Raw genomic sequence first — 57,040 nt, forward strand, 5'->3', positions numbered from 1 at the left:
GGGTGAAAGTCAGGCCATTGTGGCCGCTGACCGGCAGCCCTTGGGCATTGGTCAAGGTCACGGTATAGGTGATCTGACCGCCTTCGGACACAGTGGTCTTGTCGGCGGTGAGGGTCGCTACCACTTCGCTGACGGTGTCGGTGATCTGCACGGTGGCATCGCCACCCAGCTGCAGGTTCTCGAAGGTCTTGCCCGCCACGTTGGCGTCGGTCACGCCGAGGGTCACCGAGCTGGCGTCCTTGAACACGTCGTCACCCTGGGCCGGCAGGCTGTAGGTAGCCTCGGTCTGGCCAGCGCTGATGACCACGGTGGCGCCATTGGACAGGGTCACGGTCAGGTCATGGTCGAGCTTCTGGCTGACCGACACGGTGAAGGTCGGTTGCTCGGCCTCGGTCACGTTGCCATTGCTGGCGATGCTGACGGTCACCGTGTCGATGCTGTCGCTGATCACGGTCTGGGTCGGCGTGGTGTCGGGCTCCAGCTTCTCGAAGTTGCCGCCGGTGGCACCGGTGATGCTGGTGCTGACCGTGCTGCCGTTGACGAATACGTCGTTGGCCGGGGTCTGGAAGTCGACGCTGCCGGTGCTTTCGCCAGCCTTGACGGTGATGGTCTGGCCGTTGGACAGGGTAACGGTGACCGGAGTCTGGGCCGGGTTGGTCAGGGTCACGGTATAGGTGATCACGCCGCCTTCGGTGACGCTTGGGGTCGCGGTCAGGGTGGCGGTGGTGGTGTCGATCGAGTCGTTGATCTTCGTTTCAGCGGGTGCCGGATTCGGCTCCAGTTTCTCGAAGTTGCCGCCCGTTGCCCCCGTGATCGTGGTGCTGACGGTGCTGCCATTGTTATAGACGTCATTGGCCGGGGTCTGGAAGTCGACACTGCCGGACGACTTGCCGGCCTCGATGGTGACGGTCTGGCCATTGGACAGGGTGACGGTGACCGGGGTCTGGGCCGGGTTGGTCAGGGTCACGGTGTAGGTGATCACACCGCCTTCGGTGACACTCGGGGTCGCGGTCAGGGTGGCGGTGGTGGTGTCGACCGAGTCGTTGATCACCGTTTCCGCTGGTGTCGGGTTCGGCTCCAGTTTCTCGAAGTTGCCGCCCGTTGCCCCCGTGATCGTGGTGCTGACGGTGCTGCCGTTGTTGTAGACGTCATTGGCCGGGGTCTGGAAGTCGACGCTGCCGGACGACTTGCCGGCCTCGATGGTGACGGTCTGGCCATTGGACAGGGTAACGGTGACCGGGGTCTGGGCCGGGTTGGTCAGGGTCACGGTGTAGGTGATCACGCCGCCTTCGGTGACGCTCGGGGTCGCGGTCAAGGTCGCTGTGGTGGTATCGACCGAGTCATTGATGACGGTCTGCGCTGGCGTCGGGTTCGGTACCAGATTCTCGAAGTTGCCGCCCGTTGCCTCCGTGATCGTGGTGCTGACGGTGCTGCCGTTGTTATAGACGTCGTTGGCCGGGGTCTGGAAGTCGACGCTGCCGGACGACTTGCCGGCCTCGATGGTGACGGTCTGGCCATTGGACAGAGTGACGGTGACCGGGGTCTGGGCCGGGTTGTTCAAGGTCACGGTGTAGGTGATCACGCCACCTTCGGTCACGCTCGGGGTCGCGGTGAGCGTGGCGGTGGTGGTGTCGATGGTGTCGGTGACCTGGGTCACCGCCGGGGTGGTGCTTGGCGTGACGATCAGGCCGTTACCGCCAGTCGTGCCGGTAATGGTCGCGGAGATCTGGCCGCCATCGATGTAGGGCGTGTCGTTGGCCGGGATGTCGACGTTGACGGTGCCGGTGGTCTGGCCGGCCGGGATCACGATGACGGCGCCGTTGGACAGGGTCACGGTCAGGTTGGTCAGCGGTGGTTGGCCGACGGTGGCGGTATAGACGATGACGCCACCCGCCTCGGTGATCGTGGGGGTGGCGCTCAGGGTCAGCCCTGTGGTGAGCGGGACGTTGGTCGTGTTGGTGCTGGCAGCGTTGCCGTCCAGCCCGCCCAGCTCCTCGACCGCCAGGCCGTTGGCGAAGCCTATCGGGCCAGTGGGGAAGCCGATGCTCGGATCGACCACCCCGGCGGTCTCCTCGAGCAGGACGAAGCTGTGTCCGCCGCCGACCGAGCCGCCGCCTGCCGCGGCTGGGCCGGCTGCGGTGGCTTCCAGCTCGGTGGTCGGGTCGACACCGGCGGCGATGGCCTGTTGCAGCTCTTCGACCGAGGGCGCTGCCTGGGCGGTGGCCTGGCTCAGGTCGGTGCTGCTGTCGGGCGCGTCGGCGCTCCACTGGGTGTCGCGGCCCAGGTCGAGCACACGGCCGTCGGCCAGCTCCAGGGTGACCGCGCCGCCCGCGCCGGTGTCTACCTGTTCACCTGCCAGCAGGCGATCGCCTTCGATCAGTACGCGCCGGATGCCTTCTGGGGAAACTGCGATGACTTGGCCAACAATGCTTTTGACGATGGCGACAACAGTGCTCATTGGACTCTCCGGGCTACCTGTTCAGTTGGCTTCCATGCCTGGCCGGCGTTCGAGGGCGGCGACTGATGGAATGTTTCAAATAATGTTTTTGACGCTGATTTGCGTCAATTTTACGTCTATAATTTCTGGCTATTAAGTTTATGCCAAACTATTGACCTTCTGGCTGCCATCCTAAACAATCGCCAAGGTAATGTCACATTGATATTTGGCCAGCTAAGCCCTTTCTTTTGTATTAATCGCACTGCCTATTCGGAAGCTTCCTACATACAGGATCAGGGTTTGCCATTTTCCAGGGCAGGCACGGCTTCGGCTGTGATTTGGGACAACAGCTCTCTCGGGAACCAGTAAAAATGCGTGCGTCACTGTTCACCGCTCTTCCTTTCGCTCTCGCCGCCACATTCGTTCAAGCACAAACCTTGCCCGAAGCCATGCAGAAGGCCCTCGAGGTCCATCCGGAAATCCAGGCCGGCGTGAACGCCCGCACGGCTGCGGACTATCAGCTGCGCGCTGCCCAGGGCGGCTATTTGCCGCGGGTCGACGTGACCGCCGGCTATGGTCGTGAGGGCACCGACAGCCCGAGCACCCGCAACCGCTGGGAGACCCTGAACCGTGGCGAGTCGGCTATCCGCCTGCGGCAGATGGTCTTCGACGGCTTCGCCACCTCCAGCGAGGTTGGCCGTCAACAGGCCACTGTCAACGCCCGCGCCTACTCCCTGTTGGGGACCTCCGAGCGCACCGCGCTGACCGTCGCCCAGGTCTACCTGGACGTGCTGTCGCGCCGCGAGATGGTGCGCCTGGCCGAAGACAACCTGCGCAACCACGAGCGCATCCTCGACCAGATCAAGCTGCGCACCAGCCGCGGCGTCGGTCGCCTGGCCGACCTCGACCAGGCCGAGGCGCGCCTGGCCCAGGCCCGCAACAACCTGATCACCGAGCAGACCAACCTGGCCGACGCCAACACCAACTACCTGAGCGTCGTCGGCCAAATGCCCGACGAGTTAAGCACGCCCGCGCCATTTGTCGACCTGCTGCCGGCCACCCTCGACGAGGCTCGCCACCAGTTGGTCGAGGAAAGCCCGATCCTGCGTTCGGCTGAGTCGGACATCGCCGCCGCCGAGAAGCAATACGAAGCGGCAAAGTCTACGTTCTATCCACGTTTCGATGCCGAACTCGGACGAACGGCCGACAACAACCTCGACGGCGCCGTCGGCCACAACAACGAATGGCAGGCCATGCTGCGCATGAACTTCAATTTGTACGCCGGTGGCAGCAACAAGGCCGACCTGGAATCGAAGTCGTACCTGGCCAACCAGGCCCTGGACATTCGCAACAACGCCTTGCGCCAGCTCAATGAGGAGTTAGGCTTGGCATGGAATGCTCTGGAGAACGCCAACGCCCAGGTGCCGATCGCCCAGCAGTATGTCGATCACAGCAACCGCGTGCGCAGCGCCTACCAGCAGCAGTTCGGCCTGGGCGAGCGTACCTTGCTCGACCTGCTCGACAGCGAGAATGAAACCTTCACCGCCCAGCGTCGTCTGGTAGAGGTGAAGAACACACAAATGTTTACTCAGTACCGAATCAAGGCGACCATTGGTCAACTGCTCAAGAGCCAGGGTGTCGTAGCACCGATGGCCTCCGTTGTGCAGAACGACCTTAAACCCAAGGTGAACCTGCCAGGCATGAACTGAAAGGCGCACCTTGAATCACCCCCGCAAGGATGAAGAGAGCGCCGCGTGGAATCCGAAGTCAGTCGAGTCCAACTCAGCCACGATCCACGCAGTCAGCATGACGACCCGCTGCTGGACAGTCTGCTGACCCTGTGTGTCCTGCACCAGAAGCCCGCCAGCCGGGCCATGCTGACCACCGGGCTACCCTTGCCCTCGCAGCGCCTGACCGCCGAACTGCTGCCCCGCGCAGCCGCCCGGGCCGGGCTGCAGGGGCGCCTGCTGCAGCGCAAGCTCGAGCAGATCCCCAGCATCGCCATGCCGGCGATGCTGCTGCTCAAGGAAGGCCGCTGCGCCGTGCTGCTCGGCTGGGAGAACGAAGACACCGCGCGCCTGCTGCTCAGCGAGAGCGACGGCGGCGAGGTGCATGTCACCCGTGAAGCGTTGCAGGGCGACTACAGCGGCAAGGTGTTCTTCGCCCAGCCGCAGCACAAGTTCGACGTCAACCACGGCAACCTGATCCCGCGCGCGCGCTCCTGGTTCCGCGACACCCTGCTGCGCAGCAAGTGGCTGTACATCGACGCCATCGCCGCCAGCCTGGTGATCAACCTGATCGCCCTGGCCGCGCCGCTGTTCGTGATGAACGTGTACGACCGCGTGGTGCCCAACCAGGCCACTTCGACCTTGTGGGTGCTGGCGGTCGGCATCGCCGGCGCCTATGTCTTCGACCTGATCCTCAAGGGTTTGCGCAGCCTGTGCCTGGACCTGGCCGGCAAGAAGACCGACCTGATCATCTCGGCGACGCTGTTCGAGCGCATCGTCGGGATGTCGATGAAGTACCGCCCGGCGCGGGTCGGCAGCTTCGCCCAGAATATCCACGAGTTCCAGGGCCTGCGCGACTTCCTCGCCTCGCTGACCCTGACCAGCCTGATCGACCTGCCGTTCACGTTGCTGATCCTCATGGTCATCGCCATCATTGGTGGGCACCTGGTGTGGATTCCGATCCTGGCCTTCCCGTTGGCGCTGGGTATCGGCTACGCCCTGCAGAAGCCGCTTATGGCGACCATGGAGCGCACCATGGCCCTGGCCTCCGAGCGCCAGTCGAGCCTGATCGAGACCCTCGCCGGGCTGGATGCGGTCAAGGTCAACAACGCCGAGAGCGAGCGCCAGTACATGTGGGAGCAGACCCTCGGCACCCTCAGCCGTCTGGAACTGCGGGTGAAGGTGCTGTCGGGCCTGGCCATGAACATCACCGCGCTGATCCAGCAACTGGCCGGCGTGGCGATGATCTGCGTGGGCGTGTACCTGATCATCGATGGCAACCTCAGCATGGGCGGCCTGGTGGCCTGCTACATGCTCAGCGGTCGCGCCCTTGGCCCGCTGGGCTCGCTGAACGGCCTGCTGGCCCGCTACCAGCAAGCCAAGGTGACCATGGTCGCCACCGACCAGATGATGGAGCTGCCCCAGGAGCGCAACTTCGAGGAGCGCCCGCTGAGCCGCCAGGTGCTGCAGGGCGCCATCGAATTCCGCGGCGTCGAGTTCACCTACCCGAACCAGCAGAACCAGGCGCTCAAGGGCATCAACCTGAACATTCGCCCGGGCGAGAAGGTCGGCATCATCGGCCGCAGCGGCTCGGGCAAGAGCTCCCTGGCCAAGCTGATCGTCGGCCTGTACGAGCCGGACAACGGCTCGCTGCTGGTCGATGGCGTGGACATTCGCCAGATCGACGTCAGCGAACTGCGCCACAACATCGGCTACGTGCCCCAGGACATCCAGCTGCTGGCCGGTACCCTGCGCGACAACCTGGTCAGCGGTGCCCGCTACATCGAGGACGAGCTGATCCTCCAGGCCGCGGAGCTTGCCGGCGTGCACGAATTCGCCCGCCTGCATCCGGACGGCTACGAGCTGCAGGTCGGCGAGCGTGGCCAGAACCTCTCCGGCGGCCAGCGGCAGAACGTCGCCCTGGGCCGGGCGCTGCTGCTCAACCCGCAGATCCTGCTGCTCGACGAGCCCACCAGCGCCATGGACAACACCGGCGAGGAGCGTCTCAAGCAGCGCCTGGCCGCGGTGATCGAGAACAAGACCGTGCTGCTGGTCACCCACCGGGCGTCGTTGCTGTCGCTGGTGGACCGATTGATCGTCATCGATCGTGGACAGATCGTCGCGGATGGCCCGAAAGCCGCCGTCATGGATGCGCTGAAGAAGGGGCAGATCAGTGTTGCATAAGCTGGATATCGGGCGTTTCAAGGACAACCTGCGCCGCTACTTCAAGGGCTCCGAGTCGTTGGCCGGGCAGCCGTTGCCCGAGGTCAACAAGGCGCTGATCGAGGACGCGCCACGGGTGGTGCGCCTGACCATCTGGGGCGTGATCGCGTTCTTCCTGTTCCTCATCATCTGGGCCAGCGTCGCGCCCATCGACGAGGTGACGCGCGGCGAGGGCAAGGCCATCCCGTCTTCCAAGGTGCAGAAGATCCAGAACCTTGAGGGCGGCATCGTCGCCGAGATCTTCGCCAAGGAAGGGGAGATCGTCGAGGTCGGCCAGCCGCTGCTGCGCCTGGATGAAACCCGCTTCGCCTCCAACGTCGACGAGACCGAGGCCTCGCGCCTGGCCATGGCCCTGCGCGTGCAGCGCCTGACGGCCGAGGTCGAGGACAAGCCGCTGCAGATCGACGAAGAGCTGCGCAAGGCCGCGCCGAGCCAGGCCGCCAACGAACAGTCGCTGTACCTGAGCCGTCGCCAGCAGCTGCAGGACGAGCTTGGCGGCCTGCAGCAGCAGCTGGTGCAGAAGCAGCAGGAACTGCGCGAGTTCAACTCCAAGCGCGCCCAGTACGCCAACAGCCTGCAGTTGCTGCGCCAGGAAATCGCGATGTCCGAGCCGCTGGTGGCCCAGGGCGCGATCTCCCAGGTCGAGGTGCTGCGCCTGCGCCGCGCCGAGGTCGAGAACCGTGGCCAGATGGACTCCACCGCCCTGGCCATCCCCCGTGCCGAGGCGGCGATCAAGGAAGTCGAGAGCAAGATCGAGGAGACCCGCGGCAAGTTCCGCAGCGAGGCGCTGACCCAGCTCAACGAGGCCCGCACCGAGCTGAACAAGGCCACCGCCACCAGCAAGGCGCTGGATGACCGCGTGCACCGCACCATGGTCATCTCGCCGGTGCGCGGCATCGTCAAGCAGCTGCTGGTCAACACCATTGGCGGGGTGATCCAGCCGGGCAGCGACATCATCGAGATCGTGCCGCTGGACGACACGCTGGTGGTCGAGGCGAAGATCCTGCCCAAGGACATCGCCTTCCTGCACCCGGGCCAGGAAGCCACGGTCAAGTTCACCGCCTATGACTACACCATCTACGGCGGCATGAAGGCCAAGCTCGAGCAGATCGGCGCCGACACCATCACCGACGAAGACAAGAAGACCACCTACTACCTGATCAAGCTGCGTACCGACAAGAGCCATCTGGGCACGGACGAGAAGCCGCTGTTGATCATCCCGGGGATGGTGGCCACGGTGGATATCATGACCGGCAAGAAGACCATCATGAGCTATCTGCTCAAGCCGATCATCAAGGCCCGCAGCGAGGCGCTGCGCGAGCGCTGACAGTCATTACGGGCCCCCTGTAGGAGCGGCCTTGTGCCGCGAAAGGGCTGCGAAGCGGCCCCGGCGATCTTTGCTCAATGCTGAAATCCTGGGGCCGCTTCGCAGCCCTTTCGCGGCACAAGGCCGCTCCTACAGGTCGGCGTATGGCCTGAAGTGCAACCCCTTCATATGGATATGCCGTAACGGTATTTAAAATACTGTTTTTATGACTTTATAGTCACTCCCACTGCGTACCCGCCGACCAATCGGCGCGCCGCACGACTCGAACCCACACGGGCAATCCCCGTGCGTTTCCGATCGTTGCGCGCCCTGAAGTCGCGCACTGCGTGGGAGTGAACAATGCCAGCCGCCTCGAACGCCTTGTCGACCATCGACAGCGCCCTGCCGCAAACCTTCGACATCCGCCCGTTCCCCGGCGCCGTCGGTGCCGAGATCATCGGCCTCGACCTGGCCCGTGCGGTCAACGCCGAGGATTTCACCCGTATCCACCGCGCCCACCTGGACCACCACGTCCTGGTGTTCCGCGACCAGCGCATCACCCCTGAACAGCAGATCGCCTTCAGCCGCCGTTTCGGCGAGCTGCAGATCCATGTGCTCAAGCAGTTCCTGCTCGCCGGCCATCCCGAGATCCTGATCGTGTCCAACATCGTCGAGGACGGCCGCAACGTCGGCCTGGGCGATGCCGGCAAGTTCTGGCACTCGGACCTGTCGTACAAGGAGCTGCCGAGCCTGGGCTCGATGCTGCACGCCCAGGAGCTGCCCAGCGAGGGCGGCGACACCTTGTTCGCCGACATGCACAAGGCCTGGGACGCCGTGCCCGAGGCCCTGCGTCGGGTCGTCGAGGGCCGCAGCGCCGCCCACTCCTACACCGCCCGTTACGCCGAGACCAGGTTCGAAGGCAACTGGCGCCCGACGCTGACCGCCGAGCAACTGGCCCAGGTCCAGGAGGTCATCCACCCGGTGGTGCGCACCCACCCGGAAAACGGCCGCAAGGCGCTGTTCGTCAGCGAAGGCTTCACCACCCGTATCGTCGGCCTGCCGGATGACGAGAGCCGCGACGTGCTGCAACAGCTGTACGCCCTGAGCGTGCTGGAGCAGAACATCTACCGCCATCAATGGCTGCCCCACGACCTGGTGTTCTGGGACAACCGCTCGCTGATCCACCTGGCCAGCGGTTGCCCCGCGCACCTGCGGCGCAAGCTTTACCGCACCACCATCCAGGGCGATGCCCCGTTCTGACGACTGAGGAAACACACCATGCGCAACTCCATCAGCCGCCTGGCGGCAAGTATCGGCCTGGGCGCCAGCTTGGTTCTAGGCAGCCTGGCGGCGCCGACCGTGGCCCACGCCGAAGGGCAGATCCGCATCGCCGAGCAGTTCGGTATCGTCTACCTGCTGCTCAACGTGGTCCGTGACCAGCAACTGATCGAGAAGCACGGCAAGGAGCAGGGCCTCGACATCAAGGTCGACTGGGCCCAGCTGTCCGGCGGCGCGGCGATCAACGACGCGTTGCTGTCCGGCTCGGTGGACATCGCCGGCGCCGGCGTCGGGCCACTGCTCACCGTGTGGGATAGAACCCGCGGCCGGCAGAACGTCAAGGCCGTCGCCTCGCTGGGCAACTTCCCGTACTACCTGGTCAGCAGCAACCCGAATGTGAAGACCATCGCCGATATCTCCGACAAGGACCGTATCGCCGTCCCGGCGGTGGGCGTGTCGGTACAGTCGCGCTTCCTGCAGTATGCCGCCGCCCGCCAGTGGGGCGACAAGGAGTACAACCGCCTCGACAAGTACACCCTGGCCGTGCCGCACCCGGACGCCACTGCGGCCTTGCTGGCCGGCGGCACCGAGCTCAACGGGCACTTCTCCAACCCGCCGTTCCAGGACCAGGTGCTGGCCAACAAGAACGTGCACGTGGTGCTCAACAGCTACGACCTGCTCGGCCCCAACTCACCGACCCTGCTGTTCGCCACCGAGAAGTTCCGCAAGGACAATCCCAAGACCTACAAGGCCTTCGTCGATGCCCTGGCTGAAGCCGCCGACTTCGCCCAGAAGGACAAGGCCGCCGCCGCCGACACCTACATCCGAGTGACCAAGGCCAAGATCGACCGCGAGGCGCTGATCAAGCTGATCGACAACCCGCAGTACGAATTCACCGTCACGCCGAAGAACACCTACAAACTGGCCGAGTTTCTCTACCGGGTCGGCGCGATAAAGAACAAGCCCGAATCGTGGAAGGACTATTTCTTCCAGGATGAACGCCCGTTGCAAGGGAGCTGAGCGCCGATGACCGCCCCATTGCCAGGCCACACGGCCAGCAACCTGAGCCGTGTCGCCACCCCACCGCTGCTGGCGGTGGACAACCTGAGCCTTGAATACCGCACCGCCGAGCGCGTGGTGCGGGCCACCCACCAGGTCAGCTTCGAGGTCGACCGCGCCGACCGTTTCGTCCTGCTCGGCCCGTCCGGCTGCGGCAAGTCCACCTTGCTCAAGGCCGTGGCCGGCTTCATCGAACCCCGGGAAGGGCAGATCCTGCTCCAGGGCCAGCCGGTGCGTGGCCCGGGGCCGGACCGTATCGTGGTGTTCCAGGAATTCGACCAGTTGACGCCGTGGAAGACGGTGAAGCAGAACGTGATGTTCCCGCTGCTGGTGTCCGGCCAACTCAAGCGCGCCGAGGCCGAGGAGCGGGCGCTGCACTACCTGGAGAAGGTCGGCCTGGCCGCCTTCGCCGATGCCTATCCGCATACCCTTTCCGGTGGCATGAAAGCCCGCGTGGCCATCGCCCGGGCATTGGCCACGCAGCCAAAGATCCTGCTGATGGACGAACCGTTCGCCGCCCTCGACGCCCTGACCCGGCGCAAGATGCAGGAAGAACTGCTGCTGCTGTGGGAGGAGGTGCGCTTCACCCTGCTGTTCGTCACCCACTCCATAGAAGAGGCACTGGTGGTGGGCAATCGTATCCTGCTGCTGTCGCCGCACCCCGGGCGGGTGCGGGCCGAGGTGCACAGCCACCAGTACGATCTCGGCAGCCTCGGTGCCAGCGACTTCCAGGCCAGTGCCCGGCGCATCCACCGGCTGCTGTTCGACGAGGCCGATGCCTCGACGCCAGCGGACGATCTGGGCTTCAACGATATCCGTATCGCCTACTGACAGGAGCCAGGGCATGACAACGACACCTGTACGCCAGGAATACGAAGTGCAGCTGCAACCCCTGCCGGGTGTGCCGCTGGAGCGCGAGCTGCCGGCGGTGCAACGCTTGTGGCAGCAGGGCTGGCTGCGCAAGGCCGTGATCCTGGTACTGCTTGCGGTGGTCTGGGAGGCCGTGGCCCGCTATACCGGCAACGACCTGCTGCTGCCGAGCTTCCTGCAGACCGCCAGCGCGTTGTGGGACGGGTTGCTCAGCGGCGAGCTGCCGGCCAAGGTCGGCGTATCGCTGGTGGTGCTGCTCAAAGGCTATGTGCTGGGCATCGTCCTGGCCTTCGGCCTGACCAGCCTGGCCGTCTCGACGCAAGTGGGGCGCGACCTGCTGGGCACGCTGACCTCGATGTTCAATCCGCTGCCGGCCATCGCCCTGTTGCCGCTGGCTTTGCTCTGGTTCGGCCTGGGTGACAACAGCCTGATCTTCGTGCTGGTGCACTCGGTGCTGTGGGCGCTGGCGCTGAACACCTACGCGGGCTTTCTCGGCGTGTCCGAGACCCTGCGCATGGCCGGACGCAACTACGGGCTGCGCGGCCTGCGCCTGGTGCTGCACATCCTGGTGCCGGCGGCGCTGCCATCGATCCTGTCAGGGCTGAAGATCGGCTGGGCTTTCGCCTGGCGCACGCTGATCGCCGCCGAGCTGGTGTTCGGCGCCAGCAGCGGCAAGGGCGGACTGGGCTGGTACATCTTCCAGAACCGCAACGAGCTGTACACCGACAAGGTGTTTGCCGGGCTGGCGGTAGTGATCCTGATCGGCCTGCTGGTGGAGGGGCTGGTGTTCAACACCCTGGAGCGGCTGACCGTGCGGCGCTGGGGCATGCAGCGCTAGATTCGTGCTGCCGGTGTTGCCTTCTTCGCGGGTAAACCCGCTCCCACAGGTTATGCATGGACCCTGTGGGAGCGGGTTTACCCGCGAAGAACATCACGCAAAACTCAATCCCGATATTGCGCCGCCGCACTGGCCAATGTCCGCGCAATCTCCTCGCGCAACGCCTGCGGCGCTTCCACCACCAGCCCTTGCCCCTGGCTCAGCAACCACAACCGCAGGGGCCAGCCATCCGCCACCGTCGCCCGCAGCCGGTGCCCCTGTTCCAGGGCGGTCAGTTGCATGTCGGCGGTCAACGGCGCTTCGCGCAGCCGGCGGGCCAGCAGGTCGCTGATCCATGCCTGCAATTCGACGCCTTCCCCTTGCCCGGGCTGCAGCGTATCGCCGCGCAGATAACCCTGCAGGTCGAAATTCCCACGCAGCTCGCCACCGGCATTGGCCGACCAGTGCCAGCCAAACGGGATGCTCTTGTCGTTGCGCTCCAACGGAAAGATCAGCGACAGCTCGTTGAGATCACGCTCGACCGTGCGTTTGCTGACGGTGAAGCCCACGTCACGCAGGCGCCACACCAGTTCGGCACTGGTGATCCCGGGGGAGCGGCTGGGCAACTGACGGAGCAGGGCCCATTGGCGGCTGAGGGTGGCGCGGGTGGTGGCGAACGGCAAAAGGAAACGTCCTTGTCTAGGCTTGCCGGCATAGGATGGCGGCACGGGTAGGGCATGGCAATTGGCCACAGCGTGCTCAGATCAAGGAAGATGCATTTGGTTGCCTGGGATCAATTCGTTCGCGACAGGTTTTGTCGTGGCATCGCGCAGAATCACGCCTCACCACAGTGGAGGTTGGAGCTGTGGGTCGTTCAATGAGGATGAACATGTCTGCCGCCAGCAATATCCATTCGCTGCTCGCCCGGCTTCTCCCCGAGCGGATCGTCCCGGTCCCGGCACGCCCCGGGCAGCGCCACAGGCTGTTCGCCGGGATCGGCATGCCCAGCCAGCAGGCCCTGAGCGGCGAGCGCTTCGGCCTGACTGATCGGCTGGACGAGGCGGTCGACCTGCAGGCGGTCTACCATGACCTGTGCCGCCAGGCATTGCTGGGCAATGTCGGGGCGCTCAACGACCTGGGCTGGATCTGGCTCAACGGCAAGTACTGGCGTGGCGACACCGTGCTGGCCGGGCACCTGCTGCGCATGGCCGCCCTGCAGGGCAATGCCGCGGCCTGGTTCAACCTGGGCCAGCAGCATTACTTCGGCAAGGGCGTGGAGGTCTCGTACACCAACGCGGCCGAATACTACCGCCATGCCTTCGAGCGGGGCATGGTGCATGCCGCCGCGGCGCTGGGCGACTTGTACGAGGAAGAGGTGTGCGAGGGCGACCAGGTGTGGCAGGTCAACCTGCTCGAGGCCTACCAGTGGTTCCTGCGCGGTGCCCAGCGCGGCGAGACGCGCTGCCGCTTCGAGGTGGGTTACCGGTTGTTGCATGGGCTGTATGTCGAGGCGGACCCCAAGGCCGGGCTGTATTGGCTGGAGCTGGCGGCGGCGACCGGCGTGATGCAGGCGGCCGAGGAGCTGGCCGTGCATTTCAGCAGCTGCGACGCGGCGCGCTACCAGGGCTGGCGCGACCAGGCGATCCAGATGGGCAGCACCCTGGCGCTGACCATGAAGCTGGAAGACCAGATCCAGCCGTGAGGGAAGGTTCAGCGCGGCCCCTGTAGGAGCGGCCTTGTGCCGCGAAAGGGCCGCGTAGCAGCCCCGGCGATATCAGCTTGATGCACGAAACATGGGGGCGCTTCGCACCCCTTTCGCGGCACAAGGCCGCTCCTACAGAGATCGTGATATCCGGGTAGATGAACAACCTTTCATCGTCTCCCTCCGTCACCCCCGGTTGACGACAGGGGTAGGGCAGGGCGTATATTGATAGTTAGCAAACTATGAATATCCTCGGTTCCCACATGTCCCTTGACGCACTGCACCTGAAAATCAGCAGCGGCATGGTCGTGGCCGCCCGTCACTGGCGTCGCCTGTGCCAGGGCGCCCTGACCGGCTACGGCATTTCCGAAGCCTGCGCCGTGCCGCTGCTGATGATCGTGCGCCTGGGCGACGGTGTGCACCAGGTGGCAGTGGCGCAGGCGGCCGGGCTGGAAAGCCCGTCGCTGGTGCGCCTGCTCGACCAGCTGTGCAAGGCCGGCCTGGTCTGCCGCAGCGAGGATCCTCTGGACCGCCGCGCCAAGGCCCTGAGCCTCACCGTCGAGGGGCGCGCCCTGGCCGAGTCCATCGAAGGCGAGCTGGTGCGCTTGCGCCGTGAGGTGCTCGGCGATATCGACCAGGCCGACCTGGACGCCACCTTGCGGGTGATCCAGGCGTTCGAAGCCGCGGGCGTGATGCCATGAGCGGCTTCTTCAGCTCGGTGCCACCGGCCCGTGACTGGTTCTACGGCGTGCGCACCTTCGCCGCGTCGATGATCGCCCTGTACATCGCCTTGCTGATGCAGCTACCGCGCCCGTACTGGGCCATGGCCACGGTGTACATCGTCTCCAGCCCGTTCCTCGGCCCGACCACCTCCAAGGCGTTGTACCGGGCGCTGGGTACGTTGCTGGGCGCCGGCGGGGCGATTCTCCTGGTGCCGCCGCTGGTGCAGTCGCCGCTGCTGCTGAGCATTGCCATCGCCCTGTGGACCGGCACCCTGCTGTTCCTTTCGCTGAACCTGCGCACGGCCAACAACTACGTGCTGATGCTGGCTGGCTACACCCTGCCGATGATCGCCCTGGCGGTGGTCGACAACCCGCTGGCAGTGTTCGACGTGGCTTCCTCCCGGGCCCAGGAGATCTGCCTGGGCATCGTCTGCGCGGCGGTGGTCGGCGCGATTTTCTGGCCGCGCCGGCTGGCACCGGTGGTGCTGGGCGCGACCGGCAACTGGTTCGCCGAGGCGATCCGCTACAGCGATACCTATTTGGCCCGCGAGGCCAGCGCCGACAAGGTCGGCGGCATGCGTGGCGCGATGGTCGCCACCTTCAATTCGCTGGAATTGATGATCGGCCAGCTCGGCCACGAAGGCGCCGGCCCGCACACCCTGAAAAATGCCCGTGAGCTGCGTGGCCGGATGATCCACCTGTTGCCGGTGATCGATGCCCTGGACGACGCCCTGATCGCCCTCGAGGGCCGCGCCCCGGCCCAGTTCGCTCAGTTGAAGCCGGTACTCGACGCTGCCCGTGAGTGGCTCAAGGGCACTGCCGACAGCGCCTCGGTGGCGCGCTGGACCGCCCTGCACGAGCAGATCGACCGTCTGCAGCCCGGCGCCGCTGCCATCGACCAGCGTGCCGAGCTGTTGTTGTCCAATGCCCTCTATCGCCTGACCGAATGGGCCGACCTCTGGCAGGACTGCTGCACCCTGCAGCACGCACTGCGCAAGGACGACGCCACGCCGTGGCGCGCGGTCTACCGTCACTGGCGCCTGGGCCGGCTGACGCCGTTCTTTGACCGTGGCCTGATGCTCTATTCGGTGTTCTCCACCGTCACCGCCATTATCGTCGCCTGCGGCCTGTGGATCGGCCTGGGCTGGAACGATGGCGCCAGCGCGGTGATCCTCGCCGCGGTGTCGTGCAGCTTCTTCGCCGCCATGGACGACCCGGCGCCGCAGATCTACCGGTTCTTCTTCTGGACCCTGATGTCGGTGATCTTCTCCAGCCTGTACCTGTTCCTGGTGCTGCCCAACCTGCACGACTTCCCGATGCTGGTGCTGGCCTTCGCCGTGCCGTTCATCTGCGTCGGCACCCTGACCGTGCAGCCGCGCTTCTACCTTGGCACCCTGCTGACGATCGTCAACACCTCGACCTTCATCAGCATCCAGGGCGCCTACGACGCCGACTTCTTCACCTTCATCAACGCCAACCTGGCCGGCCCCGTGGGCCTGCTGTTCGCCTTCATCTGGACCCTGGTGGTGCGCCCGTTCGGCGTGGAGCTGGCGGCCAAGCGCATGACCCGCTTCACCTGGCGCGACATCGTCGAGATGACCGCGCCGGCCACCCTGGCCGAGCACCGCCAGGTCGGCGTGCAGATGCTCGACCGGCTGATGCAGCACCTGCCACGCCTGTCGCAGACCGGCCAGGACAGCGGCGTGGCCCTGCGCGACCTGCGCGTGGGCCTGAACCTGCTCGACCTGCTGGCCTACCTGCCGCGTGCCGGCGCCGAGGCCCGCGAGCGCCTGCGCACGGTGATCGAGGAGGTCGGCAATCACTACGCTGCCTGCCTGCGCGCCGGCGAGCGCCTGCATGCCCCGGCGGCGCTGCTGCGCAACATGGAGCGTGCGCGCCTGGCGCTGAACCTGGACGAGCTGTACGAACGCGGCGACGCCCGCACCCACCTGCTGCACGCCCTGAGCGGCCTGCGCCTGGCGCTGCTGCCGGGCGTGGAAGTGATGCTCGAGCCTGCCGAGCAAACGCAACTGCCCCCCGGGCTCGACGGAGCGCCCCTGTGATCGGTGAACTGGATATCAGCGGGGTATTCCTGCCCACGCTGCTGGTGATGATGTTTGGCACCTACCTGCTGTTCCTCGGGGTGCACGCGGTGCTGGTGCGCCTGCATTTCTACCGCCTGGTCTGGCACCGGGCGCTGTTCAACGTTGCCCTGTATGCCGTGCTGCTTGGCGCGGTGGACCACTTTTGCCGAAGCCTGATGCTGCCATGAAAAAACCTTTGCTGACCCTGGGCCGCGTGGTCCTGACCTTGCTGGTAGTGACCTTCGCCGCCGTGCTCGTGTGGCAGATGGTGGTGTACTACATGTTCGCCCCCTGGACCCGCGACGGTCATATCCGCGCCGACGTGATCCAGATCGCCCCGGATGTGTCCGGGCTGATCCAGAAGGTCGAGGTGCGTGACAACCAGACCATCAAGCGCGGCGACGTGCTGTTCACCATCGACCAGGACCGCTTCACCCTGGCCCTGCGCCAGGCCAAGGCGACCCTGGCCGAGCGTCAGGAGACCCTGGCCCAGGCCTCCCGCGAGGCGCAGCGCAACCGCAAGCTGGGCAACCTGGTGGCGGCCGAGCAGCTTGAAGAGAGCCAGTCCCGCGAAGCCCGCGCCCGCTCGGCGGTGAACGAGGCCCAGGTGCAGGTGGATGTGGCCCAGCTCAACCTCGACCGCTCGGTGGTGCGCAGCCCGGTGGACGGCTACCTCAACGACCGCGCCCCGCGCGCCCACGAGTTCGTCAGCGCCGGGCGCCCGGTGCTGTCGGTGGTCGACAGCGCCTCGTACCACGTTGACGGCTACTTCGAAGAGACCAAGCTGGGCGGTATTCATATCGGCGACGCCGTGGAGATCCGCGTGATGGGCGACAACACCCGCCTGCGTGGCCGCGTGCAGAGCCTGGCCGCCGGCATCGAGGACCGCGACCGCAGCAGCGGCGCCAACCTGCTGCCCAACGTCAATCCTGCGTTCAGCTGGGTGCGCCTGGCCCAGCGGATTCCGGTGCGCATTGCCTTCGACGAAGTGCCGCAGGACTTCCGCATGATCGCCGGGCGCACCGCCACGGTGTCGATCATCGAGGGCCAGCATCCATGAAACAGCTGATCCTGGCGGGGCTGTGCCTGTCCCTGGGCGCCTGCATGATGGTCGGCCCTGACTACGAGCTGCCCAAGGACGCCGCCGTGCAGCGCGGCGACCTCAATGGGCCGCTGCGCCAGGACGCCGACAGCGTGGTCTCGGCGCCGGTGCCCGAGGACTGGTGGCAGCTGTACCAGGATCAACGGCTCAACGAGCTGGTGCGCCAGGCCCTGAGCGCCAACACCGAACTGCGCGTGGCCGCCGCCAATATCGCCAAGGCCCGTGCCCAGGTGGAGGTGGCCGAGTCCCAGGGTGGTTTCAACGGTGGCGTCAAGCTGGGCGCCCAGCGTCTGCAGGAGTCCGGCGAGGCCTTCCTGCAGCCGGAGAAAGTGCCGGTGGCCAATATCGGCGAAGCGATCATCAGCGCCAGCTACCAGTTCGACCTGTGGGGTACCTTCAAACGCGGCACCGAGGCCGCCAAGGCCAACGCCGACGCGGTGCAGGCCGCCGCCGACACCGCGCGCATCACCCTGGTGGCCGATGTGGTCAAGGCCTATACCCAGGTGTGCTCGGCCAACGAGGAATACCACATCGCCCGCGAATCGCTGGACCTGCAGCAGCAGAGCGTGCAGCTGACCCAGCGCCTGCGCGACGCCGGGCGTGGCGACGAGACCCAGGTCACCCGTTCGCAGACCCAGTTCAAGTCCCTGCGCGCCGAACTGCCGCGCTTCAAGGCCGAACGTGAGGCGGGCCTCTACACCCTTGCTGCGTTACTGGCCAAGCCGGTCGAGCAATTGCCCGCCGGCACCGCCGATTGCGCCGAACTGCCCCATCTGTCGCAGCTGGTGCCGGTCGGTGACGGCGCGGCCCTGCTCAAGCGCCGCCCGGACGTGCGTCAGGCCGAGCGCCAGCTGGCGGCGGCCACCGCCAGCATCGGCGTGGCCACCGGCGCGCTGTACCCGGACATCAGCATCGGCGCCCAGGTGGGCACCATCGGCATTCTCGAGAACCTCGGCGAGCCGGCCACCAACCGTTGGGGCTTCGGCCCGCAGATCAGCTGGAACATCCCCACCAACGGTACCCGCGCGCGCATCCACATGGCCGAGGCCTCGACCCAGGCGGCGCTGGCGCATTTCGACGGGGTGGTGCTCAACGCCATTCGCGAAACCCAGACCCGCCTGGCGCAGTACAGCGCGTTGCTGGATCGACGCGACGCACTGGCCGAGGCGGAGCGCTCGGCCAAGGAGTCGGCGGACCAGACGCATCTGCGTTACCAGGTGGGGCGTGAGTCGTTCCTGGCGGATCTGCAGGCGACGCGGACCTATACAGACGTGCGGGCGCAGCTGGCGGCGGCCAACAGCCAGGTGGCGATGGGGCAGATCGGGGTGTTCCTGGCCTTGGGTGGCGGCTGGAAAGGCAGTGCCAGACCCTGATGATTCCCCTGTAGGAGCGGCCTTGTGCCGCGAAAGGGCCGCATAGCGGCCCTGGCAGCAGTAATGCATGAATCGCTGGGGCTGCTCTGCAGCCCTTTCGCGGCACAAGGCCGCTCCTACAGGGATTGCGTCTGGCTTAGTTCAGCACCTGCGCCGGCTCATCCGGCGGCAGGTTGTCCCGGCCGCGTGGCTGCTTCGGCTGCCCGGGCACGGAACCGCCCAACTGCTCGGCCAGCTGCTGCGCCACATCCTCGCCCAGCGCCTTCGACACATCCCGCACCACCCGCGGACGGTTCAGCGTCACGCGGCGGTCCTGGCCCTTCACCAACTTGGTGTCCTGCCCCTCACCCATGGCGGTGAACGCCGAGGTGATCTCGTAGGTGCGGGTGTTGATCAGGCTGAAGTCGGCGACCACGGTCAGGCCCAGCACCGCCGAGTAGCTGTCGGTGTGGTCCAGCGAGTTGATGTCCTGCTGGAAGTCGATGTCCGACAGGGTGCCGAACAGCACGTAGTCGGCACCCTTGAACGCGCCGTTCTTGATGCGGCGGATCACGTCGTAGACGTCTTCCTTCGAGTCGGCGGTATAAGGGCGGCCCTGGACCAGCTGGAACATGCCGGTCTTGAGGATCTCACCCTTGATGTCGCCACCGAACTTGCGCAGTTCGGTCTGCTCGATGTAGCTGTTGAGGCTCTCGTACTCGCTGTAGCTCGACTGGCCGCTGGCGTGGTACATGCCGGCCTGGCCGCTGCTCTGGGCGTTGATGGTGTGGATGTACTCCTCCACCTGCGCCTGGTAGGCCAGGTCGGTCACCGCCACCTTGGGGGCCGCCTGCGCACCGAAGGCGCAGGCCAGGCCGATGATTGCCATCCATGCACGCATCGATCAGCGCTCCGTGGTCTTGCGGATTTCTTTTTCGTCCATCCACTCGGCCAGGCCGCTTTCCACGTCGATCAGCTGCAGGCTGAACTTGTAGAACACGTCCTTGTAGTCGCTGCTGCGCTTGACGATCGAGCTGATCGAACCTTCCAGGCGGTACTTGGCGGCGATCATGTTGCCGGTCTTGGCCACGGTCTTCTTCTTGTACAGGCCGCTCTGGTTCTGCAGCTTGAGCTGGTCGACCTGGCTCTGCATCTCGGTGTTGTCGCTGGCGAAGCGGGCGGCGCCGGACTTCATCAGTTGGGTCTTGATCGAGGTGGTGATCTCGCGGGTATCGATGTACTCGCTGGTCTTGTTCTTCACGTCGTACACCTGCACCACCGGGCGGCCGTGCAGCACGCCGGACTGGGCCAGGGAGCGGGTCATGCTCTCGGCGATCATCTGCAGGTCGGTGGAACCGAACTCGTTGGTCACCAGCTCGACGGCCTTGCTGTCGCCGTAGCTGATGTTCTTGCCGCCGAGAACCGGCGACGGGGTGCTGCAGCCGCTGACCAGGGCGATGGCGATGGCGGCGAGGGAAAGGCGTGCAAACATGGAACGGGCTCCTGAATGGGATTACCGGGTGTGGACTTCGAGGCGGAAGTCGCGGGCAGCAGGGGTCGGGGCGATGGCGGGGAGGAACTTGGCCTGCTTGCCGTACAGCGGCAGGGCCTTCCAGCTCTCTTCGTCGGCCACCGGGAAGCCGTCGTTGCCCAGCCAGGCGAAGCGGTAGTAGAGCGTGCGATTGCTGCGGCTGGTGTTGGTCAGCGCCACGTTGACGGTGAGGTAGCCGTTTTCGCGGGCGACGCGCATCTGGCCGACTTCGATGTCATCCAGCTGGCCCATGGTCACCACCTTGCTGGCGGCGCTGCCGGGGGCAGGGGGCGGGGTGGCGCAGCCGGCCAGGAGGGCGACGGCGGCCAGGGCGAGGCATGTTCTGCGCATGTTCGATCCTTGGGTTACTTGAGGCTGGCGACAGCGGTGGCTGCGGCCTGCGGGGCGACGATGACGGCCGGGCCGCCAGCGAATACGCGGTTGCCGACCACGCGCAGGCTGATCACCTGGTAGGGACGATCGACCTTCACGGTGACCTGGGTGCCACCGAGGCTCGATGGCAGGCTCAGGTGGTGTTCGCCTTGCTTGAGGCGTACCCGGGCCACCTGGGTTTCGTCGGGCAGGGTGCGCCAGGTGCGGGTATCGGCGCCTTCCAGCACGGTGGAGGCGATGCCCACCACCAGCCCGGCCATCGGGTTGGCCTTGTTCAGGTTTTTCTGCGCCACGCCGCGGCTGATGGCGCGTACGCTGGTGCGCAGGATGATGCCCGGCATGTCGTCGCGCAGGGCGCGGCGCGACATGGCCGTGGTGCTGTTGAGCGCGGTCAGGGCCAGGGCCTTGTCGTTGAGCTGGATCTCGCCCACGTGCGCGGTCGAAGTGTCTTCCTTGATGATCGGGAACGACAGCGGGGTGATCACCAGGTTGTCCTGGATCGGCAGCGGCAGTGGGATGCGGATCGAGTCACGGGCCGGGGCCAGGCCGGTCTGCACCACGATCAGCACGTCGCTTTCGCCGGCCTTGGCGCTGTTCTTGTCCAGTTCGAGCAGTGCCTGGTCGAGCAGCGGCGTGTTCGGGCGCAGTTCGGCGGCCTTGCGATAACCCGGCGCGGCCAGGCCTTTCTCACCGAGGGCCTCGTAGACATAGCCGGACAGGTAATGGCTGAAGGCGCTCTGGTAGCTGTTCTTCAGGCCGACCACCTCAGGGGCGTCGAGGCTGGCGACCGGGTAACCCTGCAGGTCCTTGTACTCGGTCTTGATGCCTTCCTTCTCGGCCTGCTCCTCGCGCTTGAGATATTCCTTGTCGCGCAGCTCGGCGATGATCGCCTCGCGCTCGTGGGTCTTCTTGATCTCGGTGCGGGCACCGTCGAAATCGTTCTGTGCCAGCAGGTTCAGGGCCATCTGCGTGGTCAGCATGACTTTTTCGTAGTCATAGCCTTCGTAGCGACGGACCTTGTCGTTGACCAGGTAGCTGCCGAACTGGCTCAGGTACTTGTCGGTGTCGAGCTTGACCGACTCTTCCCACTGGAACACCACGCTGTCGGCCGAGCGCCAGGCGTCCTGGCTGCCCTTGAGGTCACCCTTGGAGCGCAGCAGCTCGCCTTTTTCGAAGTAGTAGAGCAGGTCTTTCTGCTCGCCCTTGTTATTGCTCTCGAGCAGGGCGAGGGCGGCGTCGACGTTGCCGGCGGCCAACTGCTTGTTGGTCTCCTGCAGTTCGCTGTCGTAGCTGCGGAACACCGAGCAGCCGGTGAGCTGCACGGCGGCGACCAGGGTCGCCAGGGTGAGGGCGCGGGATACCATCGGACTTTCTTCTTTCCCTGAAACGGTTGGCCGCGTGGGCGGGGGCGGCAGATCCCTCTGTTTTATCGCCAGAACCTCTCGATGGAGGCGCCTTGATTGCTAATGGCTATTACGGCGGCGCGGGATTATACCCAAAGTAGTAGCGGGGTGATGGCGAATTGCTTCGCATTTTTAGGTTGATGCCATCAGTCGGAAAAAACCGTTCCCAGCGGGTGTTCCGTCAATTTGTCTCAAGATTTTTCATGAAATCTGCCCCTGAGCCTTGAGCGGGGGAGAGTGGAAGTGAACAATGTTCTCTTTCGTATTTCCGTCGAGATTGGCCATGATTTCTCGTTTCCGTCTGCCTGCCTGGCTGCCTGCCCTGTTGCTTGGCCCGGTGCTGGCGCTGTGCAGCCTCCCGACGCTGGCCGAAGCGCCTGCCGAGGCGACCAAGGCGCTGCACCTGCTGGACTACATCGGTGCCGACTACCCGCCAACCGTGCGCGACGGCAAGGTGGTGGACGACGGGGAATACCGCGAGCAGCAGGAGTTCAGTGGCGTGCTGGCCGAGCTGGTCAAGGGGCTGCCCGAGCATGCCGAGCGCGGCGCCCTGGAACAGGGCGTGCAGAGCCTGCGTCAGGCCATCGACCAGCGTCAGGACGGTGCCGCCGTCGCCCGCCAGGCCCGGCAACTGGGTGCGCGCCTGGCAGTGGCCTACGAGGTCAGCCAGGCCCCGGTGATCACCCCCGATCCTGCTCGCGGCGCTTCGCTGTATGCGCAGAACTGCTCGATCTGTCATGGTGACACGGGCCTCGGCGACGGCCCGGCCGGGGTCGGCCTGGAGCCTGCGCCAGCCAACCTGCGCGATGCCGGGCGCCTCGACCAGCTGAGCCTGTTCGACCTGTACAACACCCTCGGGCTGGGCATCGAAGGCACCGAGATGCCGTCGTTCGCCGACCAGCTCGACGAGCGCCAGCGCTGGGACGTGGCGGCCTATATCGCCAGTTTCACCGCCGATCCGCAGGCGGCCAAGGGCGGCAAGACCTGGAACATCGCCGACCTGGCCCGGCAGACCCCGGCCGAAGTCGCCGCCAGCGAAGGCGCGGATGCCGTGGCCGCGTTCCGCGCCCAGCGGGCGCAGCCGCCGCAGGTCAAGCGTGGCCCGGCACAGCTGCTCGAATACACCTCCAGCACCCTGGACAAGAGTCTGGCGGCCTACCGCGCCGGCGACCATGACCAGGCCTACGACCTGTCGGTGGCGGCCTACCTGGAAGGCTTCGAACTGGTGGAAAGCTCCCTCGACAACATCGACGCCCAGGCCCGCAAGGACACGGAAAAGTCGCTGATGGCCTACCGTCAGTCGTTGCAGGACGGCTTGCCGGTGGCCCAGGCCGAACAGCGCCTGGCCGAGGCCAAGGCCAAGCTGGAGCAGGCGTCCAAGCTACTGGGCAGCGATGGCCTGAGCTGGTCGCTGAGCTACATTTCCGGCCTGCTGATCCTGCTGCGCGAGGGCCTGGAGGCGATCCTGGTGCTGGCGGCGATCCTGGCCTTCCTGCGCAACACCGGCCAGCAGTCGGCGGTGCGCAGCGTCAATATCGGCTGGGGCCTGGCGCTGGTCGCCGGTTTCGCCACCTGGGCCCTGGCGGCCTATGTGATCGACGTCGGCGGTGCGCAGCGCGAGCTGCTCGAAGGCTGCACGGCGCTGTTCGCAGCGGTGATGGTGCTGTGGCTTGGCGTGTGGATGCACGATCGCCGCCACGCCGCCGCCTGGCAGGACTACATCAAGAGCAGCCTGGTCAGTGGCGGCGGGCGTTTCGGTTTTGCCGTGCTGGCGTTCTTCTCGGTGTACCGCGAGCTGTTCGAGGTGATCCTATTCTACGAGACCCTGTGGCTGCAGGCCGGTCCGGCTGGCCATCAGGCGGTGCTGGCGGGCGGCGCCACGGCGCTGGTGCTGCTGGTGGGCCTGGCCTGGGTGATCCTGCGCGGCTCGGCCAAGCTGCCGCTGTCGTTGTTCTTCAGCATCAACGCCGCTTTGCTGTGCGCGCTGTCGGTGGTGTTCGCCGGGCATGGCGTCAAGGCGCTGCAGGAGGCCGGCGTGCTGGGTACGCGGCCGGTGGCGTTCTTCGAGTTCGACTGGCTGGGAATCCACGCCGACGCTTATTCGCTGGGCGCGCAGGCGGTGGCGTTGTTGGCCATCGTGTTCCTCTACGGGCGCAGCCGGTTGGCCGAGAAGCGCCGGGCGGCGGCCAGCTGAGATCAGTGGTGGTTTCTTCGCGGGTAATCCCCCTCCCACAGGTGCTGCGCTGTCTTCAGCAGTGGTGAGTTCCCTGTGGGAGCGGGTTTACCCGCGAAAGGGCCGAACCTGCGACAATGGCTATCCGCCAAACCCAGGAAACAACCAATGCGTGTATGGATCGATGCCGACGCCTGCCCCAAGGCGGCCAAGGACCTGATCGTCAAGTTCGCCCTCAAGCGCAAGCTCGAAGTGGTGATGGTGGCCGGCCAGCCGCAGATCAAGCCGGCCTTCGCCTGCGTGCGGCTGATCGTGGTGCCCAGCGGCATGGATGCTGCCGATGACTACCTGGTGGAGAACGCCGAGCCCGGCGAACTGGTGATCTGCAGCGACGTGCCGCTGGCCGACCGGCTGATCAAGAAGGGCGTGGCGGCGCTGGATCCGCGCGGTCGCGAGTTCGACGAGCGCAACATGGGCGAGCGCCTGGCGGTACGCAACCTGTTCACCGAACTGCGTGAGCAGGGCCAGGTCGGCGGTGGCCAGGCGCCCTATGGTGAACGCGAGAAGCAGGCGTTCGCCAATGCGCTGGACCGGGTTATCACCCGATTGTCGAAGCTTTAGTTGCCCGGGCCTGCTGCGCCGGCCATCGCGGCACAAGGCCGCTCCTACAAGGAAACGCGATCCGCCTGTAGGAGCGGCCTTGCGCCGCGAAAGGGGTGCGTAGCGCCCCCAGTACCTTACTTATCGTTCTCGTGGGTCAGTTCCAGCACCCGATCCACCAGCTTGTAGATGCCGCCCGCCGCTTCGCTGATCGACTTGGCCAGCATGTACGCCGGGGTAGTCACCAGCTTGCGCTGGGTATCCTCGACGATATCGTGCACATCGCATTCCTCATGGGTGCCGCCCATCTTCACCACCGCCGCGCTGGTGCCGGCGTCGTTGCCGATGGTGCAGACCACGCCTGGGCCGTAGATCTTCGCCGCAAGGGCCGGCGAGATGCAGATCAGGCCAACCGGCTTGCCCGCCTCGGCGAAGGCTTCGGCCAGGGCCAGCACGTCCGGCTGCACGCTGCACTTGTCGCCTTCGACGGCAAAGTTGGAGAGGTTCTTGGCCGCACCGAAGCCACCGGGCACGATCAGTGCGTCGAAATCCGAGGCATTGGCCTCGCGAATGTCCTTCACCTCGCCACGGGCGATACGCGCCGACTCCACCAACACGTTGCGCGACTCGGGCATCTCTTCCCCGGTCAGGTGGTCGATCACATGCATCTGCGCGATGTTCGGCGCGAAGCACTGCACCTGGGCGCCACGCTGGTCCAGGCGCAGCAGGGTGATCACGCTCTCGTGGATCTCGGCGCCGTCGTACACGCCGCAACCGGACAGAATCACCGCAACTTTTTTCGTCATGCTCAATACTCCAGTGTCGAGGCGCTAAATGTCCTCTAGTTTGGCAGATGTAGCCATGGGATTTGCCCTTCGGCGGGCCTAATCTTCGTGGACAACCTTGGAGGTGGCCGTTCATGGACCTGATTCTGCTGGCCGTGCCGTTCTTCTTCGTGCTGATCGCGGTGGAGCTGATCGCCGATCGCGTGCGCGTGCGGCGCAACTACCAGCTCGCCGACTCGATCAACAGCCTGAGCACCGGCGCGCTGTCCACCAGCACGGGGCTTCTGACCAAAGGGGTGGGGCTGGTCACCTATGCCGTGGCCTGGGAGCACCTGGCCTGGCTGCGCCTGCCCGCCGATGCCTGGTGGGTGTGGGTGGTCGCCTTCGTGCTCTACGACCTCTGCTACTACTGGCTGCACCGCCTGGGCCACGAGCGCAATGTGCTGTGGGCCGCGCACTCGGTGCACCACCAGAGCGAGGAATACAACCTCACCACCGCCCTGCGTCAGACCAGCAGCGGCTTCCTGTTCTCCTGGATCTTCTACCTGCCGCTGGCGCTGCTGGGCGTGCCGCCGCTGGTATTCATCACCGTGGCGTCGCTGAACCTGCTGTACCAGTTCTGGGTGCACACCCGCCATGTGCCCAAGCTGGGCTGGCTGGAGTGGATCTTCATCACGCCGTCCAACCATCGCGTCCACCATGCGCAGAATCCTCTGTACTTGGATCGCAACTACGGCGGCGTGTTCATAATCTGGGACCGACTGTTCGGCACCTTCCAGGAGGAGGACGAGCGCGAGCCGGTGATCTTCGGCGTGACCACGCCGCTGGCCAGCTGGAACCCGCTGTGGGCCAACGTGCAGTTCTACGCCCAGCTCTGGCATGACGCCCGTCGCGCCGGCAGCTGGTGGGACAAGCTGCGCATCTGGTTCATGCCCACCGGCTGGCGCCCGGCGGATGTGGCCGCCGCTTATCCACAGCCCAAGCAGGACCTGGCGGCGTTTCGCAAGTTCGCGATTCCCCTGGGCGGCGCGCGGCAGGTGTACGTCACCGTGCAGTTCGCGGTCTATGTGGCGCTGGGCAGCTATCTGATGGAGGTGGCGGAGCAGGTGGCGCCTGCAGCCCTGGTATTGGGCTGGACGGTGATGGCGTTCGGGCTGTTCGTGCTGGGGGCGGCGTTGGAGGACCGGCCCTGGGCAGGGCGCATGGAACTGGCACGGCTGCTGTCGAATGCGCCGGCGCTGTATCTGGCCGGCGCGCTCGGCTTAGTGTTGGTCACGCCCGTGTTCTGGTTGCTGCTTCTGGGCTACAGCCTGCTCAGCGTCGGTGGCCTGGCCTTCTGCCGCCGCGCGGCGCTCGGCGCGGAGGTTGCGAAAACGTCGGCGCAGCCAGAGCGCCAGGCCCAGCACCAGCAGGCCGCCGAGCACCCATAGCTCGTACTTCTTGATGCTGCCGAGCATGCCTTCGAGAATGGCGCCGAAGTGGTAGGCCGCCAGGCCCAGGGCCAGGGCCCACACCGCGGCGCCGATGCCGTTGAGCAGCAGGTAGCGGCGCGGTGGGTAGCCGGACAAGCCGATAGCCACCGGCATCACCGTACGCAGGCCGTAGACGAAACGGAAACTCAGTACCCAGATATCCGGATGGCGGCGGATGTGCTCCAGCGCCCGGTCACCCATGGCCTGCCAGCGCGGCTTGCGGGCAAGGATCTTGCGCCCGTGGCGGCGGCCCATGAAGTACCACAGCTGGTCGCCGGCGTAACTGCCGCAGAAGGCCACCAGGACCACCAGCTTGATGTCCATGTATTCGCGGAACGCAAGAAAGCCCGCGAGCACCAGGATGGTCTCGCCCTCGAAGAACGTGCCGAGAAAAAGGGCAAAGTAGCCGAAATCGTTCAGGAATTGTTGAAGCATTTTCTGGCGTGCTGGCGAAATGAACGCGCAGCCTACCCCTTCAGGCGCGCTGGGGAAAGTGTCCAAATGTGTCTCGACGTGAAGATTCCCTGCAACGACAATGGCTGCGGCCACAAGTCGCAGGGTTGCCTAAGGATGTAACACAGGCGTCATAATGGCCGCTTATAACTGTCGCGCTGCCCGCCCGCGCGGGCTCAGGAGTCTGCCGTGAGCTTTACCCCCGCCAACCGTCTGTTTCCTGCCACCCGCCTGCGTCGCAACCGCCGGGATGAATTTTCCCGTCGTCTGGTTCGCGAAAACACCCTGACCGTCGATGACCTGATTCTTCCGGTATTCGTGCTGGACGGCGAGGGCCGTCGCGAAGAAGTACCGTCCATGCCGGGCGTAGAGCGCCTGTCGATCGACCTGCTGCTGGAAGCCGCACAGGGCTGGGTGGAGCTGGGTATTCCAGCGCTGGCGCTGTTCCCGGTGACCCCGACCGAGAAAAAGTCCCTCGACGGCGCCGAAGCCTGGAACCCGGACGGCATCGCCCAGCGCGCCACCCGCGCCCTGCGTGCCCGCTTCCCGGAGCTGGGGGTGATCACCGACGTCGCTCTGGACCCGTTCACCACCCATGGTCAGGACGGCATCCTCGATGAAGAGGGCTACGTGCAGAACGACATCACCGTCGAGGCCCTGGTGCGTCAGGCGCTGTCCCACGCCGAGGCCGGTGCCCAGGTGGTGGCCCCGTCGGACATGATGGACGGTCGCCTTGGCGCGATCCGCCAGGCCCTGGAAGAGACCGGCTACGTCAACGTGCGCATCATGGCCTACTCGGCCAAGTACGCCAGTGCCTACTACGGCCCGTTCCGCGACGCGGTCGGCTCGGCGCTGAACCTGGGCAAGGCCAACAAGGCCTCCTACCAGATGGACCCGGCCAACAGCGACGAGGCCCTGCACGAAGTGGCCACCGACCTCGCCGAAGGCGCCGACATGGTCATGGTCAAGCCGGGCATGCCGTACCTGGACATCGTTCACCGAGTGAAAGCCGAGTTCAAGGTGCCGACCTTCGCCTACCAGGTCAGCGGCGAGTACGCCATGCACATGGCCGCGATCCAGAACGGCTGGCTCAGCGAGGCCGTGATCCTCGAATCCCTCACCGCTTTCAAACGGGCAGGCGCTGATGGCATCCTGACCTATTTCGCCGTGCGTGCCGCTCAATTGATGAGAGGGCAGTAACGCCCTCCAGGAACGTCAGATGAATAACGAAGTGCTAACCCCTGTCGAGATCAAGGATGCCCAGGCCGTGCCCGAAGAGATGGTGCAGACCCCGCCCGACCTGCCAGCGGTAGTGGAACCGGAAGCGCTCGCCGAAGCCGCCCCGGCACCCGCGCCTGCGCCGGCTCCGGCTCCGGCGATCGCCGTGCCGAGCCTGGACGACAGCAGCCTGTACATTCATCGCGAGCTCTCGCAGCTGCAGTTCAACATCCGCGTGCTGGAGCAGGCGCTGGATGAGTCGTATCCGCTGCTCGAGCGCCTGAAGTTCCTGCTGATCTTCTCCAGCAACCTCGACGAGTTCTTCGAGATCCGCGTGGCGGGCCTGAAGAAGCAGATCAACTTCGCCCGCGAACAGGCCGGCGCCGACGGCCTGCAGCCGCACCAGGCGCTGGCGCGCATCAGCGAGCTGGTGCATATCGAGGTGGACCGCCAATATGCGATCCTCAACGACGTGCTGCTGCCGGAGCTGGAGAAGCACGCCATTCGCTTCATCCGCCGGCGCTACTGGACGCCCAAGCTCAAGACCTGGGTACGCCGTTACTTCCGCGACGAGATCGCGCCGATCATCACCCCGATCGGCCTCGACCCGACCCACCCGTTCCCGCTGCTGGTGAACAAGAGCCTGAACTTCATCGTCGAGCTCGAGGGTGTCGACGCCTTCGGCCGCGATTCGGGTCTGGCGATCATCCCGGCACCGCGCCTGCTGCCGCGGGTCATCCGTGTGCCGGAAGAGGTCGGCGGCCCGGGCGACAATTATGTGTTCCTGTCGTCGATGATCCACGCCCACGCCGACGACCTGTTCCAGGGCATGAAGGTCAAGGGCTGCTACCAGTTCCGCCTGACCCGCAACGCCGACCTGGCGCTGGACTCCGAGGAAGTCGACGACCTGGCCCGCGCCCTGCGCGGCGAGCTGTTCTCGCGCCGCTACGGCGATGCCGTGCGCCTCGAGGTGGCCGACACCTGCCCGAAACACCTCTCCGACTACCTGCTCAAGCAGTTCAGCTTGAGCGAGAGCGAGCTGTACCAGGTCAACGGGCCGGTCAACCTGACCCGCCTGTTCAGCATCACCGGCCTCGACAGCCACCCGGAGCTGCAGTACACGCCGTTCACCCCGGCGATCCCCAAGCTGCTGCAGAACGCCGACAACATCTTCAGCGTGATCGGCAAGCAGGACGTGCTGCTGATGCACCCGTTCGAGTCGTTCACCCCGGTGATCGACCTGCTGCGCCAGGCCGCCAAGGACCCGCATGTACTCGCCGTGCGCCAGACCCTGTACCGCTCGGGCGCCAACTCGGAGATCGTCGACGCCCTGGTGGACGCGGCGCGTAACGGCAAGGAGGTCACCGCGGTGATCGAACTGCGCGCGCGTTTCGACGAAGAGTCCAACCTGCAGATGGCCAGCCGCCTGCAGGCCGCTGGTGCGGTGGTGATCTACGGCGTGGTCGGCTTCAAGACCCACGCCAAGATGATGCTGATCCTGCGCCGCGAGCAGGGCGAGATTGTCCGTTATGCGCACCTGGGCACCGGCAACTACCACGCCGGTAACGCCCGCCTGTACACCGACTACAGCCTGCTGACCTCCGACGACGCCCTCACCGAGGACGTCGGCAAGCTGTTCAGCCAGCTGATCGGCATGGGCAAGACCCTGCGCATGAAGAAGCTGCTGCACGCGCCCTTCACCCTGAAGAAGGGCATGCTCGACATGATCGCCCGGGAGACCCAGTTCGCCCTGGAAGGCGAGCCGGCGCACATCATCGCCAAGTTCAACTCGTTGACCGACGCGAAGATCATCAAGGCGCTGTACAAGGCCAGCCAGTCGGGCGTGCGCATCGACCTGGTGGTGCGCGGCATGTGCTGCCTGCGTCCGGGCATCCCGGGGGTGTCGCACAACATCCACGTGCGCTCGATCATCGGCCGCTTCCTCGAGCACACCCGGGTGTTCTACTTCCTCAATGGCGGCGAGGAGCAGATCTACCTGTCCAGCGCCGACTGGATGGAGCGCAACCTCGACAAGCGCGTCGAGACCTGCTTCCCGGTGGAGGGCAAGAAGCTGCTGTTGCGGGTGAAGAAGGAGCTGGAGGGTTACCTGACCGACAACACCCAGGCCTGGACCCTGCAGCCGGACGGGCGCTACGTGCGCAGCACGCCGACCGGCAACCAGAATCCGCGCAGCGTGCAGGCGACGCTGCTGGAGCGGCTGAGCAATCCGGTGCTGAACGTTCGGTAGTACCGATATGGGGGCCGCTTTGCGGCCCTTTCGCGGCACAAGGCCGCTCCTACAGGGGCCACTATCGCCTGTAGGAGCGGCCTTGTGCCGCGAACACCGGCGCAGCCGGTGCCATGCCCCGCGGTTTACCGGACGCTGAGAACAAAATTGACCCGCGCCAGCCACTCCGCCTCGTTGGCAAAGTCAGCCTGGGTCAGCTGGTTCTGCTCCAGCCAGCCACTCGGGAATACCACCTCCAGGCTGTTGTCGCCGGCCTGCAGCTCCACCTTGGGCATCTGCTGGGTGCCGCGGATATGGTGGAACAGGATGGCGAAGCGCAGCAGCACGCACAGGCGGATCAGCTTGACGCCTTCGTCGCCGAACTCGGCAAACTTGTCCTTGGGAATGTTGCGGCGGTGGCCACGCACCAGCAGGGCCATCATCTGCTGGTCCTCGCGGGAGAACCCTGACAGGTCGGAGTGCTCGATCAGGTAGGCACCGTGCTTGTGGTAGTGGTAATGGGCAATATCCAGTCCGATTTCATGGATTTTCGCCGCCCAACCCAGCAGATCACGCCAGTTTCCGTGCTCCAGGTCCCACGCTGCGGCCACCTGGTCGAAGGCGTGCAGTGCCTTGCGCTCCACGCGCGCGGCCTGGCCCTGGTCGACGTGGTAGCGCTCCATCAGCGAGTTCAGGGTGCGTTCGCGCACGTCCTCGTGGTGATGGCGGCCCAGCAGGTCGAACAGCACGCCTTCGCGCAGGGCGCCGTCGCAGTGGTCCATGCGCTGCAGCTCCAGGGCGTCGAAGATCGCCTCGAGGATGGCCAGGCCCGCCGGGAAGATGGTCCGCCGATCGGGCTTGACCCCTTCGAAGTCGATCTTGTCGGTCTCGCCGAGCTTGAACAGCTTGCGCTTGACCGCCGCCAGGCCCTCGGCGTTGACCTCGCCGCTGCCCTGGCCGATGGCCTTGATCGCCGCGGCGATGGCGCGGATGGTCCCGGACGAGCCGATGGCCTCGTCCCAGGTCAGGCGGTGCAGGGCGTTCTCGATGCTCATCAGTTCCAGGCGCGCGGCAGTGTAGGCCTGGGCGTAGCGCGCCGGGGTGATCTTGCCGTCACGGAAGTAGCGCTGGGTGAAGCTCACGCAGCCCATCTGCAGGCTTTCGCGCAGCAGCGGCTCGAAACGCTGGCCGATGATGAACTCGGTGCTGCCGCCGCCGATGTCGGCAACCAGGCGCTTGCCGGGGGTGTCGGCCAGGGTGTGGGACACGCCCAGGTAGATCAGGCGCGCCTCTTCACGGCCGGAGATGACCTCGACCGGGTGGCCGAGAATGGCTTCGGCGCGCAGGATGAATTCATTGCGGTTGCGCGCTTCGCGCAGGGCGTTGGTGCCGACGATGCGCACCGAGCCCTGGGGCATGCCGTTGATCAGCTGGGCGAAGCGCTTGAGGCATTCCAGGCCGCGCTCCATGGCTTCTTCGCTGAGCTTGCGCTCATCGTCGATACCGGCGGCGAGCTGAACCTTTTCTCCAAGCCTTTCGAGGATGCGGATTTCCGTGTGATGGGCCTTGGCCACGACCATGTGGAAGCTGTTGGAGCCCAGGTCGATGGCGGCGATCAGAGACAGGTTCTTCGCGGTGGTGTGCGGCATGGTCTGGAGGTTCTCGGTCGTTAACCCGGCAATCGTGCCACGATCGCGGGCATACGCCAACGAGCGGCACGGCAAGGCTTGATGCATGGCAATGTCATAGCAATGTTATGACCGTGACATGACGGTTTCGATTCGTGGCGTCTTGCACAACTATAGTTACACTCAATCAGCTGTGGCTTCCTGTCGCGCCAGGGTGCGGCTATGATGGGCAACGTTTTTTTATGCTTACGACCTGGAGATATCCATGAGCAGCGATCTTATCAAACATGTCACCGACGCCAGCTTCGAAGCCGACGTACTCAAGGCTGAAGGCGCGGTGCTGGTCGACTACTGGGCTGAATGGTGCGGCCCATGCAAGATGATCGCTCCGGTGCTGGACGACATCGCCTCTGAATACCAGGGCAAGGTGACCATCGCCAAGCTGAACATCGACGAAAACGCCGAAACCCCCGCCAAGCACGGCGTGCGTGGCATCCCGACGCTGATGCTGTTCAAGAACGGCAACGTCGAGGCCACCAAGGTCGGCGCGCTGTCCAAGTCGCAGCTCAAGGCGTTCCTCGACGCCAACGTGTGATGTGACAAAGCCCCGCAAATGCGGGGCTTTTCTTTATCTGTTGTAGGCATTTTCCCTGAGGGCTGGCGAGCCCCGCTATCGCGCCCATCCAGACGGATAGCCCCGGAAAACGGTGGTCAAAACCACTAGACGTCGAAAAAAGCAAGTGTTACATTCGGCCTCGCACTGCTTCTCCAGTGCCCTCTGCACGCCGTCGCCGAAGCATCCCTAATTCGAATCAGTACGCGATCCTGTCGCCATCTAGCGGCGCGGCCTCATTAAGCCAACGCTTAATTTCTCCCTTCCTTACATGATTACGTCACTCCCCTTATGAACCTGACAGAACTCAAGCAAAAGCCGATTACCGATCTTTTGGAAATGGCCGAACAGATGGGCATCGAAAACATGGCCCGTTCGCGCAAACAGGACGTGATTTTCGCCCTGCTGAAAAAGCATGCGAAAAGCGGCGAAGAGATCTCCGGTGACGGCGTGCTGGAGATTCTCCAGGATGGTTTCGGTTTCCTGCGCTCGGCGGATGCCTCCTACCTGGCCGGCCCTGACGACATCTATGTCTCGCCCAGCCAGATCCGTCGTTTCAACCTGCGCACCGGCGACACCATCGTCGGCAAGATCCGTCCACCGAAGGAAGGCGAGCGTTACTTCGCACTGCTGAAGGTCGACACCATCAACTTCGACCGTCCGGAAAACGCGAAGAACAAGATTCTCTTCGAAAACCTGACGCCGCTGTTCCCCAACAAGCGCCTGAAGATGGAAGCCGGCAACGGTTCCACCGAAGACCTCACCGGTCGCGTCATCGACCTGTGCGCCCCGATCGGCAAGGGCCAGCGCGGCCTGATCGTCGCCCCGCCGAAAGCGGGCAAGACCATCATGCTGCAGAACATCGCGGCCAACATCACCCGTAACAACCCCGAGTGCCACCTGATCGTCCTGCTGATCGACGAGCGCCCGGAAGAAGTGACCGAGATGCAGCGCACCGTGCGCGGCGAAGTGGTTGCCTCGACCTTCGACGAGCCGCCGACCCGCCACGTGCAGGTCGCCGAGATGGTCATCGAGAAGGCCAAGCGCCTGGTCGAGCACAAGAAGGACGTGGTCATCCTGCTCGACTCGATCACCCGTCTGGCCCGTGCCTACAACACCGTGATCCCGAGCTCCGGCAAGGTCCTGACCGGTGGTGTCGACGCCCACGCCCTGGAGAAGCCGAAGCGCTTCTTCGGTGCTGCACGTAACATCGAGGAAGGCGGTTCGCTGACCATCATCGCCACCGCGCTGGTCGAGACTGGCTCGAAGATGGACGAAGTGATCTACGAAGAGTTCAAGGGTACCGGCAACATGGAGCTGCCCCTGGACCGTCGCATCGCCGAGAAGCGTGTGTTCCCGGCCATCAACATCAACAAGTCCGGTACCCGCCGCGAAGAGCTGCTGACCGCCGACGACGAACTGCAGCGCATGTGGATCCTGCGCAAGCTGCTGCACCCGATGGACGAGATCGCCGCCATCGAGTTCCTGGTCGACAAGCTCAAGCAGACCAAGACCAACGACGAGTTCTTCCTGTCGATGAAGCGCAAGTAAGCGTTTCAGGCCGGAACTGATAGGGGCTGCTGCGCAGCCCATCGCGGCACAAGGCCGCTCCTACAGGATTATCCATCCCCCTGTAGGAGCGGCCTTGTGCCGCGATGGGCCGCGAAGCGGCCCCTTTTCATTTTTGCCCCCAAACCAGGCGTGAACGGCGCTACACTCTGCACCCCGACCGATACGCCCAACACGAGGCCCTTGCATGCAGTATCGCGATCTGCGCGACTTCATCCGTGGTCTGGAACAGCGCGGTGAACTCAAGCGCATCCAGGTTCCCATCTCCCCTGTACTGGAAATGACCGAAGTCTGCGACCGCACCCTGCGCGCCAAGGGCCCGGCGTTGCTGTTCGAAAAGCCCACCGGCTTCGATATCCCGGTGCTGGGCAACCTGTTCGGCACCCCCGAGCGGGTGGCCATGGGCATGGGCGCCGAATCGACCGAGGAACTGCGCGAGATCGGCAAGCTGCTGGCGTTCCTCAAGGAGCCCGAGCCGCCGAAGGGGCTGAAGGACGCCTGGTCGAAACTGCCGATCTTCAAGAAGGTCGTGTCCATGGCGCCGAAGGTGGTCAAGGACGCGGTATGCCAGGAAATCGTGGTCGAAGGCGACGACGTCGACCTGGGCCAGTTGCCCATCCAGCACTGCTGGCCGGGCGACGTGGCGCCGCTGATCACCTGGGGCCTGACCGTCACCCGCGGGCCGAACAAGGACCGCCAGAACCTGGGTATCTACCGCCAGCAGGTGATCGGCCGCAACAAGGTGATCATGCGCTGGCTGAGCCACCGTGGCGGCGCGCTGGACTACCGCGAATGGTGCGAGAAACACCCAGGCCAGCCGTTCCCCGTGGCCGTGGCCCTGGGCGCAGACCCTGCGACCATCCTCGGCGCCGTGACCCCTGTCCCCGATACCCTTTCCGAATACGCCTTTGCCGGCCTGTTGCGCGGCAACCGTACCGAACTGGTCAAATGCCGTGGCAACGACCTGCAGGTGCCGGCCACAGCCGAGATCATCCTCGAAGGTGTGATCCACCCGGGCGAAATGGCCCCGGAAGGCCCGTACGGCGACCACACCGGTTACTACAACGAAGTGGACAGCTTCCCGGTGTTCACCGTCGAGCGCATCACCCACCGGCAGAAACCGATCTACCACAGCACCTACACCGGCCGACCGCCGGATGAGCCGGCGATCCTCGGGGTGGCGCTGAACGAAGTGTTCGTGCCGATCCTGCAGAAGCAGTTCCCCGAGATCACCGACTTCTACCTGCCGCCGGAAGGCTGCTCGTACCGCATGGCGGTGGTGACCATGAAGAAGCAGTATCCAGGCCACGCCAAGCGCGTCATGCTGGGTGTGTGGTCGTTCCTGCGACAGTTCATGTACACCAAGTTCGTTATCGTCACCGACGACGATATCAACGCCCGCGACTGGAACGATGTGATCTGGGCCATCACCACGCGCATGGACCCCAAGCGTGATACGGTGATGATCGACAACACCCCGATCGACTACCTCGACTTTGCGTCGCCGGTGTCGGGCCTGGGGTCGAAGATGGGCCTGGACGCCACCCACAAGTGGCCGGGCGAGACTACACGCGAATGGGGCCGGGTCATCGTCAAGGACGAGGCCGTCACCCGCCGTATCGATGAGCTGTGGGACCAGTTGGGAATAGATTGATGCAGGTAACCTTGCAGCCTTCCGGGGCGGTACTGGCGGTCGAACCGGGTGAAAGGATTCTGGATGCGGCGCGGCGCCTGGGCTACGACTGCCCAAGCAGCTGCCGCAACGGCAACTGCCATGTGTGTGCCGCGCTGCTGGTGGAAGGCAGTGTTCGCCAGGAAGGCCAAGTCCGCGATCACGGTGAACTGTTCACCTGCATCGCCGAGCCGCTGGAGGACTGCGTGTTGCTGTGGGATGGTGTGCTGGCCCTGGGCGAGCTGCCGGTGCGCAAGCTGGCCTGTACCGTGAGCGAATGCGTCGAGGTCGGTGGCGACGTCTGGCGCGTGCGCCTGCGCGCGCCTGCCGGCAAGCCGCCGCGCTATCACGCGGGGCAGTACCTGATGATCGAGCGTGAGGGCATGGACAAGGCGGCCTTCTCCCTCGCCTCGGCGCCCCATGGTGGGCGCGACCTCGAGCTGCACGTGCTGGCGCGGGAAAGCAGCGCGGTGCAGTTGATCCAGCAGTTGCAGCGCAATGGACTGGCACGCATCGAACTGCCGTTCGGCGACGCCCACCTGGCGGAGCTGCCCGATGGCCCTCTGGTACTGATTGCCGCCGGCACCGGCATGGGCCAGATGCACAGCCTGCTCGAGCACTGCCGCGCCCAGGGCTTCAAGCATCCGGTGCACCTGTACTGGGGCGTGCGCCGGCCTGAAGATTTCTACGAGATCGAGCACTGGGACGAGTGGCAGCGCCTGCCCAACCTGTTCCTGCACAAGGTAGTCAGCGACCTGTGCGGCTGGGAAGGGCGCTGTGGGCTGCTGCACGAGGCGGTGTGCGAGGACATCGGCGACCTGAACCAGGTGCATGTCTATGCCAGCGGCTCGCCGAACATGGTCTATGCCACCCTCGATGCGTTGGTCGAGGCCGGCATGGATGCCCACCGCATGCGCGCCGACGTGTTCGCCTACGCGCCGCGCGGCTGAAACAACCCGCACGCTGCAAGGGCGTGCCGGGTTTAATAACCAAGTATTTTCCTGTTGATTATAGGGCGGGGATTATTACCGGTGCGGGTAATAAGTTTCGCTATACTCGGATTATTAGTTTCCGTTCAGCGGAAGGTTGAATGAAATTGTGTCTTCCGGCTTGAGTCGCAAGTGTCTTATCCCTTACGTTAAGCGCCAGGGCCTTCGCGGGTAAACCCGCTCCCACAAGCCCTGCACACCTCCTGTGGGAGCGGGTTTACCCGCGAAGACGTAGGGTCAGGCCCTGCATCAACAGCAGTGGAACGCGCAACTTTGTAGTTCACAGGAATTAATGGCGGCAGCTCATGTCGACACTTGAAAGTTTATCCTGGCAAATAGCCTATCCGCCGTCACTCGACTTCGGGCAACAGTTGACCCGCGAACAATTGCAGCGCTCGATGCAGGAAACCATGTCCCTGCACGAAGGCGGCCCGGTCTGGCTGTTTGCCTACGGCTCGCTGATCTGGCGCCCCGAGTGCAATTCGGTCGAGCGCCAGCGGGCACGGGTGCATGGCTACCACCGCGGCCTGTACCTGTGGTCCCACGAGCACCGCGGCACACCGGAATGTCCGGGCCTGGTGTTCGGCCTGGACCGTGGCGGTTCCTGCAGTGGTTTCGCCTACCGTCTGGATGAAAGCAACCTTGACGATTCGCTGATGGCCCTGTGGATGCGCGAAATGCCGTTCCCGGCCTATCGCCCGCACTGGCTCAGCTGCCGTCTGGGCGACGGCAGCAAGGTCCAGGCCCTGGGCTTCGTGCTGGAACGGCACTTGCCATGCTACGCGGGCAACCTGCCGGACACCCTGCTCAGCCAGATCCTCGCCAACGCCAAGGGGCGCTATGGCACGACACGCGATTACGTGGAGCAGACCCTCAACGCCCTGCGCAGTCACCAGATGCCCGATCGCAACCTGGAAGCCCGTTTCAGGCGTTGCCACAACCTGCGCGAGGTGTGAGCCCCGCGCATCGGGTTCATTCCTGGCCGGCGGCGGTGCCGAGGAACTTGCGCAGGAACTGGCGGGTGCGCTCTTCCCGCGGATTGGCGAACAGCGCCTTGGCCTCGCCTTGCTCGACGATCACCCCCTTGTCGAAGAAGATCACCCGGTTGGCGACATCGCGGGCGAAGCTCATCTCGTGGGTGACGATGATCATGGTGCGCTTTTCCTCGGCCAGGCCGCGGATGGTTTCCAGCACCTCGCCCACCAGCTCCGGGTCGAGCGCCGAGGTAGGCTCGTCGAACAGGATCACCTCGGGTTCCATGGCCAGGGCGCGGGCGATGGCCACCCGCTGCTGCTGGCCACCGGACAGGCGGCGCGGGTAGGCGTCTTCCTTGCCCGCCAGGCCGACCTTGGCCAGCAGGCGCCTGGCCAGCTCGATGGCCTTGTCGCGGGGCGTCTTCTTGACGATCACCGGCCCCTCGATGACGTTCTCCAGGGCGGTGCGGTGGGGAAACAGGTTGAAGTTCTGGAACACGAATCCGGCCTGCTGGCGCAGGCGGCGGATCGCACCCTGCTGGCCGCCCAGCGGGCGATTGGCATCGATGCTGATGTCGCCGATCTGGATGCGTCCGGCATCGGGGGTTTCCAGCAGGTTCAGGCAACGCAGGAACGTGGTCTTGCCCGAGCCGCTGGGGCCGATGATGGCGACCACCTCGCCGGGTTGCACGGTCAGGTCGATGCCGTTGAGCACGGTATGGCCCTTGAACTGCTTGGTCAGGCCTTGTACTACGATCATCTCATTGCTCCTGGTCGTGCTGGTTGACCCGCGCTTCCATGCGGTTCTGGAAGTGCGCCAGGATGCTGCAGAGGATCCAGTAGACCACCGCGACAGCCAGGTACATGGTGAAGACCTCGAAGGTCCGGGCGGTGATCAGCTGTGCCTGGCGGAACAGCTCGGGCACCTGGATGGTCGCCGCCAGGGCGGTGTCCTTGACCAGCGAGATGAAGCTGTTGCCCAGCGGCGGCAGGGCGGTGCGCAGGGCCTGCGGCAGGATCGCCCGGCGCATGGCCTGGGTGCGGGTCATGCCGATGCTGGCCGCCGCTTCCCACTGACCACGGTCGATCGAAGAGATCGCCGCGCGGAGGATTTCGCAGATATACGCCGCCATGTTCAGCGACAGGCCGATCAGCGATGCCGGGATCGGATCAAGCTCGATGCCGATCTGCGGCAGGCCGAAGTAGATCACGAACAGTTGCACCAGCAGCGGCGTGCCGCGGAAGAACGACACGTAGATGCGGGCGAGCCAGTCCAGCGGCAGGATCTTCGACAGGCGCATCAGTGCCAGGGCGAAGCCCAGCACCAGGCCGAAGAACATGCCGCCGACACTGAGCAGCACGGTATAGCCCGCGCCCTTGAGCAGGAAGGGCGCGGAATCGACAACGAGTTGCAGGCTTTCAGCGATCATTTGGTGACATCGGCACCGAAGTATTTCTCGGACAGCTTGGCCAGCGTGCCGTCGGCCTTGAGCTTGTCGATGGCCTTGTTCAGCGCCGCGAGCAGTTCAGGCTCGCCCTTGCGCAGGGCAACGCCCGACTCCAGCTTGGAGAATTTCTCGCCGGCCAGCGCGGTGGGTTTCTTGTCCTTGGCGGTTTTCTGCACGTACTCGAGCGCGGCCAGGCGGTCGATCAGGATGGCGTCGATACGGCCGTTGCGCAGGTCGGCGAATTTGGTCGGGTCGTCTTCATAGGTACGGACATCGGCTGTCGGCACGTCCTGTTTCACCCACTGCTCGTAGTTGGTGCCCAGGCCGACGCCGACCTTCTTGCCACCGAGGTCGGCGGCGGTCTTGATGTTCTTCTCGTTGTCGCTGCCCTTGAGCACCAGGGCCTGGATGCCGGAAACCGTGTAGGGCTCGGAGAAGTCGTACTTCTTCTTGCGCTCCTCGGAGATGGTCACCTGGTTGATCACCACGTCCAGGCGCTTGGACTCCAGGGCGGCGAGGATACCGTCCCACTTGGTCGGCTGGACCTTGGCCTTGACCCCCAGTTCCTTGGCCAGCAGTTCGGACAGTTCGACCTCGAAGCCGGCCAGCTTGCCGTTCTCGTCCTGGAAGCTGAACGGTGGGTAGGTGCCTTCCAGGCCGACGTTGATCACGCCCTTCTCCTGGATGGTCTTCAACTGCTCGCCGGCGAAGGCCTGGCCGAGCAGGCCGGCACCGAGCAGGAGCGCCAGGCTGGCGTTGAGAAGGGGTTTGGCGAATTTGGTCATGGCAGGCCCCGCGCTTGTTGTGGAAGTAGTGAGGTGGCGACTATAGAGGTGGGCTTCATAGGCCGGGAAATAATAAAAAATCATGTTGTTATTCCCGTTTCTGCATTTTGCAGTCGCTTATGCCCGACTTAGCTCAGGATGGAATAAAGCGTTGTTTTTTCCAAGAGGCAGATTTGACGTATCGTTGATCGCATCCATCCAATGCTGGCCTCTTCGCGGGTAAACCCGCTCCCACAGGTCCAGCGCAAGCCTCAAGGGCAATACGGTCCCTGTGGGAGCGGGTTTACCCGCGAAGGGGCCCTACCCGGCGATAAAAACAGTTGGCCTATCCGGCAGGAGAAACACCGTGAGCGAACAACCATCAACCGGGCACTGGCAACTGCAGGGCATCGTCAGTGGCCTGCGCAGCGCCCGTGAGCAGTGGCGCAGCAACAACGGCCGCAGCAGCGGCGAGCAGGGCGGGCGCGAGCTGCCGTCGCGCGAGGCGCTGCGGCAGATTCTCGAGCAGCTGTGCGGCGCGCTGTTCCCCATGCGCCTGGGCCCGGTGGATCTGCGTGAAGAGAGCGAAGACTTCTACGTCGGCCACACCCTCGACGCCGCGCTCACCGCGCTGCTGGCCCAGGCCCGCCTGGAGCTGCGCTACGCGGCGCGCCATGGCAAGACCGATGTGGTCGATGTCGATGGCCATGCCCTGCGCCTGATCCAGGACTTCGCCGCGGCCCTGCCGGCCCTGCGCGTGCTGCTGGACACCGACGTGCTCGCGGCCTTCCACGGCGACCCGGCGGCGCGCAGCGTCGACGAGGTGCTGCTGTGCTACCCGGGCATCCTGGCGATCATCCACCACCGCCTGGCCCACCACCTGTACCGGGCCGGCCTGCCGTTGCTGGCGCGGATCAGCTCGGAGCTGGCGCACTCGGCCACCGGCATCGACATCCACCCCGGCGCGCAGATCGGCCCGAGTTTCTTCATCGACCATGGCACCGGCGTGGTGATCGGCGAGACCGCGATCATCGGCGAGCGGGTGCGTATCTACCAGGCCGTAACCCTGGGCGCCAAGCGCTTCCCCAGCGACGAGTCGGGCACCCTGCACAAGGGCCTGGCCCGCCACCCGATCGTCGAGGACGACGTGGTGATCTACGCGGGTGCGACCATCCTCGGAAGGATCACCATCGGCAAGGGCTCGACTATCGGCGGCAACGTCTGGCTGACCCGCAGCGTGCCGGCTGACAGCAACATTACCCAGGCTAACCTGCAGCTGGATTGCGAGGGTAAGAAAGCCTTCTGACTCAAGGGCTGGGATGCGTGGGAGCGGGCTTGCCCCGCGATGGCGATGGTGGGTGTGACCCTGCAATCGCGGGGCAAGCCCGCTCCCACGTGCATTCTGTTCGGTCCCCGCCCAGCGGCATCGGGTCGCATTGAAACTCGATCCATGTTTAACTTGAACGCTTGTTCAACGAAAAACGCTGGTCCATTGCCGGTGTTCAAAAGGAGGAATCGCCTTTGCTGAACCCGTTCAATCCGAACCTCACGTCCTTCGACGAGGTGCCCGTTCAATGAGTGCACCGACCCCCGACCTTGCCAACGGCAAGATCCGCATGAACCCCCCCGTGTTCTACTTCGCGGCAAGCTTCATCCTCCTCTTCGGCCTGATCGTAATCGCCCAGCCCCAGGCCGCCGGCGACTGGCTGCTGGCGGCGCAGAACTGGGCGGCCAACACCGTCGGCTGGTACTACATGCTGGCCATGACCCTGTACCTGGTCTTCGTGGTGGTCACCGCCTTGTCCGGCTACGGCAAGATCAAGCTCGGCGCCGACCACGACGAGCCCGAGTTCAGCTACCTGTCCTGGGCTGGCATGCTGTTCGCCGCCGGTATCAGCATCACCCTGTTCTTCTTCTGCGTCTCCGAGCCGCTGACCCACATGCTACAGCCGCCGCAGGGCGAGGCCGGCACAGCCGAGGCCGGGCGCCAGGCGATGCAGATCCTGTTCCTGCACTGGGGCCTGCACGGCTGGGGCGTGTTCGCCTTCGTCGGCATGGCGCTGGCCTACTTCGCCTACCGGCACAACCTGCCGCTGGCCCTGCGCTCGGCGCTTTACCCGCTGATAGGCAAACGCATCAACGGCCCGATCGGCTACGCGGTGGACGGCTTCGGCATCATCGCCACGGTGTTTGGCCTGGGGGCCGACATGGGCTTCGGCGTGCTGCACCTGAACGCTGGCCTCGACTACCTGTTCGGCATCAGCCACAGCCAGTGGGTGCAGGTGATCCTCATCACCCTGATGATGGGCGCGGCGGTGGCCGTGGCGGTCGCCGGGGTGGAGAAGGGCGTGCGGGTGATGAGCGACATCAACCTGTTCCTGGCCTGCGCGCTGCTGCTGTTCGTGCTGTTCGCCGGGCCCACCCAGCACCTGTTCAATACCCTGATCCAGAACCTCGGTGACTATCTGGGCGCGTTGCCGCGCAAGAGCTTCGATGTGTACGCCTACGGCGAGCAACGCGACTGGCTGGGTGGCTGGACGGTGTTCTACTGGGCCTGGTGGATTGCCTGGGCGCCGTTCGTGGGGCTGTTCATCGCGCGCATTTCGCGCGGGCGCACCATCCGCGAGTTCGTCTTCGGCGTGTTGCTGATCCCGCTGGGCTTCACCCTGGCGTGGATGTCGATCTTCGGCAACAGCGCCCTGGACCAGGTGATCAACCACGGCATGACCGCGCTGGGGCAGTCGGCTATCGACAATCCGTCGATGAGCCTGTACCTGCTGCTGGAAACCTACCCGTGGAGCAAGACGGTGATCGCCGTGACGGTGTTCATCAGCTTCGTGTTCTTCGTCACCTCGGCCGACTCCGGCACGGTGGTGCTGTCGACGCTGTCAGCCAAGGGCGGTGGCGCCGACGAGGACGGCCCGAACTGGCTGCGCATCTTCTGGGGCGCGATGACCGCGCTGATCACCAGCGCGCTGCTGTTCGCCGGCAGCATCGATTCGCTGAAGTCGGCGGTGGTGCTGACCTCGCTGCCGTTCTCGCTGATCCTGCTGTGCATGATGTGGGGGCTGCACAAGGCCTTCTACCTGGAAAGCCAGCGGCAGATCGCGCAGATGCACTCGCTGGCGCCCTTTGCCCAGTCCCGGCGTGGGCGTGGCGGCTGGCGCCAGCGCCTGAGCCAAGCCGTGCACTTCCCGTCGCGGGACGAGGTGTACCGCTTCATGGACGACGTGGTGCGTCCGGCGATCGCCGAGGTACGCGAGGTGTTCGAGCAGAAGGGGCTGGTGCTGATCACCCAGGATGACCCGAGCCACGACAACGTCAGCCTGAAGATCGGCCATGGCGAGGAGCAGCCGTTCATCTACCAGGTGCAGATGCGTGGTTACTTCACGCCGTCGTTCGCGTTGGGTGGGTTGGGTACCCAGGAGTTGAAGAACCGTCGCTACTACCGGGCGGAGGTGCACTTGAGCGAAGGTAGCCAGAACTATGATCTGGTGGGCTACAGCAAGGAGCAGATCATCAACGACATCCTCGACCAGTACGAGCGGCACATGCAGTACCTGCATCTGGTCAGGTAGATCGCTGGGGCCGCTTTGCGGCCCTTATCGCGGCACAAGGCCGCTCCTACAGGGGAATGTGATCTCCTGTAGGAGCGGCCTTGCGCCGCGAAAGGAGGCCAAAGGCCTCCCTGGGGCTCAGAACGGCGCATCCCCCAGGATGGTCGCCCGGTGCATCACCCGCCGATTGGGTCGGTAATCATCCACAGCAAAATGCTGCGTGACGCGGTTGTCCCAGAACGCCACGTCATTTTCCTGCCATCGCCAGCGAATGCTGAACTCCGGCCGCGTCGCATGGGCGAACAGCAGCTTGAGCAGCGCCTCGCTCTCCTGCTCGTTCAGCTCGTTGATCCGCGTGGTGAAACCTTCATTGACGAACAGCGCCTTGCGCCCGCTGACCGGGTGGGTACGCACCACCGGGTGCGACAGTGGCGGGTTGTTGCGCCGGGTGGCTTCCCAGCGCGCCAGGTCTTCGGCGGTGGTGCCGAAGCGCTCCAGCGGGAACGACTTGGTGAAATCGTGGGTGGCGGTCAGGCCGTCGAGCATCGTGCGCAGCGGCGCCGACAGCGCCTCGAACGCGGCGATCCCGCTGGCCCACAGGGTGTCGCCGCCAAAGGCCGGCAACTGCTTGGCGCTGAGCACCGCGCCCAGCGCGGGAGTCGGCAGGAAGGTCACGTCGGTGTGCCAGACGGCGTTGTCGCGCACGTCGGTGACCGCGGTGTCGAGGATCAGTACCTGCGGCGTCTGCGGCACATTGGGGTAGATCGGGTGGATGTGCAGGTCGCCGAAGCGCGCGGCGAAACGGGCCTGTTGCTCGGGGGTGATCGGCTGGTCGCGGAAGAACAGCACCTGGTGTTCGAGCAGCGCCTGCTCGATGGCATCACGCTGTTCGAGGGTGATATCGCGGCTGATGTCCACGCCGCTGATCTGCGCGCCAAGGGCCGGGCTGAGAGGGGTGATGGTCAGGCTCATGTCGGTCTCGCTTGAAGGTTCGTTTCTCGTGCAGGCCGAGAAGTTCTATCGCGGGGCAAGCCCGCTCCCACGAGGTGAGACGGCTGCGTGGGAGCGGGCTTGCCCCGCGAATGGTCGTGACGGATCAGTGGCTCTGGCCATGCCAGGGCACCAGCTTGCGCTGCAGGGCGCGCAGGCCCATTTCCAGGGTGAAGGCGATCAGGGCGATCAGCAGGATCCCCAGCACCACCACGTCGGTGACCAGGAACTGCGCCGCCGACTGCACCATGAAGCCCAGGCCGCTGGTGGCGGCGATCAGCTCGGCGGCGACCAGGGTCGACCAGCCCACGCCAAGGCCGATGCGGATGCCGGTGAGGATGTCGGGCAGGGCGCTGGGCAGGATCACATGGCGGATCAGTTGCGCCCGGGTGGCCCCCAGCGACTGCGCGGCGCGCAGCTTGGCCTGGTCGACGGTGCGCACGCCGGTGGCGGTGGCGATGGCGATCGGGGCGAAGATCGCCAGGTAGATCAGCAGCACCTTCGACAGCTCGCCGATGCCGCACCAGATGACGATCAACGGCAGGTAGGCCAGCGGCGGGATCGGCCGGTAGAACTCGATCAGCGGGTCGAGGATGCCACGGGCCACGCGGTTGTAGCCGATGGCCAGGCCGACGGGGATGGCGGTCAGGGTCGCCGCCACCAGCGCCAGGCCGATACGGCCCAGGCTTGCGCCCAGGTGCTGCCACAGGCTGGCATCCATGTAGCCCTGGGTAAGCAGCGTCCAGCCCTTGGCCAGGATATCGGCGGGCGAGGGCAGGAACAGGGGTTCGACCCAGCCGGCGGCGGTTACCAGCCACCACGCCAGCAACAGGGAGGCCAGGGTGAGGGTGCTGATCCAGCGGGTCGGCAAGGGCTTGCGGGTTTTCACGACAGGAGGCGTGCGTGGTGCCCGCTTGGCGGCGGCCGGCAATTCGATACTGCTCATGCGGACTCCTGACGTTGCGAGAACACCCGCGCCAGCACGTGCTCGCGGGTTTCGATGAAGCGGGGATCGGACTTGATCGCCCGGGCCGACTCGCCAGCGGCGTAGCGCTGGCCGAAGTCCAGTTGCAGACGCTCGACCACACGCCCCGGATTGGGCGCCAGCAGCACCAGCTCGGTGGCGAGGAACACCGCCTCTTCGATGTCGTGGGTGATCAGGAACACCGGTTTGGCGGTGCGCTGCCAGACCTGCAACAGCAGCTCCTGCATCTGTTCGCGGGTAAAGGCATCGAGGGCGCCGAACGGCTCGTCCATCAACAGCACCCGCGGGTCGGCGGCCAGCGCCCGGGCCAGGCCCACGCGCTGCTTCTGCCCGCCGGACAATTGCCAGATACGCCGCTCGCCGAAGCCGGCGAGGTCTACCAGCGCCAGCATCTCGCGGGCCTTGGCTTCACGCTGGACACGGGGCACGCCGGCCAGCTCGAGGCCGAAGGCGACGTTGCCGAGCACGTCCTGCCAGGGCAGCAGGGCATCGTCCTGGAACACCACGCCGCGATCGGCGCCAGGGCCTTGCACTGGCGCGCCGTCGAGGCTGATGCGCCCGCCGCTGGGGGCAACGAAGCCGGCGATCAGGTTGAGCAACGAGGTCTTGCCGCTGCCGGACGGCCCGAGGGCCACCAGCAGCTGGCGCGGGCCCAGGCTCAGGTTGATGTCGGCCAGCACCGGGGTAGCGGCGCCGGGGTACTGTGCGCTGATGCGCTCCAGTTCGAGCAAGGCCATGACGGGCTCCGGATCAGTTGGGCAGGTATTGGGCGCTGACGTAGGGCGAGTAGTCGGGCAGCACGGCGTCGACCTTGCCCTGTTGCTTGAGGAAGGTGGCGGTGTCGGTCAGTGCCTGGGTGGTCGGCTCGCGCAGTGCGCTGGCCTGGTCGGCGGCCAGCGGATAGACGTTGCCCTGCAGCAGTACCGGGATATCGGCAGGCTTGGCGCCGGACAGCTTGACCAGCTTGGCGACGTTGTCCTTGTCGGCCAGCCAGGCTTTCGGGTCCTTGCGGTAGTCGGCGTAGGCATCGAGGGTGACCTTGGCGAACGACTTGACGATCTCCGGGTGCTTGGCGGCGAAGTCCTTGCGCACGATCCAGGCATCGAAGGTCGGCGCGCCTTTCTCGGCCAGCTCGCCCGAGGTGATCAGCACCTTGCCGTTTTCCTTGGCCACGCCCAGGGCCGGGTCCCAGACGTAGGTGGCGTCGATGTCGCCGCGCTTCCAGGCGGCGATGATCGCCGGTGGCGCGAGGTTGAGGATCTGCACTTTCGACGGGTCGATGTTCCAGCTCTTGAGCGCGGCCAGCAGGCTGTAGTGGCCGGTGGAAACGAACGGCACGGCGACTTTCTTGCCGATCAGGTCCTGCGGGGTCTTGATGTTGTCACGGGCGACCAGGGCCTCGCCGGCGCCGATCTGGGTAGCGATCAGGAAGGTCTCGACCGGCAGCTTGCGAGTGGCGGCGGCGGCCAGCGGGCTGGAGCCGAGGTAGCCGATCTGCACGTCGCCCGAGGCGACGGCGGTGATCACATCGGCGCCATTATCGAACTTGCGCCAGTCGATGCTGGCCTTGCTGTCCTTTTCATAGGTGCCATCGACCTGGGCCACCTTGGCCGGGTCGACGGTGGTCTGGTAGGCGACGGTCAGGTCGGCGGCCTGGGCCAGCCAGCTGGCACTGGCGAGGGTCAGGGCGGCGAACAGGCGCAGCGGAGCATGCGGGATCATGGTTGAACCTCTCGTCAGGCATTCTGGGATGGATGGCGAGAAGACTAGATGATCTAAGAAATAGTAAATAAATAACTTTTTAGAATTAGCTTAAAAGCCAAACGCTCTGAACCTGCGCGGTTTACGGGCTCGCTCCCGCACGAGGTGGGAAGCTGGCGGAATCGCTCAAGACGGCTAGTCTTGTTCGGTTCCTGCGGGGGTACCATCGGTCGACAGCTCGGCAAACGTTTGCACATAACCTAAAGGTATGATTGACGGCGTCGATACAGCGTTTCGTAGGAATGGTTCCGATGTTATTCCGTAAAAATCTTACAGATTCATAAAACGGTCATTTTGGATTTATAGGATTGTCATTATCCTGTAGCGCAGGTCGGCGGGTTAGACCAAAGTCGCAGATCGACCGTTAGCGATTGACTTGGCGGTCACGCATTTGTGCTAAATCGCCAATCCGGGTGAGTGGGGCAGCAGACTCCGCCGCTTGAGACGCACAAAAATTAGAACGTAGAGGAGCAAAACATGTACAAGTCCAGCCTGGCCCTGGCCGTGGCACTGGGGGTTCTCGCCCAACAAGCAGGCGCTGCCGGTTTCATCGAAGACAGCAAGCTGTCCCTGAGCTCGCGCACCATGTACTTCGACAACAACAACCGCGAAGCGCACGCCACTCCGGCAACCGCGACTCGTCCGGCCGGCAAGCGTCCGGATCAGCGTGAAACCGGTCAAGGTTTCAAGCTCGACTACATCTCCGGCTTCACTGAAGGCACCGTAGGCTTCGGTGTCGATGCCCAGGCCGTGTGGGGTATCCACCTCGATGGTGGCAAGGGCTACCACAAGTCCGGCTTCCTTCCGGACGATACCGACGGCTCTTCGGTAAGCCAGTGGGCACGCGTTGGCGCCAACGCCAAGGCCCGCTTCTCCAAGACCGAAGCGCACTTCGGTAGCGCCCTGGCACCGATGCTGCCGATCCTGGTCTCCAACGACGGTCGTCTGCTGCCGCAGACCTTCGAAGGTGCAACCATCACCTCGAAGGAAATCGACAACCTGACCATCAACGCCGGTCAGCTGACCCACGCAATGGGTCGTGCCTCGAGCAACCGTACCGGCCTGTCGGTCAACGGCGCGACCGCTGACAGCAACAAGTTCCGCTACGGTGGCCTGGACTACAAGCTCACTCCAGACCTGACCCTGCAGTACTACTACTCGAACCTGGAAGACTTCTACAAGCAGAGCTTCCTGGGCGCCACCCACGTCTTCAAGATCGCTGACGACCAGTCGTTCAAGACCGACCTGCGCTACTTCGACAGCAGCAGCGATGGCAAGAACGGCCACGGTGGCGGCTACAACTTCAACAACAACGGCGGTTATGCCAAGGAAACCGGCAAGGTCGACAACAAGACCTGGTCCGCCATGTTCACCTATACCCTCGGTGGCCACGCGCTGATGCTCGGCCATCAGCAGGTCAACGATGATGGTGGCTTCGTCTGGCTGAACCAGGGCGGTGTCGTTGATGGTAACGGCCGTGCCGAAGGTGCGGGCGGTGCCAGCTTCTACCTGTTCACCGACAGCATGATCAACCAGTTCGCCAAGGCCGGTGAAAACACCACCTTCGGTCAGTACTCCTACGACTTCGCCCGCCTGGGCGTGCCGGGCCTGAAGGCTTCGGTAGCCTACCTGCGCGGTCAGGATGGTCGTAACACCGACGGCCACGGTACCTTCAGCGAGTGGGAGCGTGACGCTCGCGTCGACTACGTTCTGCAGGAAGGCACCCTCAAGGGCCTGGGCTTCAGCCTGCGCCAGGGCGTCTACCGTGGCACCGGTTCGGGCGCTGCGAACGACCAGGATCAGACTCGCTTCATCGTCAACTACACTTACGCCTTCATGTAAGTCGTAGCTGCAACGAGAAAGCCTCGCCTAGTGCGAGGCTTTTTTGTGTCTGCGAATCCGTATGCTTAATGGTTATAAATAAATCGATATTTATTCTTTTTATTTTTATTCGGAAGCAGGCACATTGAACCCACAAGGCCAGACACAGCACAGGAGCCGCTTTCATGAGCCTCAAACTCGGCGATATCGCCCCCGATTTCGAACAGGATTCCAGCGCCGGCAAGATCCGTTTCCACGAATGGCTGGGCGACAGCTGGGGCGTGCTGTTCTCCCACCCGGCCGACTTCACCCCGGTGTGCACCACCGAGCTGGGCCTGACCGCCAAGCTCAAGGAAGACTTCGCCAAGCGTGGCGTGAAAGCCATCGCCCTGTCGGTGGACCCGGTCGACTCGCACCACAAGTGGATCGATGACATCAACGAGACCCAGAACACCGTGGTCAACTTCCCGATCATCGCCGACGCCGACCGCAAGGTCTCCGACCTGTACGACTTGATCCACCCCAACGCCAGCGACACCCTGACCGTGCGCTCGCTGTTCGTCATCGACCCGAACAAGAAGGTGCGCCTGACCATCACCTATCCGGCCAGTACCGGGCGCAACTTCAACGAGATCCTGCGGGTGATCGACTCGCTGCAGCTGACCGACAACTACAAGGTCGCCACGCCAGGCAACTGGCAGGACGGCGACGAGGTAGTGATCGTGCCTTCGCTCAAGGACGAGGACGAAATCAAGCGGCGCTTCCCGAAAGGGTACCGGGCGGTGAAACCCTATCTGCGACTGACCCCGCAACCAAATCGATGAGGTATTGCTCGTTGCATTGCTCTTAGCCAAGCAGGGATCTTCGGGCCGTTTCGACGGCCCTTTTTTATGTCTACCGAAAGCCTGTAGGAGCGGCCTTGTGCCGCGAAAGGGGGGCGCAGCACCCCCAGGATTTTCAGCGTCAATGCACTTATCGCCGGGGCCGCTTTGCGGCCCTTTCGCGGCACAAGGCCGCTCCTACAGAGATAAATCTGAATATCTCTATATGGAATAAATAAATACGAAAATATGATTTCTAGATATATATGACTAACTGTTAATGTCACTTCCATCCAGCGGGGACAACCCCTCGCGGCCCTGCAATCGAATCGAAGGAAGCGCTTTCAATGCTGGTTGTTTCTGTCGGTGGTAGCCCCAGTCTTCGTTCACGCTCCGGCGTGCTGCTAGAGCGCTCGCGCGACTGGCTGCAGGAGCGCGGCGTCGAGGTGGTGACCTTCCAGGTGCGGGAATTCCCCGCCGAGGACCTGCTCCACGCGCGCTTCGACAGCCCGCAGGTGCGTCACTTCAATGAACTGGTGGCCCAGGCCGATGGCCTGGTGGTCGCCACCCCGGTGTACAAGGCGTCGTTCGCCGGCGCCCTGAAGACCTTGCTCGACCTGCTGCCCGAGCGTGCCCTGGAACACAAGGTGGTCCTGCCGATCGCCACCGGTGGCAGCATCGCCCACATGCTGGCCGTGGACTACGCCCTCAAGCCCGTGCTGTCGGCCCTCAAGGCGCAGGAGACCCTGCAGGGGATCTTCGCCGACGACAGCCAGATCGCCTACGGCGAAGGCGCCAGGCCCGCGCAACTGGCCGCTGCCCTGGAGCAGCGCCTGCAGGATTCGCTGGAAACGTTCCACAGCGCCCTGGCGCGCCGGCCTCGGCCGGTGGTACCGGGCGAACTCAACGAACGCCTGATCAGCGCCCGTTGGAGCATCTGATCCCTCGCTACACCGCTTGACCGTTTTTCCCACCTTACTCGCCCGTCAACGAGGCAAGCAGGTGCTACCCGAACCCATTCGCACAGGAGAGCGCCATGCGCACAGTCTTCTTGCGTCGCGGTCTGGTCGCCCTGTTTGCGGCGGCTGTGTCCTTCGGCGCCATCACCCAAGCCCAGGCCGAGAGCCTGCGCATTGGTTACCAGAAATACGGCACCCTGGTGCTGCTCAAGGCCAAGGGCTCGCTGGAAAAGCGCCTGAAGGAGCAGGGCATCGACGTGCAATGGACCGAGTTCCCCGGCGGCCCGCAACTGCTCGAAGGCCTCAACGTCGGCTCCATCGACTTCGGCGTGACCGGCGAAACCCCGCCGGTGTTTGCCCAGGCCGCGGGTGCCGACCTGCTGTACGTCGCCTATGAGCCGCCAGCCCCGCACAGCGAGGCGATCCTTGTGCCGAAGGGATCGACGATCCAGTCGGTGAAGGAACTCAAGGGCAAGAAAGTCGCCCTCAACAAGGGCTCCAACGTGCACTACCTGCTGGTGCGCGCCCTGGAAGACGCCGGCCTCAAGTACACCGATATCCAGCCCGTCTACCTGCCGCCGGCCGACGCCCGCGCCGCCTTCGAGCGCGGCAGCGTCGACGCCTGGGTGATCTGGGACCCGTACCAGGCCGCCGCCGAACAACAGCTGCAGGCGCGCACCCTGCGTGACGGCAAGGACCTGGTCGACAACCACCAGTTCTACCTGGCCACCCGCAGCTATGCCACCCAGCACCCGGCGGTGATCAACACCCTGGTCGAGGAAGTGCGCGCCGTGGGCGAATGGTCCCGGGCCAACCCGCAGCAGGTCACCGACCAGGTCGCGCCACTGCTCGGCCTGCCCGCCGACATCACCCTGACCTCGGTCAAGCGCCAAGGCTACGGCGCCGCGCCGCTGACTCCGGACGTGATCGCCGCGCAGCAGAAGATTGCCGACACCTTCCAGGCCCTGAAGCTGATTCCCAAGCCCTTGAGCATCAAGGACGTGATCTGGACACCCCCGGCCAAGGTCGCCAGCGCGCCTTGAACGATTCGCCTGCGCCGGGGCGCCGCTCCGGCATGAGCCACCCTTGAGGAGACAACTCCAATGAGCCTTAACATCTTCTGGTTCCTCCCCACCCACGGTGACGGCAAGTACCTGGGCACCAGCGAAGGCGCCCGCGCCGTCGACCACGGCTACCTGAGCCAGATCGCCCAGGCCGCCGACCGCCTGGGCTTCGGCGGCGTGCTGATCCCCACCGGACGTTCCTGCGAGGACTCCTGGCTGGTGGCGGCGTCGCTGATCCCGGTGACCGAGCGCCTGAAGTTCCTGGTGGCCCTGCGTCCGGGGATCATTTCGCCGACCGTGGCCGCGCGCCAGGCCGCCACCCTGGATCGCCTGTCCAACGGCCGTGCGCTGTTCAACCTGGTGACCGGCGGTGATCCGGACGAACTGGCCGGCGATGGCCTGCACCTGAACCACCAGGAGCGATACGAGGCGTCGGTGGAATTCACCCGCATCTGGCGCAAGGTGCTTGAAGGCGAAACGGTCGACTACGACGGCAAGCATATCCAGGTGAAGGGCGCCAAGCTGCTCTACCCGCCGATCCAGCAGCCGCGTCCGCCGCTGTACTTTGGTGGCTCCTCCGAGGCCGCCCAGGACCTGGCCGCCGAGCAGGTCGAGCTGTACCTGACCTGGGGCGAGCCGCCGGCGGCCGTCGCCGAGAAGATCGCCCAGGTGCGCGAGAAGGCTGCCGCCCAAGGCCGTGAAGTGCGCTTCGGCATCCGCTTGCACGTGATCGTGCGGGAAACTAACGAGGAGGCCTGGGCCGCCGCCGACAGGCTCATCTCGCACCTGGACGACGACACCATCGCCCGTGCCCAGGCGTCGCTGGCGCGCTTCGACTCGGTCGGCCAGCAACGCATGGCCGCCCTGCATGGCGGCAAGCGCGACAAGCTGGAAGTGGCGCCGAACCTGTGGGCCGGTGTCGGCCTGGTGCGTGGCGGTGCCGGCACCGCGCTGGTGGGCGATGGCCCGACCGTCGCGGCGCGGGTCAAGGAATACGCCGATCTTGGCATCGACACGTTCATCTTCTCCGGTTATCCACACCTGGAGGAGTCGTACCGCGTCGCCGAGCTGCTGTTCCCGCACCTGGACGTGCAGCGCCCGGAACAACCGAAGACCGGTGGCTACGTGAGCCCGTTCGGTGAAATGGTCGCCAACGACATCCTGCCCAAGTCCGTGTCGCAGAGCTGAGGACCGGGGCCATGAGTCGAGCATCCCCCACCACCTGGTCGAAGCGCCTGGCGCCCTGGGCCCTGCCGATCCTGCTGCTGGTGGTATGGCAGCTGGCGGTCAGCGCGGGCTGGCTGTCGACCCGCATCCTGCCAGCGCCGAGCGCGGTGGTCAGTGCCGGTGTCGAGCTGGTGCGCAGCGGCCAGCTCTGGACCCACCTGGCCATCAGCGGCTGGCGTGCCGGCCTGGGCTTCGTGATCGGCGGCAGCCTCGGCCTGTTGCTGGGCTTCATCACCGGCCTGTCGAACTGGGGCGAGCGCCTGCTCGACAGCTCGGTGCAGATGATCCGCAACGTGCCGCACCTGGCGCTGATCCCGCTGGTGATCCTGTGGTTCGGCATCGACGAGTCGGCAAAGATCTTCCTGGTGGCGCTGGGGACGCTGTTCCCCATCTACCTGAACACCTACCACGGGATCCGCAACGTCGATCCGGCGCTGGTGGAGATGGCGCGCAGCTATGGGCTGTCGGGCTTCGCGTTGTTCCGCCAGGTGATCCTGCCGGGAGCGCTGCCCTCGATCCTGGTCGGCGTGCGCTTCGCCCTGGGCTTCATGTGGCTGACGCTGATCGTCGCCGAGACCATCTCGGCCAACGCCGGCATCGGCTACCTGGCGATGAACGCCCGCGAGTTCCTGCAGACCGATGTTGTGGTGCTGGCCATCGTCCTGTACGCGGTGCTCGGCAAGCTGGCCGACCTGGCCGCCCGTGGCCTGGAGCGGGTGTGGCTGCGCTGGCACCCGGCGTACCAGGTGGCGAAGAAGGAGGGCGCATGATGACCGTGCTCAAGGAACAGCCGCCACGCCTGCTGCGTGGCATCCCCCTGGCGGCCCGGGACCTGCGTCGCACCTTCGGCCAGCGTGAAGTGCTGCGCGGCATAGACCTGCACATTCCGGCCGGCCAGTTCGTCGCCATCGTCGGCCGCAGTGGCTGCGGCAAGAGCACCTTGTTGCGGTTGCTGGCCGGGCTCGACCAACCCAGCGCCGGCCAACTGTTGGCGGGGGCCGCGCCGCTGGCCGAGGCCCGCGAGGATACCCGCCTGATGTTCCAGGACGCGCGCCTGCTGCCCTGGAAAAAGGTAATCGACAACGTCGGCCTGGGCTTGTCCGGAAACTGGCGGCCCCGCGCCCTGGAGGCATTGGCGGCGGTCGGCCTGGTCGATCGCGCCAACGACTGGCCGGCGGCGTTGTCCGGCGGCCAGAAGCAGCGGGTAGCCCTGGCCCGGGCGCTGATCCACCAGCCGCGCCTGCTGCTGCTGGACGAGCCATTGGGCGCGCTGGATGCCCTGACCCGTATCGAAATGCAGCAATTGATCGAGCGCCTGTGGCGCCAGCACGGCTTCACCGTGCTGCTGGTCACCCACGACGTCAGCGAAGCCGTCGCCGTGGCCGATCGGGTGATCCTGATCGAAGACGGCGCCGTCGGCCTGGACCTGGTCGTCGAGCTGCCCCGGCCACGGGTGCGGGGTTCGCACCGCCTGGCGGCGCTGGAAAGCGAAGTGCTCAACCGTGTTCTGTCCGTCCCGGGCACCCCGCCCGAGCCGGAGCCTGTAGCCCCCTTGCCCACGCAGTTGCGTTGGGCTCACTGAATCCTCGAAGCCGCAAAAGGAATGACGCCATGACCATCAAAGCCATCAACGTTCGCAACCAGTTCAAAGGCACCGTGAAGGAAATCCTCGAAGGCCCGGTACTGTCGGAAATCGACGTGCAGACCGCCTCCGGTATCGTCACTTCGGTGATCACCACCCGTTCCGTGAAGGAGCTGGAATTGCAGGTGGGCAGTGAGGTGATCGCCTTCGTGAAATCGACCGAGGTGTCCATCGCCAAGTTGTGATGGTCTGGATAGAGGGCGCTGTGCGCCCTTTTCGCGGCACGAGGCCGCTCCTACAGGGGATCGCATAACCCCTGTAGGAGCGGCCTCGTGCCGCGAAAAGGGCCGCAAAGCGGCCCCAAGGATCTCAAGCCGACCGCTTGGCCAGAAACGGCGGCAGATACAGCCCCAGATACGCCTCGAACACCCGCATCCCCTCTTCCGCCATGCGCGGCGTGATCGCTTCATGCAACTGCATCGAGCGGGCATACACCCGGTCGCTCAGCTCCATCGCCAACGCGAACACATCCACATCCCGAGGCATCGTAGGCAGCTGGAAATGCCGATCGAACAGCCGGTGCATCAGCTCGCCCAGCTCCAGGTCGTGCTGACGGTCGGCCTGTACCACTTCGCTCAGCCCATGCTGGGCCAGGATCAGTTGCCGCGCCGCGGCATCTTCGGTGTAGATGTCGAGCATGCGCTGCTCGATCAGACGCGACAGTTGCGGCCAGGTACTGAATGCAGTGCTGTCGATGGGCGCGTTCAGGGCCTCGCGAAAAGCCCGATGCACGTCGGCGGTCAGTGCCTCGAGCAAGGCCGGCACGCTGGCGAAGAAGTGATACACCGACGACGGCGGAATTTGCGCCCGTTCAGCCACGCTGTAGATCGACAGCGCCGCCACCCCTTGTCCGGCCAGCAGCTCACGGGCCGCAGCGAGGATCGCTTCGATCCTGGCCTGGCTGCTGGCGCGTGGCTTGCGCGGGGTGGCGGGGCGGGTCATCAGTTGCTGATCGCCAGGATGCTGGCCTGGTAGGCACCGACGAACAGGTCGAAGTCACCCACCTCCTGCTGCTCCAGGCGCGACTGCTCGGCCAGGGATTCGCGGGCGAGGGTCTCGAAGGCCTGCTGGCGCTCGGTGGGCAGCGGCTGCTCGCGGAAGGTCTCGGCGTGGTTCCGGCTTTGGCGCAGGGAGAACTTGATGAAGCTTTCGTTGTGTTCGGCCATGCGTGCCAGCACCTGGGCGGATGGCGTCAGCGAGGCGTCATCGACCTTGGCCTGTTGCGCTTCCAGCGCCTTGGCATGTTCGTCGCCACCTTGGGCATGGTCGAGCAACTCGGCCAACTGCCCGATGCGGCCGATCAATTCGCTGGCCCACACTTTCAGCTCGACCGGCTGGCCGTCACGGTGCAGTTCCAGGCCAGGACGGCGGCCTTCCTTGACCACGGTGAGGAAGTTGTCGGTGCACTGGCCGCACTCGCCGTTGTCCAGTTGCGGGCTCTCTTCCAGCGCGCAGAACAGCAGGAAGGCGTCGAGGAAGCGCGCTTCGGTCAGGTCGATACCCACCGGCAGGAACGGGTTGATGTCCAGGCAGCGTACTTCCACGTACTGCACGCCACGGGAGGTCAGGGCCTGGATTGGCCGCTCGCCGGTGTAGGTGACGCGCTTGGGGCGGATGTTCGA

50 protein-coding genes and 1 pseudogene (1 of these 51 cut by a window edge) are annotated in these 57,040 nt (G+C 65.0%); 33 read left to right on the forward strand and 18 right to left on the reverse strand.

Annotation, left to right across the window (positions count from 1 at the left end):
- A partial coding sequence (locus NMG10_RS19705; RefSeq protein ID WP_254464974.1) for a retention module-containing protein occupies positions 1-2,458 on the reverse strand: 2,458 nt, incomplete at its 3' end.
- Positions 2,459-2,808: 350 nt separating this feature from the next.
- Between NMG10_RS19705 and NMG10_RS19710 the strand changes: the two genes are divergently transcribed.
- The 7 genes from NMG10_RS19710 to NMG10_RS19740 all read left to right on the forward strand — a co-directional run bounded on the left by NMG10_RS19710 (position 2,809) and on the right by NMG10_RS19740 (position 11,738).
- Complete coding sequence (locus NMG10_RS19710; RefSeq protein ID WP_110735609.1) at positions 2,809-4,146, forward strand: TolC family outer membrane protein; 1,338 nt, start codon at positions 2,809-2,811, stop codon at positions 4,144-4,146.
- A 45-nt stretch (positions 4,147-4,191) separates the two neighbouring features.
- Positions 4,192-6,348, forward strand: coding sequence for a type I secretion system permease/ATPase (locus tag NMG10_RS19715; RefSeq protein WP_203649469.1), 2,157 nt, complete (start codon positions 4,192-4,194; stop codon positions 6,346-6,348).
- Complete coding sequence (locus NMG10_RS19720; protein WP_186734130.1) at positions 6,338-7,714, forward strand: HlyD family type I secretion periplasmic adaptor subunit; 1,377 nt, start codon at positions 6,338-6,340, stop codon at positions 7,712-7,714. The genes NMG10_RS19715 and NMG10_RS19720 overlap by 11 nt, the downstream gene beginning before the upstream one ends.
- Before the next feature lie 339 nt (positions 7,715-8,053).
- A complete protein-coding gene (locus tag NMG10_RS19725; protein ID WP_232854963.1) occupies positions 8,054-8,953 on the forward strand; it encodes a TauD/TfdA family dioxygenase in 900 nt (299 codons plus the stop codon).
- An 18-nt stretch (positions 8,954-8,971) separates the two neighbouring features.
- Complete coding sequence (locus NMG10_RS19730) at positions 8,972-9,991, forward strand: ABC transporter substrate-binding protein (RefSeq protein WP_232854964.1); 1,020 nt, start codon at positions 8,972-8,974, stop codon at positions 9,989-9,991.
- A 6-nt stretch (positions 9,992-9,997) separates the two neighbouring features.
- Complete coding sequence (locus tag NMG10_RS19735) at positions 9,998-10,861, forward strand: ABC transporter ATP-binding protein (protein WP_254464975.1); 864 nt, start codon at positions 9,998-10,000, stop codon at positions 10,859-10,861.
- A 13-nt stretch (positions 10,862-10,874) separates the two neighbouring features.
- Positions 10,875-11,738, forward strand: coding sequence for an ABC transporter permease (locus NMG10_RS19740; protein WP_203649476.1), 864 nt, complete (start codon positions 10,875-10,877; stop codon positions 11,736-11,738).
- A gap of 104 nt (positions 11,739-11,842) precedes the next feature.
- Here NMG10_RS19740 and NMG10_RS19745 read toward each other — a convergent pair whose 3' ends face one another.
- Positions 11,843-12,400, reverse strand: a complete 558-nt coding sequence (locus NMG10_RS19745) for a WYL domain-containing protein (RefSeq protein ID WP_203649485.1) — start codon at positions 12,398-12,400, stop codon at positions 11,843-11,845.
- A gap of 206 nt (positions 12,401-12,606) precedes the next feature.
- On the opposite strand from NMG10_RS19745, the gene NMG10_RS19750 reads away from it, so the two are divergent.
- From NMG10_RS19750 to NMG10_RS19775, 6 genes are all read left to right on the forward strand, one after another.
- Positions 12,607-13,419, forward strand: a complete 813-nt coding sequence (locus NMG10_RS19750; protein WP_254464976.1) for a tetratricopeptide repeat protein — start codon at positions 12,607-12,609, stop codon at positions 13,417-13,419.
- A gap of 263 nt (positions 13,420-13,682) precedes the next feature.
- Positions 13,683-14,120, forward strand: a complete 438-nt coding sequence (locus NMG10_RS19755; RefSeq protein WP_254464977.1) for a MarR family winged helix-turn-helix transcriptional regulator — start codon at positions 13,683-13,685, stop codon at positions 14,118-14,120.
- Positions 14,117-16,204 (forward strand): FUSC family protein, encoded by a 2,088-nt coding sequence (locus NMG10_RS19760; protein WP_254464978.1) that lies wholly within the window; start codon positions 14,117-14,119, stop codon positions 16,202-16,204. Before NMG10_RS19755 ends, NMG10_RS19760 begins: the two co-directional genes overlap by 4 nt.
- Complete coding sequence (locus tag NMG10_RS19765) at positions 16,201-16,413, forward strand: DUF1656 domain-containing protein (protein ID WP_016392395.1); 213 nt, start codon at positions 16,201-16,203, stop codon at positions 16,411-16,413. The genes NMG10_RS19760 and NMG10_RS19765 overlap by 4 nt, the downstream gene beginning before the upstream one ends.
- Positions 16,410-17,285, forward strand: coding sequence for an HlyD family secretion protein (locus NMG10_RS19770; protein WP_110735588.1), 876 nt, complete (start codon positions 16,410-16,412; stop codon positions 17,283-17,285). The genes NMG10_RS19765 and NMG10_RS19770 overlap by 4 nt, the downstream gene beginning before the upstream one ends.
- On the forward strand, positions 17,282-18,700 hold the full coding sequence (locus NMG10_RS19775) for an efflux transporter outer membrane subunit (protein ID WP_232854967.1): 1,419 nt from the start codon (positions 17,282-17,284) through the stop codon (positions 18,698-18,700). Before NMG10_RS19770 ends, NMG10_RS19775 begins: the two co-directional genes overlap by 4 nt.
- A 136-nt stretch (positions 18,701-18,836) precedes the next feature.
- Here NMG10_RS19775 and NMG10_RS19780 read toward each other — a convergent pair whose 3' ends face one another.
- From NMG10_RS19780 to NMG10_RS19795, 4 genes are read right to left on the reverse strand one after another with little or no spacing between them, the layout of a single operon-like run.
- A complete protein-coding gene (locus NMG10_RS19780; RefSeq protein WP_232854968.1) occupies positions 18,837-19,580 on the reverse strand; it encodes a penicillin-binding protein activator LpoB in 744 nt (247 codons plus the stop codon).
- A 3-nt stretch (positions 19,581-19,583) separates the two neighbouring features.
- The gene (gene lpoB, locus NMG10_RS19785) at positions 19,584-20,171 is read right to left on the reverse strand and encodes a penicillin-binding protein activator LpoB (RefSeq protein WP_110735582.1); all 588 of its coding nucleotides are present in this window, start codon (positions 20,169-20,171) and stop codon (positions 19,584-19,586) included.
- 21 nt (positions 20,172-20,192) lie between these two features.
- Positions 20,193-20,561 carry a YcfL family protein gene (locus NMG10_RS19790; protein ID WP_186716015.1) on the reverse strand — a complete coding sequence of 123 codons (369 nt, stop codon included), beginning with the start codon at positions 20,559-20,561 and terminating at the stop codon, positions 20,193-20,195.
- Between the two features lie 14 nt (positions 20,562-20,575).
- Positions 20,576-21,967: a COG3014 family protein gene (locus NMG10_RS19795; RefSeq protein ID WP_203649491.1), complete on the reverse strand. Its 1,392-nt coding sequence runs from the start codon at positions 21,965-21,967 to the stop codon at positions 20,576-20,578.
- Between the two features lie 289 nt (positions 21,968-22,256).
- Between NMG10_RS19795 and NMG10_RS19800 the strand changes: the two genes are divergently transcribed.
- Both NMG10_RS19800 and NMG10_RS19805 read left to right on the forward strand, forming a co-directional pair.
- Positions 22,257-24,200, forward strand: coding sequence for a cytochrome c/FTR1 family iron permease (locus tag NMG10_RS19800; protein ID WP_232854969.1), 1,944 nt, complete (start codon positions 22,257-22,259; stop codon positions 24,198-24,200).
- A 147-nt stretch (positions 24,201-24,347) separates the two neighbouring features.
- On the forward strand, positions 24,348-24,800 hold the full coding sequence (locus NMG10_RS19805) for a YaiI/YqxD family protein (RefSeq protein ID WP_203649495.1): 453 nt from the start codon (positions 24,348-24,350) through the stop codon (positions 24,798-24,800).
- 116 nt (positions 24,801-24,916) lie between these two features.
- Here the strand turns inward: NMG10_RS19805 and elbB are convergent, their stop codons facing one another.
- Positions 24,917-25,585, reverse strand: a complete 669-nt coding sequence (gene elbB, locus NMG10_RS19810; protein WP_203649497.1) for an isoprenoid biosynthesis glyoxalase ElbB — start codon at positions 25,583-25,585, stop codon at positions 24,917-24,919.
- A gap of 113 nt (positions 25,586-25,698) precedes the next feature.
- Here elbB and NMG10_RS19815 point away from each other — a divergent pair.
- Positions 25,699-26,325: pseudogene (locus NMG10_RS19815) on the forward strand (sterol desaturase family protein); the annotation flags it as partial.
- Positions 26,326-26,826: 501 nt separating this feature from the next.
- Here the strand turns inward: NMG10_RS19815 and NMG10_RS19820 are convergent.
- Positions 26,827-27,471: a DedA family protein gene (locus NMG10_RS19820; protein ID WP_254464979.1), complete on the reverse strand. Its 645-nt coding sequence runs from the start codon at positions 27,469-27,471 to the stop codon at positions 26,827-26,829.
- 207 nt (positions 27,472-27,678) lie between these two features.
- Here NMG10_RS19820 and hemB point away from each other — a divergent pair, with 207 nt between their 5' ends.
- The gene (gene hemB / locus NMG10_RS19825) at positions 27,679-28,689 is read left to right on the forward strand and encodes a porphobilinogen synthase (RefSeq protein ID WP_198745209.1); all 1,011 of its coding nucleotides are present in this window, start codon (positions 27,679-27,681) and stop codon (positions 28,687-28,689) included.
- A 19-nt stretch (positions 28,690-28,708) separates the two neighbouring features.
- Positions 28,709-30,955: a polyphosphate kinase 1 gene (gene ppk1 / locus NMG10_RS19830; RefSeq protein WP_254464980.1), complete on the forward strand. Its 2,247-nt coding sequence runs from the start codon at positions 28,709-28,711 to the stop codon at positions 30,953-30,955.
- A gap of 125 nt (positions 30,956-31,080) precedes the next feature.
- Here the strand turns inward: ppk1 and ppx are convergent, their stop codons facing one another.
- Positions 31,081-32,583, reverse strand: coding sequence for an exopolyphosphatase (gene ppx / locus NMG10_RS19835; protein WP_203652575.1), 1,503 nt, complete (start codon positions 32,581-32,583; stop codon positions 31,081-31,083).
- A 244-nt stretch (positions 32,584-32,827) separates the two neighbouring features.
- Between ppx and trxA the strand changes: the two genes are divergently transcribed.
- The 5 genes from trxA to NMG10_RS19860 all read left to right on the forward strand — a co-directional run bounded on the left by trxA (position 32,828) and on the right by NMG10_RS19860 (position 38,361).
- Positions 32,828-33,157 (forward strand): thioredoxin TrxA, encoded by a 330-nt coding sequence (gene trxA / locus NMG10_RS19840; RefSeq protein WP_203649511.1) that lies wholly within the window; start codon positions 32,828-32,830, stop codon positions 33,155-33,157.
- Positions 33,158-33,466: 309 nt separating this feature from the next.
- Positions 33,467-34,726, forward strand: coding sequence for a transcription termination factor Rho (gene rho / locus NMG10_RS19845; protein WP_011536308.1), 1,260 nt, complete (start codon positions 33,467-33,469; stop codon positions 34,724-34,726).
- Positions 34,727-34,931: 205 nt separating this feature from the next.
- Positions 34,932-36,398: a 4-hydroxy-3-polyprenylbenzoate decarboxylase gene (gene ubiD, locus NMG10_RS19850; protein WP_186660587.1), complete on the forward strand. Its 1,467-nt coding sequence runs from the start codon at positions 34,932-34,934 to the stop codon at positions 36,396-36,398.
- Positions 36,398-37,366, forward strand: coding sequence for a CDP-6-deoxy-delta-3,4-glucoseen reductase (locus NMG10_RS19855; RefSeq protein ID WP_203649512.1), 969 nt, complete (start codon positions 36,398-36,400; stop codon positions 37,364-37,366). Before ubiD ends, NMG10_RS19855 begins: the two co-directional genes overlap by 1 nt.
- 344 nt (positions 37,367-37,710) lie before the next feature.
- Positions 37,711-38,361 carry a gamma-glutamylcyclotransferase gene (locus NMG10_RS19860; RefSeq protein WP_254464981.1) on the forward strand — a complete coding sequence of 217 codons (651 nt, stop codon included), beginning with the start codon at positions 37,711-37,713 and terminating at the stop codon, positions 38,359-38,361.
- A 16-nt stretch (positions 38,362-38,377) separates the two neighbouring features.
- On the opposite strand, the gene tcyN is transcribed toward NMG10_RS19860, so the two are convergent.
- Genes tcyN through tcyJ form a run of 3 tightly spaced genes read right to left on the reverse strand, consistent with a single transcriptional unit; the run spans position 38,378 to position 40,612 of the window.
- The gene (tcyN, locus tag NMG10_RS19865; RefSeq protein ID WP_203649522.1) at positions 38,378-39,139 is read right to left on the reverse strand and encodes an L-cystine ABC transporter ATP-binding protein TcyN; all 762 of its coding nucleotides are present in this window, start codon (positions 39,137-39,139) and stop codon (positions 38,378-38,380) included.
- A gap of 1 nt (position 39,140) precedes the next feature.
- Entirely contained in the window at positions 39,141-39,809 is a 669-nt protein-coding gene (gene tcyL, locus NMG10_RS19870) for a cystine ABC transporter permease (protein ID WP_203649523.1), read from the reverse strand.
- Positions 39,806-40,612, reverse strand: a complete 807-nt coding sequence (gene tcyJ / locus NMG10_RS19875; RefSeq protein WP_203649525.1) for a cystine ABC transporter substrate-binding protein — start codon at positions 40,610-40,612, stop codon at positions 39,806-39,808. Before tcyJ ends, tcyL begins: the two co-directional genes overlap by 4 nt.
- Before the next feature lie 346 nt (positions 40,613-40,958).
- Here tcyJ and epsC point away from each other — a divergent pair, with 346 nt between their 5' ends.
- Entirely contained in the window at positions 40,959-41,897 is a 939-nt protein-coding gene (gene epsC, locus NMG10_RS19880) for a serine O-acetyltransferase EpsC (RefSeq protein WP_254464982.1), read from the forward strand.
- A 310-nt stretch (positions 41,898-42,207) separates the two neighbouring features.
- The gene (betT, locus tag NMG10_RS19885; protein WP_181427788.1) at positions 42,208-44,169 is read left to right on the forward strand and encodes a choline transporter BetT; all 1,962 of its coding nucleotides are present in this window, start codon (positions 42,208-42,210) and stop codon (positions 44,167-44,169) included.
- Between the two features lie 117 nt (positions 44,170-44,286).
- Here betT and tauD read toward each other — a convergent pair whose 3' ends face one another.
- The 4 genes from tauD to tauA all read right to left on the reverse strand — a co-directional run bounded on the left by tauD (position 44,287) and on the right by tauA (position 47,845).
- Complete coding sequence (gene tauD / locus NMG10_RS19890) at positions 44,287-45,120, reverse strand: taurine dioxygenase (protein ID WP_232854973.1); 834 nt, start codon at positions 45,118-45,120, stop codon at positions 44,287-44,289.
- Positions 45,121-45,244: 124 nt separating this feature from the next.
- Entirely contained in the window at positions 45,245-46,084 is an 840-nt protein-coding gene (gene tauC / locus NMG10_RS19895; RefSeq protein WP_254464983.1) for a taurine ABC transporter permease TauC, read from the reverse strand.
- Positions 46,081-46,860, reverse strand: a complete 780-nt coding sequence (tauB, locus tag NMG10_RS19900; RefSeq protein ID WP_203649540.1) for a taurine ABC transporter ATP-binding subunit — start codon at positions 46,858-46,860, stop codon at positions 46,081-46,083. Before tauB ends, tauC begins: the two co-directional genes overlap by 4 nt.
- Before the next feature lie 13 nt (positions 46,861-46,873).
- Positions 46,874-47,845: a taurine ABC transporter substrate-binding protein gene (tauA, locus tag NMG10_RS19905; RefSeq protein WP_232854974.1), complete on the reverse strand. Its 972-nt coding sequence runs from the start codon at positions 47,843-47,845 to the stop codon at positions 46,874-46,876.
- 516 nt (positions 47,846-48,361) lie between these two features.
- On the opposite strand from tauA, the gene NMG10_RS19910 reads away from it, so the two are divergent.
- The 8 genes from NMG10_RS19910 (at position 48,362) to NMG10_RS19945 (ending at position 55,603) form a co-directional block, all read left to right on the forward strand.
- Positions 48,362-49,726: an OprD family porin gene (locus tag NMG10_RS19910; RefSeq protein ID WP_203649544.1), complete on the forward strand. Its 1,365-nt coding sequence runs from the start codon at positions 48,362-48,364 to the stop codon at positions 49,724-49,726.
- Between the two features lie 164 nt (positions 49,727-49,890).
- Complete coding sequence (locus NMG10_RS19915; protein WP_028689219.1) at positions 49,891-50,529, forward strand: peroxiredoxin; 639 nt, start codon at positions 49,891-49,893, stop codon at positions 50,527-50,529.
- 344 nt (positions 50,530-50,873) lie between these two features.
- The gene (gene ssuE / locus NMG10_RS19920; RefSeq protein WP_203649547.1) at positions 50,874-51,467 is read left to right on the forward strand and encodes an NADPH-dependent FMN reductase; all 594 of its coding nucleotides are present in this window, start codon (positions 50,874-50,876) and stop codon (positions 51,465-51,467) included.
- A 95-nt stretch (positions 51,468-51,562) separates the two neighbouring features.
- Positions 51,563-52,528, forward strand: coding sequence for a sulfonate ABC transporter substrate-binding protein (locus NMG10_RS19925; RefSeq protein ID WP_254464984.1), 966 nt, complete (start codon positions 51,563-51,565; stop codon positions 52,526-52,528).
- A gap of 60 nt (positions 52,529-52,588) precedes the next feature.
- Positions 52,589-53,737 (forward strand): FMNH2-dependent alkanesulfonate monooxygenase, encoded by a 1,149-nt coding sequence (ssuD, locus tag NMG10_RS19930; RefSeq protein ID WP_203649551.1) that lies wholly within the window; start codon positions 52,589-52,591, stop codon positions 53,735-53,737.
- An 11-nt stretch (positions 53,738-53,748) separates the two neighbouring features.
- Positions 53,749-54,546 (forward strand): aliphatic sulfonate ABC transporter permease SsuC, encoded by a 798-nt coding sequence (ssuC, locus tag NMG10_RS19935; RefSeq protein ID WP_234560598.1) that lies wholly within the window; start codon positions 53,749-53,751, stop codon positions 54,544-54,546.
- Positions 54,546-55,358 (forward strand): aliphatic sulfonates ABC transporter ATP-binding protein, encoded by an 813-nt coding sequence (gene ssuB, locus NMG10_RS19940; protein WP_254464991.1) that lies wholly within the window; start codon positions 54,546-54,548, stop codon positions 55,356-55,358. Before ssuC ends, ssuB begins: the two co-directional genes overlap by 1 nt.
- A 29-nt stretch (positions 55,359-55,387) precedes the next feature.
- A complete protein-coding gene (locus NMG10_RS19945) occupies positions 55,388-55,603 on the forward strand; it encodes a molybdopterin-binding protein (RefSeq protein WP_008095172.1) in 216 nt (71 codons plus the stop codon).
- 124 nt (positions 55,604-55,727) lie between these two features.
- Here the strand turns inward: NMG10_RS19945 and NMG10_RS19950 are convergent, their stop codons facing one another.
- Together NMG10_RS19950 and gshA are read right to left on the reverse strand one after the other, a co-directional pair.
- The gene (locus tag NMG10_RS19950; RefSeq protein WP_232854977.1) at positions 55,728-56,360 is read right to left on the reverse strand and encodes a TetR/AcrR family transcriptional regulator; all 633 of its coding nucleotides are present in this window, start codon (positions 56,358-56,360) and stop codon (positions 55,728-55,730) included.
- On the reverse strand, positions 56,360-57,040 hold the final stretch of the coding sequence (gshA, locus tag NMG10_RS19955; RefSeq protein WP_254464985.1) for a glutamate--cysteine ligase. The gene runs 897 nt beyond the window's last position; only the last 681 of its 1,578 coding nucleotides appear in the window; the start codon falls outside the window, past its right edge — the gene reads right to left on this strand; it ends in the stop codon at positions 56,360-56,362. Before gshA ends, NMG10_RS19950 begins: the two co-directional genes overlap by 1 nt.

This window comes from Pseudomonas sp. DVZ6 (assembly GCF_024259445.1).
GTDB lineage: Bacteria > Pseudomonadota > Gammaproteobacteria > Pseudomonadales > Pseudomonadaceae > Aquipseudomonas > Aquipseudomonas peradeniyensis.

Bases quoted from the DNA above. Each gene is read 5' to 3' on its own strand.
- NMG10_RS19710 (WP_110735609.1), top strand. From the start codon at position 2,809: ATGCGTGCGTCACTGTTCACCGCTCTTCCTTTCGCTCTCGCCGCCACA.
- NMG10_RS19725 (WP_232854963.1), top strand. From the start codon at position 8,054: ATGCCAGCCGCCTCGAACGCCTTGTCGACCATCGACAGCGCCCTGCCG.
- NMG10_RS19730 (WP_232854964.1), top strand. From the start codon at position 8,972: ATGCGCAACTCCATCAGCCGCCTGGCGGCAAGTATCGGCCTGGGCGCC.
- NMG10_RS19735 (WP_254464975.1), top strand. From the start codon at position 9,998: ATGACCGCCCCATTGCCAGGCCACACGGCCAGCAACCTGAGCCGTGTC.
- NMG10_RS19740 (WP_203649476.1), top strand. From the start codon at position 10,875: ATGACAACGACACCTGTACGCCAGGAATACGAAGTGCAGCTGCAACCC.
- NMG10_RS19750 (WP_254464976.1), top strand. From the start codon at position 12,607: ATGTCTGCCGCCAGCAATATCCATTCGCTGCTCGCCCGGCTTCTCCCC.
- NMG10_RS19755 (WP_254464977.1), top strand. From the start codon at position 13,683: ATGTCCCTTGACGCACTGCACCTGAAAATCAGCAGCGGCATGGTCGTG.
- NMG10_RS19760 (WP_254464978.1), top strand. From the start codon at position 14,117: ATGAGCGGCTTCTTCAGCTCGGTGCCACCGGCCCGTGACTGGTTCTAC.
- NMG10_RS19770 (WP_110735588.1), top strand. From the start codon at position 16,410: ATGAAAAAACCTTTGCTGACCCTGGGCCGCGTGGTCCTGACCTTGCTG.
- NMG10_RS19775 (WP_232854967.1), top strand. From the start codon at position 17,282: ATGAAACAGCTGATCCTGGCGGGGCTGTGCCTGTCCCTGGGCGCCTGC.
- NMG10_RS19780 (WP_232854968.1), bottom strand. From the start codon at position 19,580: ATGCGTGCATGGATGGCAATCATCGGCCTGGCCTGCGCCTTCGGTGCG.
- lpoB (WP_110735582.1), bottom strand. From the start codon at position 20,171: ATGTTTGCACGCCTTTCCCTCGCCGCCATCGCCATCGCCCTGGTCAGC.
- NMG10_RS19790 (WP_186716015.1), bottom strand. From the start codon at position 20,561: ATGCGCAGAACATGCCTCGCCCTGGCCGCCGTCGCCCTCCTGGCCGGC.
- NMG10_RS19795 (WP_203649491.1), bottom strand. From the start codon at position 21,967: ATGGTATCCCGCGCCCTCACCCTGGCGACCCTGGTCGCCGCCGTGCAG.
- NMG10_RS19800 (WP_232854969.1), top strand. From the start codon at position 22,257: ATGTTCTCTTTCGTATTTCCGTCGAGATTGGCCATGATTTCTCGTTTC.
- NMG10_RS19805 (WP_203649495.1), top strand. From the start codon at position 24,348: ATGCGTGTATGGATCGATGCCGACGCCTGCCCCAAGGCGGCCAAGGAC.
- elbB (WP_203649497.1), bottom strand. From the start codon at position 25,585: ATGACGAAAAAAGTTGCGGTGATTCTGTCCGGTTGCGGCGTGTACGAC.
- NMG10_RS19820 (WP_254464979.1), bottom strand. From the start codon at position 27,471: ATGCTTCAACAATTCCTGAACGATTTCGGCTACTTTGCCCTTTTTCTC.
- ppk1 (WP_254464980.1), top strand. From the start codon at position 28,709: ATGAATAACGAAGTGCTAACCCCTGTCGAGATCAAGGATGCCCAGGCC.
- ppx (WP_203652575.1), bottom strand. From the start codon at position 32,583: ATGCCGCACACCACCGCGAAGAACCTGTCTCTGATCGCCGCCATCGAC.
- trxA (WP_203649511.1), top strand. From the start codon at position 32,828: ATGAGCAGCGATCTTATCAAACATGTCACCGACGCCAGCTTCGAAGCC.
- rho (WP_011536308.1), top strand. From the start codon at position 33,467: ATGAACCTGACAGAACTCAAGCAAAAGCCGATTACCGATCTTTTGGAA.
- ubiD (WP_186660587.1), top strand. From the start codon at position 34,932: ATGCAGTATCGCGATCTGCGCGACTTCATCCGTGGTCTGGAACAGCGC.
- NMG10_RS19855 (WP_203649512.1), top strand. From the start codon at position 36,398: ATGCAGGTAACCTTGCAGCCTTCCGGGGCGGTACTGGCGGTCGAACCG.
- NMG10_RS19860 (WP_254464981.1), top strand. From the start codon at position 37,711: ATGTCGACACTTGAAAGTTTATCCTGGCAAATAGCCTATCCGCCGTCA.
- tcyN (WP_203649522.1), bottom strand. From the start codon at position 39,139: ATGATCGTAGTACAAGGCCTGACCAAGCAGTTCAAGGGCCATACCGTG.
- tcyL (WP_203649523.1), bottom strand. From the start codon at position 39,809: ATGATCGCTGAAAGCCTGCAACTCGTTGTCGATTCCGCGCCCTTCCTG.
- tcyJ (WP_203649525.1), bottom strand. From the start codon at position 40,612: ATGACCAAATTCGCCAAACCCCTTCTCAACGCCAGCCTGGCGCTCCTG.
- betT (WP_181427788.1), top strand. From the start codon at position 42,208: ATGAACCCCCCCGTGTTCTACTTCGCGGCAAGCTTCATCCTCCTCTTC.
- tauD (WP_232854973.1), bottom strand. From the start codon at position 45,120: ATGAGCCTGACCATCACCCCTCTCAGCCCGGCCCTTGGCGCGCAGATC.
- tauC (WP_254464983.1), bottom strand. From the start codon at position 46,084: ATGAGCAGTATCGAATTGCCGGCCGCCGCCAAGCGGGCACCACGCACG.
- tauB (WP_203649540.1), bottom strand. From the start codon at position 46,860: ATGGCCTTGCTCGAACTGGAGCGCATCAGCGCACAGTACCCCGGCGCC.
- tauA (WP_232854974.1), bottom strand. From the start codon at position 47,845: ATGATCCCGCATGCTCCGCTGCGCCTGTTCGCCGCCCTGACCCTCGCC.
- NMG10_RS19910 (WP_203649544.1), top strand. From the start codon at position 48,362: ATGTACAAGTCCAGCCTGGCCCTGGCCGTGGCACTGGGGGTTCTCGCC.
- NMG10_RS19915 (WP_028689219.1), top strand. From the start codon at position 49,891: ATGAGCCTCAAACTCGGCGATATCGCCCCCGATTTCGAACAGGATTCC.
- ssuE (WP_203649547.1), top strand. From the start codon at position 50,874: ATGCTGGTTGTTTCTGTCGGTGGTAGCCCCAGTCTTCGTTCACGCTCC.
- NMG10_RS19925 (WP_254464984.1), top strand. From the start codon at position 51,563: ATGCGCACAGTCTTCTTGCGTCGCGGTCTGGTCGCCCTGTTTGCGGCG.
- ssuD (WP_203649551.1), top strand. From the start codon at position 52,589: ATGAGCCTTAACATCTTCTGGTTCCTCCCCACCCACGGTGACGGCAAG.
- ssuC (WP_234560598.1), top strand. From the start codon at position 53,749: ATGAGTCGAGCATCCCCCACCACCTGGTCGAAGCGCCTGGCGCCCTGG.
- ssuB (WP_254464991.1), top strand. From the start codon at position 54,546: ATGACCGTGCTCAAGGAACAGCCGCCACGCCTGCTGCGTGGCATCCCC.
- NMG10_RS19945 (WP_008095172.1), top strand. From the start codon at position 55,388: ATGACCATCAAAGCCATCAACGTTCGCAACCAGTTCAAAGGCACCGTG.
- NMG10_RS19950 (WP_232854977.1), bottom strand. From the start codon at position 56,360: ATGACCCGCCCCGCCACCCCGCGCAAGCCACGCGCCAGCAGCCAGGCC.